The sequence below is a fragment of the Flavobacterium psychrophilum genome, from assembly GCA_001708385.1.
In the GTDB taxonomy this organism is placed as follows: domain Bacteria; phylum Bacteroidota; class Bacteroidia; order Flavobacteriales; family Flavobacteriaceae; genus Flavobacterium; species Flavobacterium psychrophilum_A.
On sequence record CP012388.1, the window covers coordinates 3,344,950 to 3,402,620 of the forward strand.

At 39.1% G+C, this 57,671-nt stretch carries 49 protein-coding genes and 2 tRNA genes (2 of these 51 only partly in view); 33 read left to right on the top strand and 18 right to left on the bottom strand.

Annotated elements, in window-relative coordinates:
• The 3 genes from ALW18_14775 to ALW18_14785 form a co-directional block, all read right to left on the bottom strand.
• Positions 1 to 563 carry the 5' portion of a hypothetical protein gene (locus ALW18_14775; GenBank protein ID AOE53667.1) on the bottom strand. 67 nt of this gene lie to the left of the window's left edge, so only the first 563 of its 630 coding nucleotides appear in the window; it begins with the start codon at positions 561 to 563; the stop codon falls past the left edge of the window.
• A 69-nt stretch (positions 564 to 632) separates the two neighbouring features.
• The gene (locus ALW18_14780) at positions 633 to 2,501 is read right to left on the bottom strand and encodes an ABC transporter (GenBank protein AOE53668.1); all 1,869 of its coding nucleotides are present in this window, start codon (positions 2,499 to 2,501) and stop codon (positions 633 to 635) included.
• A 102-nt stretch (positions 2,502 to 2,603) separates the two neighbouring features.
• Complete coding sequence (locus ALW18_14785) at positions 2,604 to 3,782, bottom strand: hypothetical protein (GenBank protein ID AOE53669.1); 1,179 nt, start codon at positions 3,780 to 3,782, stop codon at positions 2,604 to 2,606.
• 168 nt (positions 3,783 to 3,950) lie between these two features.
• Here ALW18_14785 and ALW18_14790 point away from each other — a divergent pair, with 168 nt between their 5' ends.
• The 3 genes from ALW18_14790 to ALW18_14800 all read left to right on the top strand — a co-directional run bounded on the left by ALW18_14790 (position 3,951) and on the right by ALW18_14800 (position 7,090).
• Complete coding sequence (locus tag ALW18_14790; GenBank protein AOE53670.1) at positions 3,951 to 4,379, top strand: hypothetical protein; 429 nt, start codon at positions 3,951 to 3,953, stop codon at positions 4,377 to 4,379.
• A 134-nt stretch (positions 4,380 to 4,513) separates the two neighbouring features.
• A complete protein-coding gene (locus ALW18_14795) occupies positions 4,514 to 5,662 on the top strand; it encodes a glycosyl transferase family 2 (GenBank protein ID AOE53671.1) in 1,149 nt (382 codons plus the stop codon).
• Positions 5,663 to 5,773: 111 nt separating this feature from the next.
• Entirely contained in the window at positions 5,774 to 7,090 is a 1,317-nt protein-coding gene (locus ALW18_14800) for a diapophytoene dehydrogenase (GenBank protein ID AOE53672.1), read from the top strand.
• A gap of 57 nt (positions 7,091 to 7,147) precedes the next feature.
• Here ALW18_14800 and ALW18_14805 read toward each other — a convergent pair whose 3' ends face one another.
• Positions 7,148 to 8,173, bottom strand: a complete 1,026-nt coding sequence (locus ALW18_14805; protein AOE53673.1) for a transcriptional regulator — start codon at positions 8,171 to 8,173, stop codon at positions 7,148 to 7,150.
• Positions 8,174 to 8,454: 281 nt separating this feature from the next.
• On the opposite strand from ALW18_14805, the gene ALW18_14810 reads away from it, so the two are divergent.
• The 14 genes from ALW18_14810 to ALW18_14875 all read left to right on the top strand — a co-directional run bounded on the left by ALW18_14810 (position 8,455) and on the right by ALW18_14875 (position 20,176).
• Positions 8,455 to 9,972, top strand: a complete 1,518-nt coding sequence (locus ALW18_14810; protein AOE53674.1) for a ribonucleoprotein — start codon at positions 8,455 to 8,457, stop codon at positions 9,970 to 9,972.
• 987 nt (positions 9,973 to 10,959) lie between these two features.
• Positions 10,960 to 12,384, top strand: coding sequence for an RNA 2',3'-cyclic phosphate--5'-hydroxyl ligase (locus ALW18_14815; GenBank protein ID AOE53675.1), 1,425 nt, complete (start codon positions 10,960 to 10,962; stop codon positions 12,382 to 12,384).
• Positions 12,385 to 12,466: 82 nt separating this feature from the next.
• Positions 12,467 to 13,117, top strand: coding sequence for a hypothetical protein (locus tag ALW18_14820; GenBank protein ID AOE53676.1), 651 nt, complete (start codon positions 12,467 to 12,469; stop codon positions 13,115 to 13,117).
• Positions 13,118 to 13,228: 111 nt separating this feature from the next.
• Positions 13,229 to 14,005: a DNA polymerase III subunit epsilon gene (locus ALW18_14825; GenBank protein ID AOE53677.1), complete on the top strand. Its 777-nt coding sequence runs from the start codon at positions 13,229 to 13,231 to the stop codon at positions 14,003 to 14,005.
• A gap of 19 nt (positions 14,006 to 14,024) precedes the next feature.
• On the top strand, positions 14,025 to 14,636 hold the full coding sequence (locus ALW18_14830) for a 2-hydroxyhepta-2,4-diene-1,7-dioate isomerase (protein ID AOE53678.1): 612 nt from the start codon (positions 14,025 to 14,027) through the stop codon (positions 14,634 to 14,636).
• A complete protein-coding gene (locus tag ALW18_14835) occupies positions 14,636 to 14,980 on the top strand; it encodes a histidine kinase (GenBank protein AOE53679.1) in 345 nt (114 codons plus the stop codon). The genes ALW18_14830 and ALW18_14835 overlap by 1 nt, the downstream gene beginning before the upstream one ends.
• Before the next feature lie 3 nt (positions 14,981 to 14,983).
• Positions 14,984 to 16,231 (top strand): damage-inducible protein CinA, encoded by a 1,248-nt coding sequence (locus ALW18_14840; GenBank protein AOE53680.1) that lies wholly within the window; start codon positions 14,984 to 14,986, stop codon positions 16,229 to 16,231.
• A 79-nt stretch (positions 16,232 to 16,310) separates the two neighbouring features.
• Positions 16,311 to 16,547, top strand: a complete 237-nt coding sequence (locus ALW18_14845; GenBank protein ID AOE53681.1) for a 50S ribosomal protein L28 — start codon at positions 16,311 to 16,313, stop codon at positions 16,545 to 16,547.
• A 28-nt stretch (positions 16,548 to 16,575) separates the two neighbouring features.
• Positions 16,576 to 16,758 (top strand): 50S ribosomal protein L33, encoded by a 183-nt coding sequence (locus ALW18_14850; GenBank protein ID AOE53682.1) that lies wholly within the window; start codon positions 16,576 to 16,578, stop codon positions 16,756 to 16,758.
• Positions 16,759 to 16,767: 9 nt separating this feature from the next.
• Positions 16,768 to 16,920: a hypothetical protein gene (locus ALW18_14855; GenBank protein AOE53683.1), complete on the top strand. Its 153-nt coding sequence runs from the start codon at positions 16,768 to 16,770 to the stop codon at positions 16,918 to 16,920.
• A 94-nt stretch (positions 16,921 to 17,014) separates the two neighbouring features.
• Positions 17,015 to 17,968 (top strand): cell division protein FtsY, encoded by a 954-nt coding sequence (locus ALW18_14860; protein AOE53684.1) that lies wholly within the window; start codon positions 17,015 to 17,017, stop codon positions 17,966 to 17,968.
• 155 nt (positions 17,969 to 18,123) lie between these two features.
• The gene (locus ALW18_14865; GenBank protein AOE53685.1) at positions 18,124 to 19,302 is read left to right on the top strand and encodes a hypothetical protein; all 1,179 of its coding nucleotides are present in this window, start codon (positions 18,124 to 18,126) and stop codon (positions 19,300 to 19,302) included.
• Between the two features lie 154 nt (positions 19,303 to 19,456).
• The gene (locus tag ALW18_14870) at positions 19,457 to 19,876 is read left to right on the top strand and encodes a hypothetical protein (GenBank protein AOE54436.1); all 420 of its coding nucleotides are present in this window, start codon (positions 19,457 to 19,459) and stop codon (positions 19,874 to 19,876) included.
• Positions 19,877 to 19,879: 3 nt separating this feature from the next.
• Positions 19,880 to 20,176 carry an RNA-binding protein gene (locus tag ALW18_14875; GenBank protein ID AOE53686.1) on the top strand — a complete coding sequence of 99 codons (297 nt, stop codon included), beginning with the start codon at positions 19,880 to 19,882 and terminating at the stop codon, positions 20,174 to 20,176.
• A 49-nt stretch (positions 20,177 to 20,225) separates the two neighbouring features.
• Here the strand turns inward: ALW18_14875 and ALW18_14880 are convergent, their stop codons facing one another.
• Both ALW18_14880 and ALW18_14885 read right to left on the bottom strand, forming a co-directional pair.
• Positions 20,226 to 20,645, bottom strand: a complete 420-nt coding sequence (locus ALW18_14880; protein ID AOE53687.1) for a nucleoside diphosphate kinase — start codon at positions 20,643 to 20,645, stop codon at positions 20,226 to 20,228.
• A gap of 140 nt (positions 20,646 to 20,785) precedes the next feature.
• On the bottom strand, positions 20,786 to 22,375 hold the full coding sequence (locus ALW18_14885) for a hypothetical protein (GenBank protein ID AOE53688.1): 1,590 nt from the start codon (positions 22,373 to 22,375) through the stop codon (positions 20,786 to 20,788).
• Between the two features lie 238 nt (positions 22,376 to 22,613).
• Here ALW18_14885 and ALW18_14890 point away from each other — a divergent pair, with 238 nt between their 5' ends.
• Positions 22,614 to 24,833, top strand: a complete 2,220-nt coding sequence (locus tag ALW18_14890; protein AOE53689.1) for a Fe-S oxidoreductase — start codon at positions 22,614 to 22,616, stop codon at positions 24,831 to 24,833.
• Between the two features lie 11 nt (positions 24,834 to 24,844).
• On the opposite strand, the gene ALW18_14895 is transcribed toward ALW18_14890, so the two are convergent.
• The 4 genes from ALW18_14895 to ALW18_14910 all read right to left on the bottom strand — a co-directional run bounded on the left by ALW18_14895 (position 24,845) and on the right by ALW18_14910 (position 29,526).
• Positions 24,845 to 25,231: a hypothetical protein gene (locus ALW18_14895; GenBank protein ID AOE53690.1), complete on the bottom strand. Its 387-nt coding sequence runs from the start codon at positions 25,229 to 25,231 to the stop codon at positions 24,845 to 24,847.
• Between the two features lie 79 nt (positions 25,232 to 25,310).
• Entirely contained in the window at positions 25,311 to 26,639 is a 1,329-nt protein-coding gene (locus ALW18_14900) for a ribosomal protein S12 methylthiotransferase (GenBank protein ID AOE53691.1), read from the bottom strand.
• A gap of 197 nt (positions 26,640 to 26,836) precedes the next feature.
• Positions 26,837 to 28,339 (bottom strand): hypothetical protein, encoded by a 1,503-nt coding sequence (locus tag ALW18_14905; GenBank protein AOE53692.1) that lies wholly within the window; start codon positions 28,337 to 28,339, stop codon positions 26,837 to 26,839.
• A 65-nt stretch (positions 28,340 to 28,404) separates the two neighbouring features.
• Complete coding sequence (locus ALW18_14910) at positions 28,405 to 29,526, bottom strand: hypothetical protein (protein AOE53693.1); 1,122 nt, start codon at positions 29,524 to 29,526, stop codon at positions 28,405 to 28,407.
• A 100-nt stretch (positions 29,527 to 29,626) separates the two neighbouring features.
• Between ALW18_14910 and ALW18_14915 the strand changes: the two genes are divergently transcribed.
• The 5 genes from ALW18_14915 to ALW18_14935 all read left to right on the top strand — a co-directional run bounded on the left by ALW18_14915 (position 29,627) and on the right by ALW18_14935 (position 33,063).
• The gene (locus ALW18_14915) at positions 29,627 to 31,099 is read left to right on the top strand and encodes a proline--tRNA ligase (protein ID AOE53694.1); all 1,473 of its coding nucleotides are present in this window, start codon (positions 29,627 to 29,629) and stop codon (positions 31,097 to 31,099) included.
• An 88-nt stretch (positions 31,100 to 31,187) separates the two neighbouring features.
• Positions 31,188 to 31,262 (top strand) — tRNA-Glu (locus tag ALW18_14920).
• An 11-nt stretch (positions 31,263 to 31,273) separates the two neighbouring features.
• Positions 31,274 to 31,348 (top strand) — tRNA-Glu (locus ALW18_14925).
• A gap of 35 nt (positions 31,349 to 31,383) precedes the next feature.
• Positions 31,384 to 31,638: a 30S ribosomal protein S20 gene (locus ALW18_14930; GenBank protein ID AOE53695.1), complete on the top strand. Its 255-nt coding sequence runs from the start codon at positions 31,384 to 31,386 to the stop codon at positions 31,636 to 31,638.
• 162 nt (positions 31,639 to 31,800) lie between these two features.
• Entirely contained in the window at positions 31,801 to 33,063 is a 1,263-nt protein-coding gene (locus ALW18_14935) for a hypothetical protein (GenBank protein AOE53696.1), read from the top strand.
• Between the two features lie 29 nt (positions 33,064 to 33,092).
• On the opposite strand, the gene ALW18_14940 is transcribed toward ALW18_14935, so the two are convergent.
• The 8 genes from ALW18_14940 to ALW18_14975 all read right to left on the bottom strand — a co-directional run bounded on the left by ALW18_14940 (position 33,093) and on the right by ALW18_14975 (position 41,486).
• Complete coding sequence (locus tag ALW18_14940; protein AOE53697.1) at positions 33,093 to 33,641, bottom strand: DNA-3-methyladenine glycosylase; 549 nt, start codon at positions 33,639 to 33,641, stop codon at positions 33,093 to 33,095.
• A gap of 26 nt (positions 33,642 to 33,667) precedes the next feature.
• Entirely contained in the window at positions 33,668 to 34,585 is a 918-nt protein-coding gene (locus tag ALW18_14945; GenBank protein AOE53698.1) for an AraC family transcriptional regulator, read from the bottom strand.
• 55 nt (positions 34,586 to 34,640) lie between these two features.
• Positions 34,641 to 35,381 carry an oxidoreductase gene (locus ALW18_14950; GenBank protein AOE53699.1) on the bottom strand — a complete coding sequence of 247 codons (741 nt, stop codon included), beginning with the start codon at positions 35,379 to 35,381 and terminating at the stop codon, positions 34,641 to 34,643.
• A 126-nt stretch (positions 35,382 to 35,507) separates the two neighbouring features.
• Positions 35,508 to 36,968, bottom strand: coding sequence for a glycosyl transferase family 2 (locus ALW18_14955; protein AOE53700.1), 1,461 nt, complete (start codon positions 36,966 to 36,968; stop codon positions 35,508 to 35,510).
• A complete protein-coding gene (locus ALW18_14960) occupies positions 36,955 to 37,803 on the bottom strand; it encodes a hypothetical protein (protein ID AOE53701.1) in 849 nt (282 codons plus the stop codon). The genes ALW18_14955 and ALW18_14960 overlap by 14 nt, the downstream gene beginning before the upstream one ends.
• On the bottom strand, positions 37,804 to 39,012 hold the full coding sequence (locus ALW18_14965; protein AOE53702.1) for a hypothetical protein: 1,209 nt from the start codon (positions 39,010 to 39,012) through the stop codon (positions 37,804 to 37,806).
• On the bottom strand, positions 39,009 to 39,377 hold the full coding sequence (locus ALW18_14970; GenBank protein ID AOE53703.1) for a transcriptional regulator: 369 nt from the start codon (positions 39,375 to 39,377) through the stop codon (positions 39,009 to 39,011). The genes ALW18_14965 and ALW18_14970 overlap by 4 nt, the downstream gene beginning before the upstream one ends.
• Positions 39,378 to 39,485: 108 nt before the next feature.
• On the bottom strand, positions 39,486 to 41,486 hold the full coding sequence (locus ALW18_14975; protein ID AOE53704.1) for a chemotaxis protein CheY: 2,001 nt from the start codon (positions 41,484 to 41,486) through the stop codon (positions 39,486 to 39,488).
• A 425-nt stretch (positions 41,487 to 41,911) separates the two neighbouring features.
• On the opposite strand from ALW18_14975, the gene ALW18_14980 reads away from it, so the two are divergent.
• The 10 genes from ALW18_14980 to ALW18_15025 form a co-directional block, all read left to right on the top strand.
• Complete coding sequence (locus ALW18_14980) at positions 41,912 to 42,958, top strand: LacI family transcriptional regulator (protein ID AOE53705.1); 1,047 nt, start codon at positions 41,912 to 41,914, stop codon at positions 42,956 to 42,958.
• Positions 42,959 to 43,403: 445 nt separating this feature from the next.
• The gene (locus tag ALW18_14985) at positions 43,404 to 46,454 is read left to right on the top strand and encodes a hypothetical protein (GenBank protein ID AOE53706.1); all 3,051 of its coding nucleotides are present in this window, start codon (positions 43,404 to 43,406) and stop codon (positions 46,452 to 46,454) included.
• A gap of 11 nt (positions 46,455 to 46,465) precedes the next feature.
• Positions 46,466 to 48,091, top strand: coding sequence for a hypothetical protein (locus ALW18_14990; protein AOE53707.1), 1,626 nt, complete (start codon positions 46,466 to 46,468; stop codon positions 48,089 to 48,091).
• Between the two features lie 36 nt (positions 48,092 to 48,127).
• Positions 48,128 to 49,222, top strand: coding sequence for a hypothetical protein (locus ALW18_14995; protein AOE53708.1), 1,095 nt, complete (start codon positions 48,128 to 48,130; stop codon positions 49,220 to 49,222).
• A gap of 151 nt (positions 49,223 to 49,373) precedes the next feature.
• Positions 49,374 to 50,462: a hypothetical protein gene (locus ALW18_15000; GenBank protein AOE54437.1), complete on the top strand. Its 1,089-nt coding sequence runs from the start codon at positions 49,374 to 49,376 to the stop codon at positions 50,460 to 50,462.
• Positions 50,463 to 50,558: 96 nt separating this feature from the next.
• A complete protein-coding gene (locus tag ALW18_15005) occupies positions 50,559 to 51,263 on the top strand; it encodes an acylhydrolase (GenBank protein AOE53709.1) in 705 nt (234 codons plus the stop codon).
• The gene (locus tag ALW18_15010) at positions 51,260 to 53,068 is read left to right on the top strand and encodes a beta-galactosidase (GenBank protein AOE53710.1); all 1,809 of its coding nucleotides are present in this window, start codon (positions 51,260 to 51,262) and stop codon (positions 53,066 to 53,068) included. The genes ALW18_15005 and ALW18_15010 overlap by 4 nt, the downstream gene beginning before the upstream one ends.
• Before the next feature lie 45 nt (positions 53,069 to 53,113).
• Positions 53,114 to 55,375, top strand: a complete 2,262-nt coding sequence (locus tag ALW18_15015) for an alpha-mannosidase (protein AOE53711.1) — start codon at positions 53,114 to 53,116, stop codon at positions 55,373 to 55,375.
• Between the two features lie 42 nt (positions 55,376 to 55,417).
• Positions 55,418 to 56,848, top strand: coding sequence for a Tat pathway signal protein (locus tag ALW18_15020; GenBank protein ID AOE53712.1), 1,431 nt, complete (start codon positions 55,418 to 55,420; stop codon positions 56,846 to 56,848).
• Between the two features lie 29 nt (positions 56,849 to 56,877).
• Positions 56,878 to 57,671, top strand: the start of a protein-coding gene (locus ALW18_15025) for an alpha-mannosidase (GenBank protein ID AOE53713.1). 1,372 nt of this gene lie beyond the right edge of the window; 794 of the gene's 2,166 nt are visible here — the first part of the coding sequence; it begins with the start codon at positions 56,878 to 56,880; its stop codon lies beyond the right edge, outside the window.

Sequence of the window (57,671 nt, forward strand, 5' to 3'; positions counted from 1 at the left end):
CGTACTGTGAAATGTTCTTTTGCCTGCCCTTTTCTTATAAATAAAATACCCAAATGGTAGGTGTCGATGGTAACAGATACATGAGGATCTTGTTTAACGGCTTCCCATAGTTTCTCACTATTTTCTGAAGTGTGTATGTTTGCTAAAATGCAAAAACTATTATTCCCCATGTTTGGTAATAGTTTTTCAATTGTAGTATTTACTTCATTTTTATCGGATGGCGAAATATAAGCCATGTTAATAACTCCGGGTATAGGTGCAAGAGGCGAAAAAAACCAGACTTTGTTTTTTATATGCTCGCCACAGCGTCTTATGGTTTCTGTAACTTCACCCGACTCATCTCCTAAAACATATACTTTTTCAGCTCTGAAATAAATCATTAGGCGACAAAGGATGTCTGTCGCTTTTTTATTTAAGACAGGCTTTTCATTGTTGTAATCTTTCGGTATCCTTACGCTACGGGTATTTAGTCCTCTTGCTACGATATCGTATACAAAAGGAGAATGCACTCCGTGAGCATCAACAGAGTTCCAGAGAAATTTGCTGTAAGATAGTTTTTTCATGAAAAATTACAGTACTAATTATCTGTATCGATCAACTGTAAACTGTTAACCGAAAACTGTAAACTAAATTTACCCTTCCATCTTTGCGCTAAGTTCAAACCAGCGCTCGGTATTGGTCTCTATTTTTTTGAGGATAACTTCAAGATCGGCAGCTTTTTTGGCAATGTCTGCGTCAGCAATACTGCCTTCAGAGAATTGCTTTTCTATAGTTTCTTTTTCGCGTTCCAGGTCTTTTATGTCTTTTTCAACTTTTTGGAATTCCTTTTGCTCGTTAAAAGTTAATCCTGCCTTTACATTGTTTTGTTTCCAGGCTTTTTTGTTATCTCCAACAGGTTTCAATTCTTCTTTGCTGGGTTCGGCACTGTCTTCATAGGCACGGAAATCACTATAATTCCCAGGGAAATCTTCTATGATGCCTTCGCCTCTAAAAACAAAAAGGTGGTCTACGATCTTATCCATAAAATACCTGTCGTGAGATACTACGATAAGACAGCCCGGGTAGTCTAGAAGAAAGCTTTCCAATACGTTTAGGGTAACGATGTCAAGGTCGTTGGTAGGCTCATCCAGAATCAGGAAATTCGGATTCTGAATAAGAACTGTACATAGGTATAGTCGCTTAAGCTCACCACCGCTTAATTTCTCAACAAAATCATATTGCTTCTTACGGTCAAACAGGAATTTCTCCAATAACTGTGAAGCAGAAATTGTCCTTCCTTTAGCAAGTGGAATATATTCCCCGTATTCTTTAATGATGTCTATAACTTTTTGCTCCGGCTTAGGGTTTATGCCACTTTGGGTGTAATAGCCTATTTTAATTGTTTCGCCGGTAATTACTTTTCCGCCATCCGGAGGCATGGTTTGGGTAAGTATATTAAGAAAAGTTGATTTTCCGGTTCCGTTTTTCCCAATAATGCCAATACGCTCGCCTTTTTTAAAGTTGAAGCTAAAGTTTTCGAGAATGGTTTTGCTTTCAAATTTTTTAGAAACGTTGTGTAGCTCAACAATTTTGCTACCCATGCGTTCCATATTTATTTCAAGTTCTACCTGGTAATCTTTACGGCGGCTGTGCGCTTTTTCCTGAATTACATAAAAGTCATCCTGGCGTGATTTCGACTTTGTTGTACGCGCTTTAGGCTGGCGGCGCATCCAGTCAAGTTCTTTAACGTAAAGGTTTTTAGCTTTATCAACACTTGCGTTTTCGGCAGCAATACGCTCTTCTTTCTTTTGAAGATAATAAGAGTAATTACCTTTATATTGGTATAGCTTACCGTTTTCAAGCTCTATAATTTCATTACATACACGCTCTAAAAAGAAACGGTCGTGCGTAACCATAAATAAAGTCATGTTTTCTTTGGCAAAGTAATTTTCCAGCCACTCTATCATTTCAAGGTCAAGGTGATTGGTAGGCTCATCCAGAATTAGCAGGTCGGGTTTGCTGATAAGAATAATAGCAAGGGCAACACGCTTTTTCTGGCCACCGCTCATGTTCTTAATCTTCACCTTCATGTCTTCCAGTTTCAGCTTGAAGAGGATTTGCTTGTATTGGGTTTCAAAATCCCAGGCATTGTGCATGTCCATACGTTCAAAAGCCTTTTGGTAGGCTTCCTCATCATCCGGATTTTCAAGTGCTTTCTCGTATTGCTCAATTACTTTCAGTATTTCATTATCCGATGCAAAAATACTTTCCTCAATAGTAAGTTCCGGGTTAAGGTTAGGTTCCTGACTTAAGAAAGCCATTTTCATTTCCTTACGTAAAACAACCTGTCCTGTATCGGGCATGTCTTCTCCGGTGATAATTTTAAGGATGCTGGTTTTTCCGGTACCGTTCTTTGCTACGAAAGCAATTTTCTGGTCTTTATTGATTCCGAAAGATAGGTTTTCAAAAAGCGTACGCTCCCCGAATGATTTGGATATGTTTTCTACTGAAAGGTAATTCACTGTGCCTTATTTTTTTGCAAAAGTAAACTTTTTGTTTCAGGTTTCAAGTTGTTTTGTGTGTTGAAAACGAAGCTGCAGCCTACTGTGACTGAAAACTGGTAACTATATGTAACTCAACCACCATTTTTTATGCCTGCTCTTGTAATTATTGTACCACCGGCTTGGGAAGTAGCAAAGCACTAAAACAAAAATCCATATCAGGTATACTATGCCTAATGTAAATCCGAAATTTTCTCTCGGGCGAAAGCCAAAAGCCATTTTTAATTTAAAATTATCCGCAAATTCATAGCCTTCTGCAAAGAATAATAGTGTGCAAAGTATATGTATTAGATATATGTGTATCAGGTAATAGAAAAACGGCACTCGCCCAAATACATTAAAGACGGCAGTAACTGAGTTTCTTATGTTTTCTATAAGTGCAAGTACAATCAAAGCCGGGCCAAGTGTCATACAGGCGTACATTAAAGAAGGCGGATATTTAGTAACATTCAGAAAAGATAGCACGGTGTAGGTGAAGCTAGGTTGTGTTTCCCATGGTGCGGGATCGCCATAGCTGTTGATTAATCGTAATCCAATAAAGAAAATTATGAGAAGACTGCCTGTGGTAATTAGGGCTTTTTTTCTTGTTTCGGGTCTGATGTTGCTATTATACCATCTTCCTGCGGCGTAACCTAAGAGCATGATGCCTGTCCACGGTAATATGGCGTAGGCTGTCATAAATCTAAGGCTGCCTAAAACGTAGGGTTCAAATTCTGTGATCAGGAAAAAATTAGCAGCGACATCCAGATTGTCATCGGTAATAGTAACGTAATCCATAAGGTTGTGGAGCAATGTTATAAGGATACCTATTGTTACCATTGCCAAATACCGGAGGAATATCAGTGCAGAAAGTAATACCATACTGCAGCCTATTGCCCAGATAACCTGAAGGAAAAAGAAATTAAAGTTGATGTTGAAACTCCATCCGAAGCCTACAAAGGTTAGTTCTGCAAACATAAGCCACAAACCGCGGGTGAGTAAAAACCATGCAAGTTCTTTTTTGCTTTTCCTGATGCTTTGCAGGTAAATTGACGTGCCTGATAGGAAAACAAATGTTGGAGCGCAAAAATGGGTTATCCATCGGGTAAAAAACAATATCGGCGTTGTGGTTTCCATATTTGTCGGGTCACCGGTCATAGCGTCAATATGAAAATAATCACGTGTATGGTCTAAAGCCATTAGCGCCATTATGATGCCTCTCAGTACATCTATAGATTGAATGCGTTGTTTTAGGATGTCCATTCGTGGTCGATTTTGGTTGCGATAAATATAGCGGTAAATTTAACTCAAAAGCCTATTTAAGACAAAAAGTCATGTAAAGCGTCATTTTGTCTGTAGTTTTTAGATTGGAATAAAAGTTGACTATTACTTATCAAATATTTGAAAAGTCAAACACTAAAAAATAAGATTATGAACGTAATAAAACGAAATGCAGCTCACGGATTACCAATTGTAATGGATCAGTTCTTCAAAGATATTTTAGGAGGTACGCAGTACAACCAAACTGCAGTTCCACCCGTAAACGTAAAAGAAACTGATACTGCTTTTACACTCGAACTAGTTGCTCCGGGATTGAAAAAAGAAAATTTCAACATAGAAATTGATAAAGATCTTTTAACAATTTCTTCAGAAATTAAAACGGAGAATACAGAAGAGAAGGAAGGTAAATTTACAAGGAGAGAGTTTCGCAGCGCATCATTTAAAAGGTCTTTCAAACTACCTGATAATGTAAAAGCGGAAGATATTAATGCTTCGTATCAGGATGGTATACTTACAGTTAGCCTTCCTAAGAAAGAAGAAGCGCAGCTGCCTGCAAAAAGGTCGGTTGCAATAGTGTAATAATGATTGGATTTGGTTAGTTAGTTATAAAAGCGCTCCGCAGGGAGCGCTTTTATTTTTTGCCGAAATCTTATTTTTTGCCAGGCTTTTGGCTTAAGATTTTTGAAATTCGCAAATTCTTCTATCTTTGCCAAATGCAGTTGTCCGTAATCATACTCAATTACAATGTCCGCTACTTTTTAGAGCAGTGCGTACTTAGTGTACAGCACGCTATTAAAAATATTGAGGCTGAGATAATTGTAGTAGATAACAATTCTAAAGACGACAGCTGTGCAATGATGAAGGATCGTTTTCCTGAAATTGCGCTTATAGAAAACACAGAGAATACAGGCTTTCCAAAGGGTAATAATATTGGTGTAGCTGCCGCAAAAGGTGAATATATCTGTATTTTAAATCCCGATACCGTTATTGCAGAAGACACTTTTTCAAGTATCCTGGAATTTGCCGGAGATCAAAAAGATTTTGGAATATCCGGTATAAAACTAGTTGATGGTCGTGGCCATTTTTTACCCGAAAGTAAAAGGGGAGTGCCTACACCGTGGGTCGCTTTTACCAAAATTGGCGGTTTATATAAGCTTCTGCCGAGGCGCGAGATATTTAACCGTTATTATGCACAGCATCTTAATGAAAATCAAAGTGGGAAAGTAGATATACTTGTAGGTGCCTTTATGGTAATGAAACGCGAAGTATATCTTTCAGTAGGTGGATTTGATGAAGATTGCTTTATGTATAGTGATGATATAGATCTTTCATATACAGTGCTTAAAAAAGGGTTACGCAATTATTATTTTGCCGGAAGTGCCGTAATACATTATAAGGGAGAAAGTACGGTTAAAGACGGTGCTTATATGAAACGCTTTAGAGAAGCTATGCAGTTTTTTTATAATAAGCATTTTAGGAAATCACCCCAATTTGATCTTCTTATGAAAATAGGAACGTTCTTCTTTGCAGTAGCTAAGAAAAACAAAGTTATACCTGTGTATGTGCCTCAGCACTATATTCTGGTTTCGGATAATGAAAAACTTCGTGAGGCTATTCAGCAGCGACTTGGTAAAAGTGTAATTAGGACTACGCAGATTGCTAATGTACTATCGCTAAAAAATAAGAAAGCAGAGGTTATATTTGATAATGAGCTACTAAGCTTTAAAGAATGTATTACCTTTATGGAGCAGCAAAAAAACAATGGTTATACTTTTAAGATACGGCCTGAGGGTAGTGATTATCTTATAGGTAGTAACAGTAGTAATGACAGGGGAGAGGTAATTCTTCTCGATGGAATGTGATTAAAAGAAAAACGATATAGTATGCTAAAAATTATACTAAAAACGGCAACGCCTCATTTTTTTTATTAATTTCGCAAACTGAAATAGTAATTTTACCTTTAGGTTATCGATATGGCAAAATTTGAACTAAAATTACCCAAAATGGGTGAGAGTGTTGCAGAGGCAACAATAACAAATTGGTTAAAAAATGTTGGCGACCACATTGCTGCTGATGAGGCTGTATTGGAAATTGCAACAGATAAAGTAGATTCTGAGGTGCCGTCTGAAGTATCGGGTACGCTTACAGAGGTACTTTTCCAGGTTAATGACGTGGTTCAGGTTGGGCAGACTATAGCCTATATTGAAACTGAAGGCGGTGTTGTGGTAGATGCTCCGAAGGAAGAAACTACTGCTGCGAATGTTGAGGCTATAGAAAAAACTGTTGAAGCTGCTGCGGCAACTGTAGCTGCTCCTGTAGATTATTCTGAGTCAGAAAAATTCTATTCGCCACTGGTAAAAAACATCGCTAAAGAAGAAGGTATCTCTCTTGCAGAACTTGAAGCCATGAATGGTACAGGTAAAGAAGGCAGGGTTACTAAAAATGATATACTGGATTATATTAAAACGCGTGGAAGCCAGCCTGTACAAGCTACTCAGCCAGCTGCAGCTCCACAGGCAGTTCAGCAACCGGCAACTAATAACCAGCCAGCAGCTAAAGCGGCTCCGGTATCGGTTAACGGTGGTGATGAGATTGTTGAAATGGATCGTATGCGTAAACTAATCTCGGGTTACATGGTACAGTCGGTACAAACGTCGGCACATGTGCAGTCGTTTATAGAGGTTGATGTAACTAACATTGTAAAGTGGAGGGATAAAGTTAAAACTGCATTCGAGAAAAGAGAAGGTGAGAAACTTACTTTTACCCCGATATTTATGGAAGCTGTAGCCAAAGCGCTTAAAGACTTCCCGGGTATGAATATTTCTGTAGATGGTGATTATATCATTAAAAAGAAAAACATAAACCTTGGTATGGCAGCGGCATTGCCTAACGGAAACTTAATTGTTCCTGTTATTAAAAATGCAGATCAGCTAAACCTTGTTGGTATGGCAAAAGCAGTTAACGATCTTGGTAACCGTGCTAAAGCAGGCAAGCTTAAGCCGGACGATACACAAGGTGGCACGTATACTGTAACTAACGTTGGTACTTTTGGCAGCGTATTCGGCACACCTATAATCAACCAGCCGCAGGTGGGCATCCTTGCTCTTGGAGCAATCAGGAAAGTGCCTGCAGTTATCGAAACACCTGATGGAGATTTTATCGGAATCCGCCAGAAAATGTTCCTTTCGCACAGCTATGACCACCGTGTGGTAGATGGTGCCCTTGGAGGATCATTCGTTAAGCGTGTTGCAGAATACCTTGAAGCCTTTGATGCCAATAGGGATTACTAAAAACAAAACAACAAACATATATTTTTGGAAAGAGCCTCACATTGTGAGGCTCTTTTTTTATTCTTTTACTTTTTCTGTATAATGCTTTGCGGCATTTTCTATTCTTCGTTTTATTCGTGCCTGTAGATTTCGAGGTGATAAGACCTTTACACACTCACCAAAACCGAGTATTTCTTTTTCCAGTTCAAAATTCAATACTACATCAATACGTATAATGATACCATCTTCATTGTCGTTCAAAACCTGCTGCGAATGATGCAGGGGTTTGGTAATAACATAGGGAGCATTAACCTTATCAAACTGTAGTAATACTTTAATAGCCCTGTCGCGTTGCGATTTGGTAACACCTATCAGGTCATCAAAATAACGGTCAAAGTCTACGGCTTCATATTCAACGTAAGGCTCTTTGGTTAACGGCTGAAATTCTACCATCCTGTCAAGCGCCAATGTCATAATATATGGATTCTTTTTACGCATGGTAACCAGAAACCAGCGGTTACGGTGCTCTTTAAGCAGGTATGGGTAGTATATTTCTTTGGCGGGTTTTAATGCTTTAAACGACTGGTATTCTATCAGTAAAGGTGTTTTGTTGAGTATCGCCTGGTAGAGTGGATTGATATGCTCGATGCCTTTAAGCTGCTTATTATCATCAAACTGAATGTAATTCTTGGTCTTTTTAGCCGACTTATTTACATTGTTTTCTAGCTTGGCGATAAGCTCGCTCATTTCGTCAAAATAATTAAAGCCATTTAATTGTTTTAGTACACTCACTATCTCCTTCATTTTATCCATGTCGGTATCATTAATGGGCGATTTGGTTATACTGTAAGTGGCATCTTCGTATGTGTAAAAACGTTTGTCGGTAACTACAATAGGTGCGTTATAACCCAGGCTATCACTACGCATCACCTGAATGTCTGCCTGAATGGTACGTTTACTTACACCGCTGGTTATACCTTCATATTCGTAGAGCGCATCCGATACCTTTTCTATAATATCATCAAGCGTCCACTTTCTAAAGCGGTTCCTAAGGCATTCGTCTATGGTTTTGTAGCGCAGCAGCGCAAGCTTATTTGTAGCCATGATACGTATTTAGCATTATTTGATAATAAGTACCTGCCAAAAATAAGTAAAAATTGTCTCAGCTGCGCAGCGTATCTGCGTAGTGAGATTTAATTGTATTCATTTTTAAAATTTATTAATATTTAAGTTGTTGATATATAGATTGTTTTAAATTTTTCATAAACTTTTTTTTACTACGCATTTTCACTGCGTACATGTGCATGCATCTTTGCAATGTCAGGATGAGACAATAATTACTCTCCTGAACAACAAACAGATAATAACATATTAAGATTTGTATTATGAAATTCAATTTTTTAAACAGGCAAAACAATGTTACAGTAAATCATCAAGGTGCTAAGGCATACAAAATGACTCCGGAACTTGAATTATATTCTGCCGTGGTTACCACAGGATTGAATGATTCATTTTACGAATCGGGTAACGAAAGACTAGAAAAAATAAAAATGCTTATTGCTAAATGCGATGCAGAATTTGTGGCAAAGCTTGCCATATATGCAAGAACAGAAATGTATTTGCGATCTATACCAACGGTGCTTTCGGTTGAGTTAGCGAAACAGTCTAAAGGTACCGATACGGTAAGCAAAACCGTGAGCAATGTAATTCAGCGTGCCGATGAGATAACCGAGTTACTTTCTTATTATCAAATAGCTAATGGCAGGACGGAAGCTAAAAAATTAAACAGATTGTCTAAACAAGTACAAAAAGGTTTGGCTGTATCCTTTAACAGGTTTGATGAATACCAGTTTGCTAAATACAACCGTGCTACGGATGTGAAATTGAAGGATGCTTTGTTTTTGGTGCATCCAAAAGCAAAAGACGAAACGCAGCAGGAGATCTTTAATAAAATAGCCGCCGATACATTGGCGACACCTTACACGTGGGAAACTGAATTATCTGAATTGGGTAAAACAAAATTTATCAATGCGATAGATAAAAAAAGAGCTGTAGCCGCCAAATGGGGTGAGTTGATTGAGAGCAGGAAGGTTGGCTACATGGCGTTAATGAGAAACTTAAGAAACATTGTTGAAGCTGAGGTTTCGGCTAAACATATACAAATGGTGTGCGATTACATAGCGAACGAAAAAGCAGTTATGGGGTCTAAGCAATTGCCTTTCCGTTTTCTTTCGGCGTACAGGGAGATAAAAGCATTAAAATCGGGTTATACATCGGCAATATTAAATGCGCTTGAAGATGCTGTAATGCATAGCGCCAAAAATATAAAAGGTTTCGGTTATGATACATCGGTAGTAATTGCAGCAGACGTTTCGGGTTCTATGCAGCAGCCGGTATCGGTAAAAAGCAAAGTACAGTTGTATGATATAGGCTTAATGCTTGCTATGCTTATGCAGTCGCAGTGTAAAAATGTAGTTACAGGCATGTTTGGCGATAAATGGAAAATAGTAAACATGCCCCAACGAAACGTGCTTGCTAATGTATTGGAATTTTACCGTAGGGAGGGTGAAGTAGGTTATGCTACAAACGGTTACCTGGTGTTGGAAGACCTTATACAAAGAAAGCATAAAGCTGATAAAGTAATGTTGTTTACAGATGTGCAGATGTACGACACTAGTGGTGTATTTAACTCGTTTGAAAAATCGTGGATGCGATACAAAGCAATTGCGCCAAACGCCAAATTATATGTGTTTGACCTTGCGGGGCACGGAATGCAGCCTTTGGATATACGTAGAAATGATGTATATCTTATAGCGGGCTGGAGTGATAAGATATTTGATGTTTTATACGCTGTGGAAGATGCAGGCAATGCATTAACTAAGATAAACAGTATTGAATTATAAGATGAAGATTTTCTTTTGCGCCCTTCTTCATAGGGAGGAGGGCTTGAGGTAAGGATTTATAAAAACATAACAGGTGCCGTAGAGAAGGGTTACTTCGCACTTTATTGCCCGGGTCGCGGGTTCGATTCCCGCCATCTCCACAAATCAGTTAAATTGGGGATGTAGCTCAGTTGGTTAGAGCAGGAACCAGTCCCTTTTTGAATTTTGCCCTGTTACAATATAAAGTGGTGCTCCCGCAGCTACAGGACGTTGCGGGAGTTTATATAAAAATTAGTAAGTGCCGTTTAAGAAAGTTACTTCGTTGTGTCGTGGGTTCGATTCCCATCATTGACTGGGTTTAGGCAATGTAGCTCAGTTGGTAGAGCAAAACATTTTCTTTAGATGTTGCCTTACAATGTGGTGATTCTCCCGTGGCCGGAGGATGCTGCGGGAGATTATAAAAATAATATGTTCTTGTTTTCCCTCTTCCTAGGAGAGGGGTTGGAGATAAGGATAAAAAATATACCGGTAAGTGTCGTGTATAAGGGTTACTCCATTGGTCATTGCGGGTTCGAATCCCGTCACTTTATCCCGAAGATAGGAGTGTTCGGATCCCTTTTCGCTTGTTGCCTTACCAAATACAGGATGCCGTAGGAGTGGGATACTTCGTCACCATTAGGGGAGGAATAACGTAGTCGTTTTATATGGCAAGGTTATCCGGTTCGACTCCGGCCAGACACGCCCCGTTCCCAACCCGTTTTTTGCTCCTGTAAAAATATTGAGATGCCGTATTACAAAGCGTTACTTCGTTTGGTTGTTCGTCGGGTTCAATTCCCGAAAGTATAAAAGCGCTTGTTGCCATTGCTCTTAATGCTAAAAGAGTGCCGTTGTCTAGTGTTACTTCGTCCAAAGAAAAAACTCCACTTAACAGTTATTGCCTCTTTTTTAATATGTAATTAACCCTATTCAAAATAAAAACCAACTAACTTTAATTTTCAAACCATAGATATGGAAGCATTAATAAACGGAACCGATTTGCTATACGCCGGTTATAAAGAAACTGGAATATTAGGCCTTGCCTTAAAACTGGCTAACTCTAAATACCACGATCAGCCGAGGGAAGAAGTGCTGGCACTTTTTAAAAAAGTAAAAGACTACCCTGAGAATTTTTTGGACGATGAAGTATTAGAACCATTGGCATCGGCAATGATAGTAGAGGCCAATGCGCCAAAAGATGAAACGATACCATTAAAAGAAACTTCAGATTCTTATACTGTTTACGGTAAAGAACACATAGAAGAAGGTGCCAGGGCCCAGATGGATGTGGCAATGAAACTTCCTGTAACGGTAGCAGGTGCTTTAATGCCTGATGCCCACCAGGGATACGGCTTGCCGATAGGTGGGGTACTGGCTACCAGAAATGCTATTATACCTTATGGTGTAGGTGTAGATATTGGGTGCAGGATGGCATTGTCTATATACGATATACCGGAACATCATTTTTTACAGAATGAAGCCAAATACAAACGAGAGCTTATTGCGCATACCAAATTTGGCGCAGGCCACGGTTATCATGGACAGTACAAGACAAAACATGATGTGCTCGACAGGGATGAATTTAATATTGCACCCTTTATTAAAAAACTGCACGATAAAGCCTGGTCGCAATTAGGTACGTCGGGAGGAGGTAATCACTTTGTAGAATTTGGTATAATTGAATTTGAACAAAGAGATGAGGTGCTGAATATAGATAAAGGCCGTTATGTGGCATTGCTTACGCATTCGGGTTCGAGGGGGTTCGGGGCGACCATAGCGGGTCATTATACAAAACTGGCTAAAAGTATTACCAAACTTCCTAAAGAGGCTGCGAACCTGGCTTATTTAGATATGAATTCGCAGGAAGGGCAGGAGTACTGGATAGCTATGAACCTTGCAGGTGATTATGCTTCGGCCTGTCATCAGGTAATTCATGATAAAATGAAATCGGCTCTTGGTGCACAGATATTAGCTAAAGTAGAGAATCACCATAACTTTGCCTGGAAAGAAATACTTAACGGCGAGGAAGTGATAGTGCATAGAAAAGGTGCTACTCCAGCAGGTAAAGGTGTTATGGGAATTATTCCGGGAAGTATGACAGCACCGGGTTTTTTAGTGAGGGGTAAAGGAGAAGCAGATGCTATTAACTCTGCCTCGCATGGTGCCGGAAGGCAGATGAGCCGTACCCAGGCTATAAAAAGCATAACCAAAGCGGATATGCGCGAGATACTGAAAGATCATGGTGTAACTCTTATCGGTGCCGGTAGGGACGAAGCCCCGATGGCCTATAAAAATATTGATGCTGTAATGGCATCGCAAATCGAACTGGTAGATGTTGTGGCTAAATTTACACCTAAGTTGGTGCGTATGGCAGACGACGGAAGCAGGGAAGATTAATTTGAATTGAAAAGTAAGCCGGAAATTCTACGGCTTTTTTATATGTTGCTGTATGTTTATATTTGTAATTCAATCTTCACTCATGAAAATCATTCCTTTCCTATCTATTATAAGTCTCATTGCTTTATCGGTGTTTTCACCGAAAGGTATGTATTTCCGCGAAGGCGTAACAATCACAGTTCAGGATACTTTAAGAGAATGGGCTGAAGTGAATTTTGAAATACAGGGCATTCAGAATAAGATGGCTTATGCCGATACGGCTAATTTTATGCACCAAAAGATCTATCCTTGTGCACGTTGTTTACTTCGTCCCGAAGTTGCTGATGCCCTGGAAGAAGCGAATCAGATAGCGAAAGATAAAGGCTATGCGTTGGTTATATATGATTGTTATCGCCCGTACGGGTACCAAAAGGTTATGTATGATATTGTTAAAGATCCACGTTATGTGGCGCCACCTGGAAAAGGATCGAATCATAACCGCGGCCAGGCTATAGATTTATCGTTGGCAGATGAAAACGGTAATTTGCTGGATATGGGTACGCCCTTTGACGATTTTACAGCGAAGTCGCATTATGACGCTGAAGGACTTTCGCGCGAAGCAAGACGCAACAGAAAAGTGTTGCGAAACATTATGAAAAGAGCTGGTTTTACACCATACAATAACGAATGGTGGCATTTTGATTACAAAAAACAACATTATGACACAGCCGATTTTAGGTGGGATTGTAAATAATATACCTGTTCTGTTAAAAAATAAAGCATTCGGGATTTGCCTGATATTTTAAGATGAAATCTTATTTTATAAAATAAACTCAAACTATATTTGTAATTATACAATTTCATTATGGAACTTAAGCTGCATAAACCTATTTGCTTTTTTGACCTTGAAACTACAGGTACAGATATATCGAGAGACCGAATTGTAGAGATCTCTATACTAAAGGTTTATCCTAATGGCAATAAAGAAAGCTGTACATGGCTGGTTAACCCCGAAAGACCTATACCACCTGCAACTACTGCTTTTCACGGTATTACCGATGATAAAGTGGTAAACGAGCCTACATTCAAAGAGCTTTCGCATACAATTTATAACATGATCAAAGATTCAGATCTTGGAGGGTATAACTCTGACAGGTTTGATATTCCGCTATTGGCTGAAGAGCTGCTTCGTGCAGGTGTTGACTTTGATATGAAAAACAGGGTGTCGGTAGATGTGCAGACTATCTTCCATAAAAAAGAAGAACGTACATTAAGTGCTGCGTATAAGTTTTACTGTGGTAAAACCCTGGATAATGCCCACACAGCAGAAGCGGATACTAACGCTACTTACGAAATTTTAAAATCGCAGCTGGAGCGTTACGACGATCTTGAGAACGACATGAAGCTGCTTTCTGAATATACTACCCGTAAAAAAACGGTAGATTTTGCAGGATTTATTGTCCTGGATCCTGACGGAGAGGAAATTTTTACATTTGGTAAACACAAAGGTGCCAAGGTAGAAAAAGTACTGGAGCAGGAACCCGGATATTTTGGATGGATTCAGAATGCTGATTTTCCGTTGTACACTAAGAAAGTGCTAACGGCAATCAAACTAAGAAAATTAAATAATAAATTGGCTTAAATACTAATTGCCCCTTACTATGAAGATAATCTGCATTGGCAGGAATTATGTTAAGCACATTGAAGAACTGCAAAACGAAAGGCCTGATGAGCCTGTTATTTTCTTAAAGCCGGATACGGCTGTTGTGCAAAAGCAATTTCCATTTGTAATTCCTGAGTTTACTAACGATGTACATCATGAAGTTGAGGTGCTGGTTAAAATAAACAAGGTAGGTAAATATATAGATGCCAAATTTGCCCATAAATATTACGACGAGATTGGTTTGGGTATAGATTTTACGGCTCGCGACCTTCAGGCAAAACTGAAGGAAAAAGGTCTGCCGTGGGAAAAAGCTAAAGCATTTGACGGTTCGGCTGTTGTTGGCGACTTTGTGTCTAAGACAGAATTTCCCGACCTTAACAATATTAATTTTGAGCTTACCAGTAATAGTACGGTGGTTCAGTCAGGAAATACACAGCACATGTTGTGGAAGATTGACGAAATTATAGCTTATGTGTCGCAATATTTTACATTGCGTACTGGCGACATCATTTTTACAGGTACTCCGGAAGGGGTTGCGAAAGTTAGCCCTGAAGATGTGCTGGAAGGATTTATTGAAGGAAAGAAACTATTCAGGATACAGGTAAAATAATGGCGTTATACTACAACCTATCTAAAGTATATGCAATCTCTGACAATGATGTTGAGTTTGCTAAGCAGATTGTTTCTCTCTTTTTGGAAGAAGTGCCTGCCGAGATGAAAAATATTAAACATGGCCTTAAAGATAAAGACCACAATAAAGTATACCATGCAGCCCATAAAATTAAGCCTACGCTTGATTTACTGGGTATGACGTTGGCGTATGACGATGTTGTGGCTGTGGAAACCTGGAGCCGCGCCGAAGGTAAAAAGAAGGAAATTAAGGATATTGTAAAAAGCCTTAAAGAATATATAAGCAAGACGGTTAAGGAACTTAAAAAAGATTACGACCTTTAGATAATGAAAGCAGCGGTTGTTACCATAGGCGATGAGATACTAATTGGCCAGATAACGGATACAAATACCGGTTATATAGCTAAGGCACTGGACAAGATAGGTATTGGCGTGCATGAAACACGATCTATTAGTGATGAAAGGCAGCATATCCTGGAGACGCTGGCTTATTTTCAGAATAGGGTAGATGTTGTAATTGTAACAGGCGGCCTTGGGCCAACTAAGGATGATGTTACAAAAGTGGCGTTCTGCGAATATTTTGATGATCATCTTGTGCGTGACGAAGCAATAGAAGCTCATGTGATTGAGCTTATAGAGAAGGCAATGAAAAGGCCGGCATCGCAAATGAATAAAGATCAGGCGCTGGTGCCTTCTAAAGCAAAAGTACTGCACAATGCGGTAGGTACTGCGCCCGGCATGTGGATGGAGCGCGGTGATACGGCGTTTATTTCGTTACCGGGAGTGCCGTATGAAATGAAATACCTTGTAGATAACGAGATCATTCCGCAATTTGTAGAAAAATACGAAAGGCCGTATATACTTCATAAAACGATAATTACGCACGGACAAGGGGAGAGCCTTGTTGCCGAACGTATAGAAGACTGGGAGAACAATCTCCCTGCATTCATAAAACTGGCTTACCTACCCAATCCGGGCCGTGTAAGGCTTCGCCTGAGTGCCAGGGGAGAAGATGAGCAGTTTCTTAAAGATACCATTGATGTCGAAGCACTTAAACTTAAGGATATTATTGGCGACATTATTGTTGGCTTTGATGAAGATGAAACGATTGAGGTTGTTTTAGGTAGGTTATTAAAGCAAAAGGGTAAAACCCTTGCTGCGGCAGAAAGCTGTACAGGGGGTAAAATTGCACAGATGATAACATCTGTAGCGGGATCTTCGGCCTATTTTAAAGGTAGTGCAGTTACGTATGCTACAGATGCAAAAGTAAATATACTTAAGGTAGAACAGCAGTTAATAGATGTTTTTAGTGTAGTTAGTGCACAGGTTGCCGAAAATATGGCACTAAGGGCAAAGACCATTTTTGGGTCGGATTATGCGGTTTCTACTACAGGAAATGCAGGGCCGCTTAAAGGTGATTCTGCGGTTGAGGTTGGTACCGTTTATATAGGTGTTGCAACCCCAAAAGGGGTGTTTAGCGAAAAGTTAGATCTGGGTCAGCCCCGTGAAAAGGTTATCGAGAGGGCTGCTAATAAGGCTCTTGAGAAAATTTATCAGGAAATTTTAAAAAACTAATTAATTAAGTTTGTGTAATAGTTTTATTTTTCTTTTCTTTGCACCCTGATTTTGAATAACGATATAAAAGCGAGAAATAATGTCAAGAGTTTGTGCCCTTACCGGTAAAAGAGCGATGGTTGGAAATAATGTTTCCCACGCAATGAACAAAACTAAAAGGAAGTTTAGTGTAAACTTAGTGAAGAAGCGTTTTTATCTTCCTGAAGAAGATAGGTGGATCACACTTAGAGTAGCCGCTTCTACTATCAAGACAATTAACAAAAACGGTATTGCAGCAGTTTTGAAAGAAGCTAAAGCTAACGGATTTATTAAATAATAAGTCTTACCAATAAATATATAGCAAGATGGCAAAGAAAGGTAATAGAATCCAGGTGATTTTAGAGTGTACTGAGCATAAAGCTTCTGGTGTTGCAGGAACTTCAAGGTACATTACTACTAAAAACAAAAAGAACACTCCGGACAGACTTGAGATTAAAAAATTTAATCCGGTTCTTAAAAGAGTGACTGTACATAAAGAAATTAAATAATCATTAGTCATGGCAAAGAAAACCGTAGCATCGTTACAGACATCTTCAAAAAGGTTAACTAAAGCTATCAAGATGGTAAAATCTCCAAAATCTGGAGCTTATACTTTCGTTGAAAGCGTTATGGCTCCTGAAGAAGTAGATGGATTTCTTAAGAAGAAATAATATCTACCATAATATATAGAAAAGCTACTTTCGGTTTACGGAAGTAGCTTTTTTATTTTCTATATTTACATGGGAAAAAATTACAACTGTTACTATGAATTTTTTTAAAAAAATATTTTCTTCAGAAAAGAAAGAAACCCTGGATAAGGGACTTGAAAAAACAAAGACATCATTCTTTTCTAAACTTTCAAAGGCGGTAGCCGGAAAATCTAAAGTAGATGATGAGGTTCTTGATAACCTTGAAGAAATACTTGTATCATCAGATGTTGGTGTAAATACTACACTTAAAATTATTCAGCGTATTGAAGCCCGTGTGGCGAACGATAAATACCTGGGTACCGATGAGCTTAACCAGATTTTAAGGGACGAAATTGCCGGGTTACTATCTGAAACCAACAGCGGCGATGCTTCTGACTTTGAAGTTCCGGCGAACAAAAAACCTTACGTACTTATGGTAGTAGGTGTTAATGGTGTTGGTAAAACTACAACTATTGGCAAGCTTGCATATCAGTTTAAAAAAGCCGGACACAATGTGGTACTTGGTGCTGCCGATACCTTTAGGGCTGCGGCGATTGACCAGCTTCAGGTTTGGGCAGACAGGGTAGGTGTGCCTATTGTAAGACAGCAAATGGGTAGCGACCCTGCATCTGTCGCATTTGATACCTTACAGAGTGCTGTAAGTCAGAATGCCGATGTAGTTATTATAGATACTGCCGGACGTCTTCATAATAAGGTTAATCTTATGAATGAACTTACCAAAGTAAAAAGGGTAATGCAGAAAGTGATAGACGACGCTCCTCACGATGTGTTACTTGTTCTTGATGGATCTACCGGGCAAAATGCTTTTGAGCAGGCTAAGCAGTTTACAGCAGCTACAGAGGTATCATGCCTGGCGGTTACTAAACTTGATGGTACTGCTAAAGGTGGTGTGGTAATAGGTATTTCAGACCAGTTCCAGATACCTGTAAAATACATTGGCGTAGGTGAAGGTATTGAAGATCTTCAGGTATTTAACAAATATGAATTTGTAGACTCTTTCTTTAAGTAAAGCTCTTTATTTTATAATTGAAAGCCATGCATTGCGTGGCTTTTTTTGTAAGTAAAATTTAGATTTGATTAGTAAGGATATTTCTATATTTGTTTCAAATTAATCAAACCAAATTTATGAGATTTTTTAGTGTATTATCGCTGCTCCTTTTGACGATGCAGTCTTTCGCGCAGGATGTAAAAGGGTATTATATTACTTATGACGGAAATAAAGTAGATGGGTATTTTAAACAAGGAGACTTCAATGATATATCTTCTCTGGAGTTTAAGCGATCTTCTAAATCGGGTTATATTAAAATGTCTGCTGATGCTATAAAGGAATACGGTGTTGGTAATGAATTTAAATTCGAAAAGCATCTTGTTCAGGTTGATGTTTCTCTATCAAATACAAAAGACAAAAATCCTCAAATGAAAGCTGAAACACTTTTTTTGAGTGTTGTAATTACAGGTAAAACAAGTCTTTATTCTTATACGAAAGATTATAACACCAAGTTTTTTATCAAGACCAAAGACAATCCAGAACCTGAACAGCTGATCTATAAAAAGTACTTACTAGATAACGGTGCCGTAGGCGATAATACTATGTTCAGACAACAATTATATACGCTTGTAAACTGTAAGGCGAATTCTGCAGACTACTTCGCTAATGTTGTATATTACAGAAAACAGCTTTCTGATATTGTAAAAGAAAATAATATCTGTCAGGGTGGTGTTGCCGAAGAGTTTTTTAATGGTACACATAAAGAGTCAGAGTTTCATTATAGTGCATTTGCAGGACTTTATAATCAGAAATTTGGACTTAATAATGAAACTCCTGAAGTTGGTGAAAATACTAAACTAACGTATAGCGTAGGAGCGGAAGCTATGTATACCTTTCCTTCCGAAAAGGCTTCGTTATTTTTCAGGGTCGAGTATGAAAGCATTTCAAACACCATTAATGCTGTCAATGCCCAAAGTTTTAATGTTGTAAATAGTAAATATGAAATTGATGGTGCAGCACTTAATTTCTTTTTTGGGCCACGGTATAATTTTGTGACACTTGACAGGCATAAAGTTTTTGCAGATGTAGGATTTGGTATAAGTATACCAATGGCAGACATTAATAAAAAAGTTGTTATTTCTAACGGTACCGGTACTAATTATGATGGAGAAAGCGAAACAGTAAAATTAGGGGCTGCATTTTGTGTAGGTGCAGGTGTGGGTTATGTTTACAATAAAACATACGGCATAGCACTGCGTTATGAAACGAACAGGGATTATCTTGATGATGCATTAACACCTTATAAGACCCAGATTAGTAGGCTTGGAATTAATTTAAGCTACTACTTTAACTAATAAAATGCAGTGACTAATAATCACTGCATTTGTTTTTTAATGAGTTATGAATGCATTATAATGGCTATTGAAATTAGGAGTTAGTTTGTCGCTTTATTATAAAATTGGCACAGTTTTAATGCCTAAATTTGCAATTGGAATTAACCTTTATAGTATGAAGCATATTGAAGTTTTGTTTTTTGTATTGTTTTTCGCCCTGTCTTGCGGACATAGTGTTTCTGACGAAGATCTTCCTAAGTTGAATGGTTACTGGGAGATTGAAGAAGCCGTTATGGCTGACGGGACTAAAAAAGAATACAAAGTAAACCCAACTATTGACTATTTCGAACTAAAAAGAAATGAAGGGTTTCGAAAAAAAGTAATGCCCCAGTTTGACGGTACCTACAGGGTAAACGACCTTTCTGAAAAAATTGCAGTCGTTAAGAAAGAAGGCAAAATATATCTTAGTTATACGACAGAGTACGCCAAATGGCAAGAAGAGGTTTTAGAGCTTGATGATAAAGAACTGGTTGTAAAAAACCAGCATGATATAGAGTATCATTATAAAAAACCACAACCTTTCAGTATCAAATAAAAAATGGCGAAACGATTTAATGAAGAGCAGCCAATAGGCGATGTGCTTAAACAGTTTATGCAGGCAAACCGCCTTCAGGAAGGTATGGATAAACTAGACGTGCGCGAGGCATGGAAAAACCTAATGGGTAATGGTGTAAACAACTACACTCGCGAAATTATGCTAAGAAACAATACGCTGTATGTAGAGTTAACATCTTCGGTATTGCGCGAAGAGCTTACTCTTGGGAAAGCTAAGATAATAGCCATGATAAATGATGAACTAAAACGCGAAGTTGTAAAAAACATAGTGTTACGATAATAAAAAAGCCGCTGTTTCAGCGGCTTTTCTTATAATATTGGGTTCCTGATTAGAACTGCTCTCTTCCTGCAAAATGGAAAGCACCTTCAATAGCTGCATTCTCATCACTGTCAGAACCGTGAACTGCGTTCTCACCAATTGATTTAGCATATTTTTTACGGATTGTACCTTCAGCTGCATCAGCAGGGTTAGTAGCTCCGATTAGAGTTCTGAATTCTTCAACTGCATTTTCTTTTTCAAGGATTGCAGCTACGATAGGGCCTCTTGACATAAATTCTACAAGTTCTCCGTAGAAAGGTCTTGCGCTGTGCACAGCGTAAAATGCCTGAGCGTCAGCTACAGTAAGTTGAGTAAGTTTTAGTGATACGATTTTGAAACCTGCATCAGCTATCATTGCTAAAATACCACCGATATGCCCGTTTTCAACTGCATCCGGTTTAATCATTGTGAAAGTCCTGTTTGTTGCCATTGTCTTTTTTAAATTTGGTGCAAAAGTAGTAGATTTTAGCTAATAACGATAACTTTTAAGGTTTCTTTATCGGATTTTTAGGGGTACAATATAAATACTGTAGTCGTTGGTCTAGTGTATGCTATCCCTTGTCTTAATATTTATAGTATAATTACATTGAATTTATGCTCCAACGGTTCTAGCTGCCTGAATAATTCGGCCAATAATTTACCGTCAAACTCTAGGTAGAATTCAGAAAAATTGGCTTTACGTTCCTGTAAGCTTAATCCGGGGAAAAGCTCATTCTGAATTTGTGTTATACGTTCCAACTGTTCGGTATGGCTGCGTTTCTCCGCTTTTAGGAGTCTTTTCTCTAAATTTTCAAGGCCTTTAAGCTGTTTTAATTCCTGTGCTTTTACGGCACCTGTAAATGAAGCGTCTGTTTTTACGGCTATAGCATTTAGGTTTTCAAACTGTTTCTTTAGAAACTCTTTTTGCTCAGAAAAATCAAGCTTAAATTCAGAGAAGGATTGTATTTTTTTATTTAGCAGGTACTGTTGTTTCGAAAACATATCAGTCCATGTAAGTCCGAGTTTGTCAAGTTTATCGGCCTGCTTTTGTGTGGCGATCAATACCGAGTTACGCAGCAATAATATAGGGAAAGTTACATTCGCAGCATTAAAATGCGATTTTAGTTCCAGCCAGTAGGCCAATTCGCCCCCTCCGCCAATATAGCAAAGGTTAGGAAGTATAACTTCCTGGTATAGCGGACGCATAATTACATTGGGACTGAATTTTTCCGGATTTGATTCCAGCAGTGCTAAAATTTCAGACTGTGAAAATTTCAGTTCGGTGTTATTAACGTAGTAAATCCCTTCCTGAAGAATGATACGTTCCCTTATAGTATCTTCTATATAGAACAGGTTTATATCCCTCGGATTAACCTGAACGTTATATTCTTTTAACAGGGTTGCGGTTTCGGCTACTTTCTGGTGCGATGTCTGATGTAATAATTCCTCTTTTACATGAGGTGCAAAAATTGATTTAAGCTGAGCATCATCTGCATCAATAATCACAAGACCTTCTGTTCCGAAAATCTCGTTTGCAAGGTAGCGGGTAGCATCTGCAAGATTGTTATGATTAAGGTAGGCTTTTTCGAAAAGATCTTTAAGCCATGCAGCATTAGCACCTGGGCCAAGTTCTTTAGCAAAAACACCAAGTACCGCCTCGAGCCCTTCGGTAGATAGTCGTCCTACAGGGCCGGTGCTTTCGCGTGGCCATTTTATTTTTTTATTGCGAAAAGTAAAATAATTTATCTCTTCAAAATCGTGGTCTTCCGTGGCCATCCAATAAACAGGTATAAAATCCTGACCTGGATAAGCATCTTTTAATTCCCTGCTTAGGTTAATAGCAGAAACGATCTTGTACAAAAAGTAAAGCGGACCCGTAAATAAATTTAGCTGATGGCCGGTAGTTACAGTAAAGGTTTCAGGCTCTGCAAGCAGTTTAATATTCTGCTGGGTATATGCCGATGTATTAATGTTTTTATATTGCTTTGTAAGCACACTTACTAAGGTGTCCCGATACTGCGGATTGTAATTTTCGCGCTTTTCATCCATCTGTAGTTTAAAGTTGTCTACAGTTGGAAATCGATGGTACAGTGGCTTCAGCGTATCTTTCTGGTTAAGGTAGTCGTTTATAAGCGGGGTAAAATATCCTGAACTCTGGAAGCTGATACAGTCTGATGGCATTGCAATATGAATTTTGCTGTAAAATTACGGAAAAAAGCGGTTGAATGTCATTTTTAATGACATATGAAATACATCAGATGGTTTAGTGTGTTATGTTTTGTGTATCAGTGTTACCTGTTTCTCTAGTGATTTTCTCTGGCGGCTTACCTGAATATATTTTAATGAATATACTCAGACTATCTTCTCAGTGTAAATCCCGAAAATATGCCTTATTTTTGTACACTTAATTCCTCACGTTTTGAATACCAAAGCTTTTTTAATAACACCTCCTTTTACACAGCTTAATACCCCATATCCGGGTACTGCATATCTTAAGGGGTTTCTCAACACCAAAAACATAGCCTCATTTCAGGCCGATCTTGGTATTGAAGTAATATTAAAATTGTTCTCAAAACAGGGGCTTGTAGATTTGTTCAACAGGATTGAATTAAACCGACAATTGTTGACGGACAACCAACAGCCGTTAAGTGACAATTCGCAGCGTATTATAGCACTAAAAGATGAATATCTTAAAACGATAGATCCTGTTATCCTTTTCCTTCAGGGGAAAAACCCAACGCTTTCGCATTTAATATGCAGTGAAGATTTTCTTCCCGAGGCATCGCGCTTTGCTCAACTGGAAGAGCTTGACTGGGCATTTGGATCTATGGGTACGCAGGATAAGGCAAAGCATTTTGCTACGCTGTACCTTGAAGATATATCAGATCTTATTGTAGAATGCATCGATCCGCATTTTGGCTTTAGCCGCTACGCAGAACGACTAGGACGTTCGGCAAACTCGTTCGATGAATTATATGAAAGTCTTCAGCAGCCATACACTTACATTGATGAATTGCTGCTTGACCTTTTACATCAGCGAATGCTGGAAGTGCAGCCAACCGTAGTTGGATTTTCTGTCCCTTTTCCGGGGAATTTATATGCAGCTTTTAGAAGTGCACAATACATAAAACAACATTTTCCGGGTGTTAAGATCACAATGGGTGGCGGGTTTCCCAATACCGAATTGCGGTCATTGAGCGATGCACGTGTAATGGAGTTTTTCGACTTTATTACGTTAGATGATGGCGAAGCACCTGTTGAATGCCTTATTGAATATATTGAAGGAAAAAGGAGTATCGATCAGCTGAAGCGTACGTTTGCCCTGGTTGATGGAAAAGTTCAATATGTTGATAATTCAGGATGCAGAGATTACAAACAGTCTGATGTTGGTACTCCTGACTATTCTGATTTACTGCTGGATAATTACATTTCGGTAATAGAGATAGTAAATCCCATGCACCGTATGTGGAGCGATGGAAGATGGAATAAACTTACCATGGCGCACGGCTGTTACTGGGGAAAATGTACCTTTTGCGATATCTCACTTGATTATATAAAAATATACGAACCTCTGGCTGCACGCCTTTTGTGCGACCGTATGGAAGAACTTATAGCTCAGACGGGGCAGAATGGTTTTCATTTTGTAGATGAAGCCGCGCCTCCCGCATTGATGCGTGAAATGGCATTGGAAATTCTTCGCCGAAATCTTGCGGTAACATGGTGGACCAACATTCGCTTTGAGAAAAGTTTTACGGCAGATCTTTGTAAACTGCTAAAAGCTTCGGGATGTATTGCTGTTTCGGGCGGACTTGAAGTTGCGTCAGACAGGTTGTTGGATCTTATACAGAAGGGTGTAACGGTAGCTCAGGTGGCACGTGTAACGCGTAACTTTACCGAAGCAGGCGTTATGGTACATGCTTATCTTATGTATGGATTCCCCACGCAAACGGCGCAGGAAACTATCGATTCGTTAGAGATGGTGCGTCAGATGTTTGAAACAGGTATTTTACAATCCGGTTTCTGGCATCAGTTTGCTATGACGGCTCACAGCCCTGTGGGTATGTATCCTGAAAAATTTGGTGTGCTTAAAGAAACAGATGCTATTGGCAGCTTTGCCAATAACGATATTGTGCACATAGATAATACCGGAACCAATCATGATAAGTTTAGCTTTGGGTTAAAGAAATCACTATTTAACTATATGCACGGCATTTGTTTCGATTATCCGTTGCAGGACTGGTTCGAATTTAAAGTGCCGCGTACCAAAGTGCCCGACGACTATATTTTTAACGTGCTTCAGGAAGATGATAGCTTTGCTACAAAACCTACCGCTAAAATAGTGTGGACAGGGCATAAGCCTGCTGTTTCCTATTTCACAAAAAATAAAAAGGGCAGGAGTTTTGAGATGGCTTCGCTTACATTTCATGACAAGAAAGAAAGTTTTACTATCCAGGTTTCGCAGGAGCAGGGCGAGTGGCTTACTTCATTTTTAGAAAAGGCGGCAGTAGCTGAAAAATTAGTTACTACTTTTGCGCAGGCAAAACTGCATTATGAAGATGCCGGCCTGGAAGATTTTGAACTGCTATGGTATAGTAAACCCGTAAACACTTTACGTGAATACGGGCTTTTGGTATTGTAGGTTAAAAGAAGTTAGAACTTTTTCTCTTCCTCCATTTTTGTATATTTTTCTGCCTGTGTTTTAGAAAGCAGCGGTGTAATTTTTGTATACAGTCTGTTAGAAATAGCAAGGGCACGGTCTCGTCTTTCGTCTGCTGTTATGCCTTGTGCCTGGTTGAGGTTAGTAATGTTTTCCCTTTCCTCCTCAATAATATTTTTTACTGCGGCTTTCTGAAAGTCATCAAGTGTAAGTTCTTTTACCAGATACTCTGTAGAGGTTTCTACAAAATCCTTTTTTTCTACTTTTTTTCTGCTGGGTTTATATTGTTCACGACCCACCCGGCGATCTACCTGTGCGCTTGAGGCTGTGGTAAATACAAGGGTAAGTAATAATATCAGGTACGATGCTTTAAGTTTCATAGTCTATCAGATAATAAAATCAAACATAATTAAATTATAGCAAAAAAGCTAAAGATTTTAAGGCTTTAGCTTTTCGATATTAGTTAAGTGCTACGTCTGCAGGAACACCATAAAGGTCAAACTCTGTAGCGTCTGTAATTTTGATGTTTACAAACTCCCCTGTTTTAAGGTAAGCAAGAGATGCATCAATCAGAACTTCGTTATCAACATCCGGGCTGTCAAATTCTGTACGGGCTACAAAGTGGCTGCCTTCTTTTCTGTCGATAATACAATGGAAAGTCTGGCCTATTTTTTCCTGGTTTAGTTCCCATGAAATCTGAGACTGTATTTCCATGATCTCATTTGCACGCTGCTGCTTTACATCGGCAGGTACATCGTCTTCAAGCAGGTAAGCATGTGTGTTTTCTTCGTGAGAATATGTAAAGCATCCTAAACGCTCAAAACGCATTTCTTCAACCCAGTTTTTAAGTATAAGGAAATCTTCTTCGGTTTCACCCGGGTAGCCAACAATTAGTGTTGTTCTTATTGTCATTCCGGGAACAATTGCCCTGAATTCTTTAAGAAGCCTGGTTGTTTTTTCCTGAGTTGTACCACGGCGCATTGACTTTAATACGCTGTCGCTGATATGCTGTAACGGAATATCAAGATAGTTACAGATTTTCGGCTCACGCTTCATAAGTTCCAGTACATCCATCGGGAATCCTGAAGGGAAAGCATAATGAAGGCGTATCCACTCAATGCCTTCTACCTTAACAAGGTTTTCAAGCAATTCAGCGAGGTTACGTTTTTTATAAAGGTCAAGGCCATAATAAGTAAGATCCTGAGCGATAAGTATAAGTTCTTTTACGCCATCACGTGCAAGGCCTTCTGCTTCTTTAACCAGTTTTTCAATTGGCTGAGAAACGTGTTTACCACGCATAAGCGGTATAGCGCAAAAACTGCACGGACGGTCGCAACCTTCTGCAATTTTAAGGTAAGCGTAATTTTTAGGAGTAGTGGTAAGGCGTTCACCAAGAAGCTCGTGCCTATAGTCTGCTCCAAGGGCTTTAAGAAGTCCCGGAAGTTCTGTAGTACCAAAATACTGGTCTACATTCGGAATCTCTCTTTGAAGATCCGGTTTGTAACGCTCACTAAGACATCCGGTAACAAAAACCTTGTCTACAAGGCCTTGTTCTTTCTTGTCAACATAATTCAATATCATGTTTACCGACTCTTCCTTTGCATTGTCAATAAAACCGCAGGTGTTGATTACTATGATGTTACCCTCTTCATGCGCTGGCGCTTCATGGGTTACATCTTTACCGCTTGCTTTAAGTTGTCCCATCAGCACTTCGCTGTCGTACACGTTCTTAGAACAACCTAAGGTTATTACATTGATCTTATTCTTCTTTAACGATTTGGTTCTCATGTAGTTGAAAATTGGAGTGCAAAATTACGCAATTATTTTAATTTGTATGGGGTTTTAAGGTGTCAAGTTTAGGTTATTGGCTGTAAAACACTGTAGTTTATAAACAATCTTACTTAAATGTGCCTGTTTAAATATCGAAAAAGCCTTCTTTAATAAATAAAGAAGGCTTTTCTTTTATAAAAGCAAGATGAAAAAGTTTAAAGGTCTATCGTGTATGAAAGCGTAACATTATTGTTAGTGCTTTTTATACTTGCCGGATCTGTATAGCCTGCCGGTAGCAATTGCGTATCATATTTACGTTGGTACCATGAATACGCAAGGTCCAGCCTTGATCCCGGAAATGCAAATCCGATACCGCCTGTGGCACCATTGAGGTCGCCAACGGTTGTTCCGTTTTTGTATGGACTTTGTTCAAAACGGTAACCGCCTCTAAGGCTTACCTGTTTAATTCGGTACTCAAAACCAACTCTAAGTTCGCTGGCAACATCAAGTGTACTGCTAAGTTCGGCATTTGCAGCGCTGTATCGTGATCCTGTATATTTTGTATTGCTGTAATCTTTAATACTGTAGTCTACACTTAAAAGTGCATTAGTGCCAAATATATAAGCAAGGCTGCCTGTCCATTTAGATGGTGTTTTCACTGTGTAATCGTCAAAAGTGTAAGCAATTCCCGGGTCAAAACCAAAATAGTCCTGTCCGCTTACACAGTCAGGGCAATAAGAATTGATACGTTGGGTAATCTCATTCTGAAGCCTCATCCATGTAGGCGATTCATAAGCGGCACCAATACGAAATGCATCGGTAATTTTATAAATAGCACCTAAGTTAAATGAGAATCCACCCCCATAGGTATATAGTTCATTATCAAATTGCACCGAACCAAGCTGACCATCCATTACATTAGCGTCAGGATCTTCGTAAAGCGAACTCGTTTGTATATAATCGGTAAAATGAATATTTAAGTTTGCACCCAGAAACAGGCGGTCTTTAAGTTGAGTACCAAAGTTAAGGGCTACTTTGCCATTGTATCCTGTAGAAGTGCTATAGCTCTCTTTGTAGTAACGTCCGGTATCGGGTACATTGCTATCGTATCCTCCTGTTGAATTTGGATTGATGATAAATGCCTCGTAGCCCAGGGATGCCTGTTGCTGATTAAAATTAAAATTATCGTAATTGCCGGTTTGCAATGTGCTAAGAGGTACGGCGCCTTCGCCAGCACCGTTAGCAAAACGCAGAAAATAACGGTCTATACTGTTAGATGTAATTCCGGTACTATATACCGTATTGTGAAAGCTATTGGTATTTTCGTAGTTAAAGCCCAGTGTGAACTTTCTCATAACAGCATCCGGGTTGCTGTTGCTAAAAACAAAAACGGCACCAAGCTGGTTAAGGTCAAGGCTGTTATCGTTCTTTTTTGTTATCGTGCCGCCAAGTATAGCGCTATTACTAATGTTATAGCTGGATAAGGATGCAGTTCCAGAATTGTAATTAAATATTGCAGAGCCTGCCGGGTTTACGCTAATGGCAGAAAGATCTCCGCCTACAGCGCCAAAAGCACCACTCATAGCCCTAAAACGGGCAGTGCCTGTTAAATTGTTTGTGCTGTATCGCATTGCATTGTCGGCAGTATTAAGTGCTTCCTGTGCATATATTGTAGTTGCTGCAAAAAGTAGGGCAGCGCTTAGTATGTATTTTTTCATAGCATTTAAATTTTATATAAAAATCCCCATGTTCTTTTTGTATAAAAACATGGGGACTGTATGTGTTATCCTCTACGGCCGCCTCCACCACCGCCGCGTGAACCTCCACCGCCTCCACCGCCGGATCTTCCGCCGCCAAAGCTGCCTCCGCTACTGCGTGATGGCGCGCTCATAGTAGGAGTGCTTCTTGATGGAGCACTTGTTCTTGGTGTGTAGCTGTTATTGCTTCTTACCGGTGCGCTATTCATATTGTTGCTTCTTGAAGAATTATTGAATGTTCCTCTTGACTGATTTACGTTGCCACGTGTGTAGTTTGCATCTCTGTTAGAACGAACAGTATTAACGTTTCTGCTGTTACTGTAAGTTGTTCTTCCCTGGTTATTGCTGTTAAATCTGCTGTTAACTGCACGGGAACTCGCATTTCTGCTATTAGAGTAAGCTGCGTTTCTACCGTTTGCATAAACATTTCTGCCGTTCGCATAATTTGCGCTTCTGCTGCTATTTCTTCCGTTGTAGTAGTTGTTTCTACCGCCGCTGTAAGCTGTTGTAGATCTTGGGTAACGGTTGTTATTGTAATAAGGGTGAGAATTACCCCAGCCACCGCCGTAGTACGGATTATACCATCCGCCGCCCCAGCCGTAACCACCGCCCCAGCCCCAGCCGCCATAGCCCCAACCTAAGCCAAGTCCCCATCCGGAACCCCAGCCCCAGCCGCCATAGCCGCCCCAACCGTAGCCTAAGCCCCAGCCGCCGAAACTACCTCCCCAATACGGAGAGTACCAGTTGTTCCAGCCACCGTAACCACCGCCACCGTAAACGTTTACGGTAACATTGTCGGTGGCCTCACCCCATCCGGGATAAGAAGCGTAGCCTTCGGTACGAACAATAGTGTCGTTTTCTGCCTGTCCTTCAGTAGCTACGTAAGGAAACTCATTAACGTCGCCAAAGTAAGACTGTGCGTTTGGATTCTGGCCCGAATTATCACCATCGCGGTAATGTTTTACGTTGCCATCATTATATTTATATACAGGGTTGCCATTAGCGTCCCTTGGTGTTGAACCGTAAATACCATCGCTCTCGTACGACGATGTGTTTTGGTAAGAACTGCACGAAGATACAGCCAGACCTAAAATCCCAAGTATGCTAAACAGTGAGATTTGACGGATATTGAAGTAATTAGTTTTCATGGCTCTGCTTTTTTTATTGTTGAAGTACACAAAAATAGTTAGTTTTGCTAACTATAGATGTCTATAAAAGTAAAACAATATTTGTGCCAATTTATTAAAAATGAGTAAGAATTTAACGAAACGGGCAGAAGATTATTCCAAGTGGTATAATGAACTGGTTGTAAAAGCAGACCTTGCTGAAAATTCAGGGGTTAGGGGATGTATGGTTATAAAACCATACGGCTATGCAATATGGGAAAAAATGCAGGCAGAACTTGATAGAAAGTTCAAAGAAACAGGACATGAAAATGCATATTTCCCGCTGTTTATACCCAAGTCGTACTTCAGCAAAGAGGCTAGCCACGTAGATGGTTTTGCCAAAGAATGTGCGGTTGTTACTCACTACAGGCTGAGAACAGCCGAAGATGGCTCTATCGAAGTAGATCCTGATGCTAAGCTGGAAGAAGAGCTTATCGTAAGGCCAACATCTGAAACTATTATATGGGATACATACAGGAAATGGATACAGTCGTACCGCGACCTGCCTCTTCTTATTAACCAGTGGGCTAACGTTGTGCGTTGGGAAATGAGAACCAGATTGTTCTTAAGGACTGCCGAATTCCTTTGGCAGGAAGGGCATACCGCTCATGCTACACAGCAGGAGGCTGTTGCAGAAGCAGAACAAATGATGAACGTATACGCCGACTTCGCAGAGAACTTTATGGCTATACCGGTTATAAAAGGGGTTAAAACGGCTAACGAACGTTTTGCAGGTGCTCTTGAAACATATTGTATCGAAGCATTAATGCAGGATGGTAAAGCGCTACAGGCAGGTACATCGCACTTTTTAGGGCAAAACTTTGCTAAGGCGTTCGATGTTAAGTTTGCTAATCAGGAAGGAAAGCAAGAGTATGTATGGGCAACGTCATGGGGTGTTTCAACACGTTTGATGGGTGCGCTTGTAATGACCCACTCTGATGATAACGGACTGGTGCTTCCTCCAAACCTTGCGCCAATACAAGTGGTTATTGTTCCTATCTATAAAGGCGATGAGCAGTTGGCTGCTATATCCGAAGAGGCGAAACAGCTTATGGCAAGGTTAAGAAAGCTTGGTATATCTGTTAAATATGACGACAGGACTACGCATAAGCCGGGATGGAAGTTTAATGAGTATGAGCTTAAAGGGGTGCCTTTACGTGTTGCTATAGGTCCTAACGACCTTGCAAACGGAACTTTTGAAGTTGCCCGAAGAGATACTTTAACGAAGGAAACTGTAATAAACAGTGATATCGTAACGTATTTACAGGATAAACTGGAAGAAATTCAGGCGAATCTATATACCAAGGCACTGGATTTCAGGAATTCTCATATTACAGAGGTAAACTCTTTCGAAGAGTTTAAGGATGTATTGGATAATAAAACAGGTTTTGTGGCTGCCCATTGGGATGGTACACCGGAGACCGAAGAAAAGATCAAAGAGCTTACAAAAGCAACAATTCGCTGTATTGCGCTTGATAGGGTGGAAGAAGCCGGAAAGTGCGTATACACTGGTAATCCGTCAGTTGGCAGAGTGTTGTTTGCAAGAGCATATTAAAATTTGAAATTTTTTTAATTTTTTTTGTTTCAACTATTGCGCAAATAAAAAATAGTTGTATTTTTGCACCGCATTAGAGAAACAAAATGGCCCGTTCGTCTATCGGTTAGGACGCCAGGTTTTCATCCTGGTAAGGGGGGTTCGATTCCCCCACGGGCTACAAAATTACTCAATGGTCCGTTCGTCTAGGGGTTAGGACGCCAGGTTTTCATCCTGGTAACAGGGGTTCGATTCCCCTACGGACTACAACAAAAACATTAACAAGTTATTTAAGTTAAGAAAAAATGGCAAATCATAAGTCAGCATTAAAAAGAATCAGAACTAGCGAGAAGAAAAGAGTGTTGAACAGATACCAGCACAAAACTACACGTAATGCTATCAAAGCAATACGTATAGCTACTGTGAAGAGTGAAGCTTCAGAAAAACTTTCTTCTGTTATCTCTATGATTGACAAACTAGCGAAGAAAAACATCATTCACGCTAATAAGGCTTCAAACCTTAAATCAAAATTAACTAAGCACGTAGCTAAACTTGCATAAGTAAAAGCCGCTTCTTTATACAATATAAAGCGTTCCTTACCGGGAACGCTTTTTTGTTTTGGGATGTACTCAGGCAGTTCTTAATTTTTTGTTGTTTTTTGAAAGAATTTTCTTTTGCCTTTCGGCGAATGCCTAACTTTATCTACCCGATAATTTGTAGCCATGAAAAAAACACTTACAGTGTTAATAGTACTTGTTGTAATCAACGTTCTTATAGTACCGTTGTTCTTTTTATTAAGTTTTGACGATTTAGGTGTACTTATCATCTCTGTATTTAGCATTGCAATATCGTTATTGATTCTTATCATTGTATTCGTGGTAGAATTAAGAACCCGTTATGTTGCAAAAAATGCTCAGCAACGGGTAACCTCCCGCAAACGGGGTTTAATTATAGTCGCCGGTATAATTGTAGTTTTTGCAATTATATTTATTGTAGTATCTTTTAATAATGGCTATAAGATTCCACAACGCGACAGGCATAAAGACTGGAGCGAATTTCCGAAAGGCAGTAATCCTGATATAGCGATAGATTCAATTAACGGATTATATATAACCAATATTGACTTGGCTCCGGGGTCTGATTATTATTTCATTCACTTTATTAGTGATACTATCTCCTATGACCAGGGAGTAGATGGCGTAATTAGTTTCGGAATCATGGATAAAAATTGTAACATGATCGTTAAATATGAGGATCGGGTATCGGTGTATACGGATACTAATAGGATCATCGTCGTTAAAAATATATTTGGCCAGGAAGCCCAACCCGATTTTTGCGATGTCTATGATACCAGGACGCTAAAGCATACCAAAGAAAAATTGAATCTCTTAGAAGTTCCGGCCAGATTTAAATATTATCCTGAACCGGGAGAACCTGTATTTACAAGAGAAGAATTTTATAAAAGATACAGGAGTGACTTTTTCGATACTATGACTGGTCTTAAAGAATTTCTGGACATTCCTTCTAATAGCGAAGATTATAGGGGATACGGATTGTATGTAGATACTAAAAGAAATATATATACGCTGAAAAACTATGAAGATAACACTACCTTGGATGTGCTTTGTGGAAACTGCAACGGATACAATGTGAAAAATTCGATTGACTATAAAAACAATACTAAAAACATTGTAATGCATGATGCGTCTATAATTAGTGATAATCACTTAAGCAGCGGTATTTCTCTGGGGTTTGGTAATCCAAACGGCGGCGGTGGCGATATGGTTTATTTTAATTACTACCAGACATGGCTTATGTATTACACCATACATTTGGGAGATAAAACGACATCATTTAAGGCGGAAGGCGGTGATAAGGATATTCCTTATTTAAATTTCATTCAGCTCAACGAACCTAAAAACAATTCAGACACACTATATCTTGCTGCTAATACACGTTTATGGAAAGTATATGCCAGGAAATAATAAAAAATGCAGCTCGTAAGCTGCATTTTTTATTGGGCTGCCCACAATGGGTTAGCTTTTAGAACTTCATTATATGTGGGGCAAGTATTTACATGTGCTCCCGGAAGCATTCCGATACTCATTAAAAATTCATTTACAATTTCGCCTCCCGTAAATTTAAATGTCTTTTTAAAGAGCTTTACCCATTCTTCTTTTGTTTTGGGATGATGGCTCTCCAGCCACTTTGCAAAAGAACCATATTCTTTCTGAAGCTGCTGTATGGTCCTCGCATTTTCTATAGCAGCATTTACTTTTAGCTTGTTACGTATAATGCCGGGATCAGCTAATAACCGTTCCCTGTCGTCTTCGGTGTAAGCCGCCACTTTATCGATATTAAAATTGTCATAGGCAAGCCTGAAGGTCGGCTCTTTTTTAAGTATAAGTTCCCAGCTTAAGCCTGCCTGGTTTATTTCCATGACAAGGCGGCAAAACAACTCGTTATCATTATGAATGGGAAAGCCGTAATGATAATCGTGGTATTTTTTGTGTAATGCCTTTCGTTCTTCTGGCATATAATTTATTACGTTGCAATAGGACATGATGATGAGTATTAAGTTTACGGCGATCAATTAAATGATTGCCTGAATTCTACGGGGGAAACATTTGTTTTTTGCTTGAATATCTTGTTGAAGGACTGGGGATGTTCAAACCCTAACTGATAAGCGATCTCAGCAATGGTCAGGTTACTGCTGCTTAAAATTTCTTTTGCTTTTTCAATCAGTTTGTTGTGGATGTGCTGCTGTGTACTTTGCCCTGTATGCATACGCAGCATATCGGTAAGATATCGGGGGGAAACATTTAGCCGTCCAGAAATATAATTCACAGTAGGCACTCCTGAGAGCAACGCCTTTTCAGTATCAAAGTATTCGGCGAGTACATCTTCCAGTTTAGCAAGCAAATCGTTATTCGCTGCTTTACGGGTGATGAACTGCCTGTTGTAAAAACGGTTACTATAATTAAGGAGCTGTTCTATCTGAGAAACCATAATATCCTGGCTAAAGGTGTCTATGGACTGGGATAGTTCGTGTTGAATATTTTTAAAAATGCCGCTAATAATTTCTTTCTCTTTTTCTGATAGGCACAATGCTTCGCTGGCTGCATAAGAGAAGAAGCCAAAATTCTTAATATTTTTATCTAAATGATATCCCCTTAAGAAGTCAGGGTGGATGTGCATGGAAAAACCGGAATAGTCAGCATCGCCTTCAATAGGGGTTATTACCTGAAGCGGAGCGAAGAAGCTCATTCCTCCGTTGTCAAAGTCATAATATTGCTGTCCGTATTTTATCTGTCCGCTAAAATTGAATTTAAACGAGATCTTATACATATTCATAACCAATGCTTTTGCCAGTTCTGAGGTGTCTGCAGTAACATCGGCATAATTTACAAGGCTTATAAGCGGATGCATAGAAGCCGGAAGACCAAGTGCGCGGTGCAATCCGGCAACCGAATTAAAAACATGAGGTGTAGTGGCTTCTTTTTTCATACTGAGCTAAGTTTGTTGCGCCTTATTAACAAAGATACGCAATCCTTTATTGGGCTTACGACTGTGCTGTAGGACGGATTATTATTTCATTTACATCTACATCGTCAGGTTGTTCTATAGCATAGGCTACAGACCGCGCAATGCTTTCGGCAGATATTGCTATTTTCATGATATCGCCAATGGCATTTTTAATAGCATTGTCGTTTATAGTAGCTGTAAGTTCGCTTTGTGTAAGTCCCGGAGATATAATGGTACATCGAACATTATACGGGGTAAGTTCCTGGCGTAACCCTTCGCTGATAGCCCTCACCGCAAATTTTGTTGCCGAATACACCGCAGCTGTTGGCGGTACAAAATGCCCGACTACCGACGCTGTGTTAATAAAGTGTCCGCTTTTCTGTTCTTTAAAATAAGGTAGTGCAGCTCCAATACCAAACAGTAATCCTTTAATATTAATGTCTATCATGTTTATCCATTCATCATAGTTAAGGTTTTCCATCAAAGCTAAAGGCATAATACCTGCGTTGTTAAACATAACGTCTACTTTACCAAAGGCAGCTGCCGTACTTTTAAGGAGATTGTCTACCTGGTCTTTATCGGTTACATCGCAGGCAAAGGCAATCGCTGTTCCGCCCAGTTGATTAATTTCTTCCGCCAGCTTATCCAGTTTTTCTTTCCTTCTGGCACCCAGGCTAACTTTTGCTCCTTTTAATGCAAGATGCCTTGCTACTGCTTCGCCAATACCACTGCTTGCACCGGTTATAACGACTACTTTTCCTTCTGTGTTGTTTTTCATTTTGTATGTTATTTTGATGAAGCAAAGTTCGCTGTATACAAAAGTTGTGGCGTAGCCTAAAAAACATATGTTGTAGCCAAAAAGGTAAGGCGAAATAAAAAAGCAGCTAATAGCTGCTTTATAATATTATTTTGTATTGCCTGGGGCTTGTGGAGGTTCGGGTTTTGCGAAGCCTTTTCGGGTCATTTCGCCCCAGCTCTTTTTACCTCTTATTTTTTCTACGTAACCCAACAATGCAGAGTACACCGTTAGCGGATGAAAATAAATAGGTTCTATGAGGGCGGCTACAAGCATTTTTGCAAAGTCCTGTCTCTTTCTGTATTTATGATAAGAACGCTCTTCTGTATATAGCGCAAGTACAGAAAACATGACTGAGAATGTATAAACAAATAGTAATAACAAAAAGAAAAAATGCCAGTTTAATAAACCTAGAACAATGAAAGCAATAGTAATAACTATCCCTGCAAACTCTATAAAGGGAGCAAGGAATTCAAAAAATGTCCAATAGGGTACACTAAGCATTCCTAAGAGTTTGTACTTAGGGTTAAAGAACATTTTTTTGTGTATCTGTAATGTTTCAATAGTACCGCGCATCCATCGGCTGCGCTGTTTTTTAAATATGGCTGCCGACTCCGGCGCTTCTGTCCAGCACAACGGATCGGGAATATAACTCACTGTATACGGTGTGTTGTTTTCCAGCATATAGCGTCTCATACGTACCACAAGTTCCATGTCTTCCCCAACGGTTTTGGTATCGTACCCGCCGCAAAGCACTGCGATTTCTTTATCAAACGCGCCAAAGGCACCACTAATAAGTAAAAGGCCATCAAGCCTTCCCCATGCCATTCGGCCTAAAAGGAATGCTCTTAGGTATTCCAATACCTGAATTCTTGGCAGCATCTTATCGGGAATATTTACTTCGACCAGTCGTCCGTCGCGAATAACACACTGATTGGCAATTCTAACAACACCTCCTGTCGCTATAACTCTTTTCCCCTGCGATTCTAAGAACGGTTTGGCAAGTTTAAGTAAAGAGTCTTTATCAAGAATACAGTCTACGTCGATACAAACCACATATGGATTATGGGCAATGTTAAGCCCAACGTTAAGGGCATCTGCCTTACCACCATTTTCTTTATCTACAACCACCAGTTTTTTAAAGGCAGCATTTTTAGAAACATAAACGCCGCGTATCGGTTTGGTAGCTATAGTTTGCTGGTAAGCAAAATCGGCAGGAATAAGGTCGTAACTGCTTATAAGAATCTCCATTGAGTTGTCCTTGCTTCCGTCGTTTACAACAATTACCTGGTAGTTGTTGTAATTTAACGATAGCAGCGATCGTACATTTTCTTTAATGGTAAACCCTTCATTATATGCCGGGGCAATAAGCGAAAGGGCAGGAGAGAACTCGCTGGAAAGCAAGACCTCATAATCAACAAAGCTGTTCTTTTTAAGGTATTCTTTTAGTTCCTTAGCCGAAAGATAGGCAAGGAAAAGATAAGAAGACATTATTAATATGGCATACGCCAATATTAATATCAGGTATATATTTACAAGATTTGAAACTTCCCCCTCAAAAAATCCCATTGTTTGATTTTGTCTTAGTTATTAAAAAGCGCAGTACATCCTGAGCTTCAAGTTTAATAGCGTCATTGGGGGCATGTTCTATTAAATGTGTTATATACGGAACTTTACTTGCGAGTTCCAGTGTCTGTATTATTTTTAACCCTAAGCTCACTACTGTAGTGTTTTGCGAGGTAAGGAGTTTTTCGGTATCTTCATTGTCTTCAACATAATTGCGTTTAAACGCGCCAATAATATTTACCTGTGTCCATAAATCTATAGGATCCTTATGATCTGTAAGGTGAACAATTCCTTTGTTGCCGTTAAGCTTGGCACAGGCTTTAATAGCGATAATCTTAACCTCTTTATTTTTAGATTTAGATATTTTTACCAATGCAGGGAATGCTTTTGTAACATTCATTTCTGCCAGTTCCTGAATGCCACTGCACACCACTTGCCATTTATTACTTTTCATTTTTGAAAGCGACGTTTTTATGAGTCCCGATTCAAAATAAAAAGTCTCCAGTTTTTTTGCATAAATCCCATCGTAATTCTGGTGCAGGTTAATGATGGATTTAAGCATTTGCCTCCTGAAATTTTTAATAGAAAGGTATGGGGTGTATTCAGGATTTGAAGTGAAAAAATTGTAATTACGATTTTCAAAAACAACCAGCATAAAAATCTTTTCGACAACTACTTCATATAGTATATGGCGTTTTCTGCGTTCTATTTTTTCTGAACGTATGGCAATTATAAGAATGAAAAGTATGGCCGCTATAAGTAAGAAACTAGCGATAGAAATATGCAGGAAAGGCTCTACCCAAATTCCTGATCTATAAAACTCCCAAATGTTTTCCATTTAAAACCTTTTTGTGAAAATTACCTGGCAGTTATATTTGTTTCTCATTATGCCCGGTAGGTATTCTTCGTACTCATATAAAAATATAGGTCGTACAAAAAACGATTCTGCCAGCCTGTGTTGGTACTGTATACCAATCCTATACGCTTTAAGCGGCTCGGTAAAATTATTGTAAAGATACAAATAAGGTACGTTACCATATTGCAATTCTACCCTCAGAAGGCTTTCTTTATCTTCATTTGTTCGTTGGAAACTTACCACATGCGACATAAGGCTATTGTCTATGTCGTAGTACGGCCTGTAGCCAAAGGCATAATTCTTATAATTGTAGGTTGCCTGACCGGTAATTAGCGTAACATTATCGTTTTCAAAACTCATATACCTACCACCCAATGAAAGATCAAACTTACCTGCCGGCGCAAAATAATATTCGGCGCCGAGCCTTAGTTTCGGAAAAATAATATTAGTGTTAGACACGCCAACATTTGTATACAGGTAATTTTTTTTGAAGGTATGGTAATAATCAACCTCAAGCTGGCCTTCTGTTTGTCCTTCGCGGTAGCCAACATTTGCCCTGGCAATAACGGTGTTGTTTGTAAACTTTCTTAAATATTCTACGTACCCGTAATGAACAGGTGCAATACCAGGATCGTAGGTAGAGATATTAAGGTAAGATGCTGAGATAGCATTTTTTTTCTTTCTGCTTATGGCTGTTTTTAAACCATTAATTTGTTCTTGGTATTCCTGCCCTTTAACGCTGTCTAAAATCACCAAAGCTTCTTCATCGCGGTTTGTCCTTTCAAGGGAAATGGCCTTTATCATCAGAACATTTTCCGCGTTTGGCTGCTTTTCAAGATATTTGTTACTGTAGGTAATACTGTTCTTATAATCAGAGGACCAGTAGTAAGTGTTTACCAGAGCGTCTACTGCCTCCATGTTAGGCTCGGATCTGTCTGCAAGCGGTTTAAGTGCTTTTTTTGCTTTGGTAAAATCTCTTTTCCAGCCATATACACGCCCCTGAAAAACAAGAATATCCTCATTAGCAGGATATTTTTTTTGCAGGTTATTTAATATGTTTATAGCGCTATTATAATCTTTTGCTTCTGCTTTCGCACGTGCCTGATTAAAACCTGTATCTATATCGGTATCCTGCCCAAACGATAGAAAAGGTATCATAAGGCACATAATAATGGTGCGAAGCAGTTTCATCGTGATTTTTCTTTTAGTAGTTTGTTTATTCGCACCAGCAGTACCGATGGGCTTATGGGTTTTGCCATAAAGTCACTGGCACCAAGGTCAAACGAGTCAAGCTCTGTTTGCTCAATTCCCGAAGAGGTAAAAATAATTATGGGTGTATCCAGTTTCAGCGTAACCCTTACATACTGAGTAATTTCCAATCCACTAATACCGGGCATATTTATATCTGATAATATAATATCATAGTTGTTGTTCCTGATAGATTCAAGTGCTTCTTTACCATCAGAAAACTGAGTAACTTCAAATCCTTTTGATTCTAAAAAGAATGACAATGATTTTCGCAAAAGCTCATTGTCTTCAGACAAAATTATTCTCATAATAAATAAATTGTTGCGATATTATTTGTGTTTTAAATAATACGTAAGTAAAATCCAAAGTTAATGTCTAAATTATGATTTTTTTCGGGAAAGTGCTAAATTTTATCGTCAATAGGTAATTAACTTTTCTATTGTTTCTGAGATTCCTTCTTTTAAAATATCAAAATTCGTAATCGTATCACCATTAAACTGGCGTTTTATAGCCTGCGTTTCTATCGTGATAAGATTAGATGTTAAACCATCCAGCTTAAATATGTGAAGGCTTGATTTTAGGTTATGTGCAATTTTTTTTACGGAATCAAAATCATTTTGGCTAATGGCTTTTTCGAGCAGTTCTGTTTCAATAGGTACTTTATCAATAAATATTGCAACCATTTCATTGATAAAATCCTTGTCCTCGCACGACATTTCCAGCAGGTAAGAAAGATCTATACCTTTAAAATTATGAATCTCTTCCTCACTAATTTCGTATAAAACTCTATTTATTTCAGCTAATAGTTCCGCCTGTTTAAAAGGTTTTGGTACGTAGCCGTTCATGCCAATATTATAGCATTTTTGTTGTTCACCCACTAATGAATGTGCTGTCATAGCAATGATAGGCACGTCAGATTTTAATTCGTTTCGAAGGTATTCAGTAGTCTGGTAGCCATCTTTAACAGGCATTTGCAAATCCATCAAAACAAGGTCATACTGTTTTTGGGTAAACATTTCTATCCCTTCCTGGCCATTATTTGCAATATCAAGATCAAAGCCAAATTCGTCGATAACGCTTTTAGCTAGTTTTTGATTTAGTATGTTATCCTCACACAAAAGCACCACCAGTTTTTTAGGCTGCAGCAGTGTTGTCTGTGATTCCTGGTAGACTTCGGGTTTAGTATCAGTTTTTTTGAAATCCATTATAAAATAGAATTCAGAACCTGCCCCAAACCTGCTTTTTACACGAATTTCGCCATTTTGCAATTCAATTAGCTGTTTAACAATATTCAGTCCGAGACCGGTACCACCAAAGCGTCGCGTTGTGCTTTCTTCTGCCTGCGTAAACCTATCAAAAATGGTATCCAGTTTTTCCTTTGGAATACCTATACCTGTATCTTTAACAGAGAAGCGAAGTTTATAAGTACCCTTAGTTTCCTCAATTTTTTTAACCGAGATAGTAATTTCTCCCTCAGTGGTAAATTTAATGGCATTACCGGCAAGATTGGTTAAAATCTGATTGATCCTGCCTTTGTCTCCGGTAACCATTTCGGGCATATCGGCATCTAAAAACAGGTTGAATTCAATTTCGGGAGTTACTTTAACTTTAAGCAGGTCGTACGTATGCTTAAGTGCCTTTTTTAAATTGAAGGGATGCGATTCTATAATAAGGTTGCCCGATTCTATCTTAGATAGATCCAGGATATCGTTAATGATAATCATAAGATTTTCACCTGCTGTTTGCACATTATTGATGTACTCTTTCTGAGTGCCGTCAAGTTTACTTTTAGCAAGAAGATCGGTAAAACCTATGATAGCATTTAGCGGAGTCCTTATTTCATGGCTCATATTAGCAAGAAAACTGTCCTTGGCATAAATAGCCAGTTCGGCAATTTCCTTTTGCTTATCCAGCTCTATATTTTTTACTCTTAATTCCAACTGGCTTATAACATGGTTTGCCAGTATTTTAAGCGCGTTTCTTTGATCGTCGTTAATCGTTTTCGGTGTGTGGTCTATGGCACAGATAGTACCAATATTAAACCCATCGGGAGACGTTAACGGTATGCCTGCATAAAATCCCACATTAAATCCGCCACCTACGTTAGGGTTGCCAACAAGTTTAGGTTCTTTATTAGCGTCAGGTATAACCCACATTTCCTTTTCCATCAAGGTGTACTGACAAAAAGTAGTTTCGCGTGGCACATCTTGTGCTTCAAACCCTACTGTTGCTTTAAACCATTGCCTGTCTTCGGCCATGAAGGATACGTGTGCAACAGGAACATTACATATATAAGCGACAAGCTTAGCGATGTCGTTAAATTCCTGTTCTGGTAGCGTGTCAAGAATATTATAGCGTCTTAAAGCAGCCAGCCTTTCCTTTTCGTTGACAGGTATAGGATACGTTTGTGTAGACATTTATAAATTTTTGGGGTTGGATTTATAACTTGAAACCGGGCAAAAACCTGTAAGGAAGTTAGCAGTTGCCTTTATTCACTTCAAATATAGTATTTTTTTATAAATAAGTCCTCTCTCAGCCCGCAACAGGGTTATTCTTAATTATAGTGTAGTTAAAAATCGTACTTAATCAGTCGATAATTCTATAGATATAGATACAATATAAGCGTTGACATCATCAACGTTTTGGCAGTAAAGTAAGGATTTTAAAGTCTTAAAAAACAATAATTTTTTGAATTATATGTATCTAAATCATACATATTTTGCATATTTAATATAATTACAATAACTTTTATTATATTTGCCACCTCATAAACATTATTTTTCTTAAGATTTTGAAAAATATATAACTTCACTTTGCATAATCACTATTCATCTATATTGTAATGAAAAAGAAACAAGTCTCTATTAAAAATATAGCGTCGGCACTTAACATCTCTGTTACGACTGTTTCTTTTGTATTGAATGGTAAGGCAAAGGAAAAGCATATATCAAAAGAGCTTACTAAGAAAATATTAGACTACGTAAAAGAGATCAATTACAGGCCTAACCAAATAGCGCAAAGCCTTCGTACCGGAAAATCCAAGATATTGGTTTTTATGGTAGAAGATATATCAAACAGTTTCTTTGCCAAGCTTGCCCGTATTATAGAAGACATTGCATACGAGAAAGGCTATAAAGTTATTTTTTGCAGTAACGAAAATGACGATGAAAAGTCGGAGGAGCTTATAGAGCTTTTTAATTTCAGGCAGGTAGACGGTTTTATCATAGTGCCGTCTCCGGGTATTAAAAATACAGTTGAAAGCCTTATCGAAGAAAATATACCGGTAGTACTTTTAGACAGGTATTTCCCCGGACTTGAAAGCAACACGGTAATTATCGACAATGAAGAAGCTGCCTTTACAGCAACGTTACACTTAATAAACAACAACTACTCAAAGATTGCTTTCATAACAACCGATACTACTCAAACACAGATGCTGGACAGGCTTATGGGGTACGAACGAGCTATAAAAGAAAATAATTTAGTGCCTTCTGTGCTTTCTATACCATTTAGCCAAACCGGAAAAGAAGAGGGGAAAGAGCTTATAAAGGATTTTGTGAAAAATGCTACAGATCTTGATGCTGTATTTTTTTCTACCAATTATCTTACACTAAGCGGCCTTGAAGTATTTAAAGAGAATAATCCAAATGCTATGAGCAGCCTGGGTATTGTTACTTTTGATGACAACGAGCTCTTTAAAATATTCAATCCTACTATCACTGCTGTTTCTCAACCCCTATGGGAGATAGGTACAGAGTTAATGCAGTTAATGCTTAATTTGTTGAAAAAGAAAGATGTAAAAGATTCTCCGGAGAAAATAGTACTTAAAACAGAGCTTAAAGTGCGTGAGTCTTCTGCACTTAGAAAATCGCCTGTTATAGAAATGTAATCTATTAGTTTTTTGTGTCTGGTAATCTTTGCCCTACTACTATAACCTTTTCGTTGAAATTTGCCAAATATGCCTTTTTGCGCAGAATTTTTAAAAATCCGTAATATTATATTGTCAAATTTTAATATTATTTCTGGTTTTATAGATACGAAATGTTCAATATTTATTTTAATTTCGAAATAAATAATAATTGAATTCGCATAAATACACCTTATTTTTAATTAAAAATCTATTTATTAACACTAATTTTAAATAGATGAAAAATTATTTTTTTTACTAAATCGTTTTAGTACATTTGATTTCACCATTTCTAATTATTATACCACAAATAATTCTAACCCTAATGAAAACTAAAACTACTTTGAAAATTTTGTTGTCATCAGGCTTAAATTTAATTACGCTCAGTAATTCGAAATTAAGTAAGCCTGGATTGATTTGTCTCTTAATGCTATTTCTCAGTATCGGAAATAGTTTTGCAAAAACTAACTATTTCCAGGAGCCAATAGTTATAACAGGAACCATAACCGATATAAAGGGAGGTTCATTACCTGGGGTGTCTATTCTTGAAAAAGGTACATCCAATTCGGCACAAACAGATTTAGATGGAAACTTTACTATTAAAGTAGCGTCATCACAATCAGTTCTTGTTTTTTCTTATATCGGAATGAGAACGGTTGAAAAATTTGCAAATAGTACAAACATGACTATTGTTCTGGAAGATGATGCTACAAATCTTGAAGAGGTTGTGGTTGTGGGTTACGGAACCCAAAAAAGAACAAAGGTTGTAGGTGCTATAGACCAGGTTACCAGTAAGGCTTTTAACGGACGCGCAAATGTAAATGCAACTCAGGCATTACAGGGAAAGGCACCGAGTTTAACTATTCAGCAAACCAGTGCTGAGCCGGGTCAGGGGTTAAATATTAACATTAGAGGTATTGGTACCTTGGGTAATAATAGCCCGCTAGTTGTTATAGACGGTATTGTAGGAGGTGATATTAATGCTCTGAACCCATCAGATATTGAGAGTGTTTCGGTATTAAAAGATGCCGGTAGTGCTGCTATATACGGTTCGAGGGCAAGTAATGGGGTTGTGCTCATCACCACAAAAAAGGGTAGCAGAAACAGCCCAATGACCGTACAGTATAATAGTCTTGTTGGTTTTAATAATCCGCATTTCTTTACTGCGCCGGTACATGGTTATGAAAATGCGATGTTGCGCAATGAAGCTGCATTCAATTCAGGAGAGAGTAGCGCGGTATTTACCGCTGCACAAATTGCACAATTTAAGGCGCAAGGCGATACAGAATGGTTTGCTAAAGAAATTGTTAAACCGGCAGCTCAGCAAAATCATAACTTAACAATATCTGGAGGTAGTGAAAATTCTACTTATTTGGTTTCATTGGGATACCTTGACCAAAGGAGTAATTTTGTTGGGCCAGATAAAGGTTTAGAGCGTTACAACTACAGAATTAACCTAACGAACGAGTACGGAAGATTCAAGCTTACATCTACATTGGCTTATGCTAAACAAAAAATTACAGATCATTCATCCAACACGAGTACATTAATGGTAGATGCTTTCAGGGTACCATTATATTACAGGCAGAAAGACGAGCAGGGTAATTATTTAACCAATGATATTCTTCAACAATTTAACTCACTAGGTATATTAGAGCAGGGTGGTTTCAGGAAATATGACGATGATGATATTTTCGGGTCATTAAATGCTGAACTAAAACTAACGGATTTCTTAAAAGCAAAAGCTGTATTTGGTGGACGCGTAAGGGCTAACAGTATGTATAGCAGAGTTAAAGAAGTTAATTTCTTACCAGGAGGTATATATGGCGCAGATAGAAACACTAACGATGAAAGCAGCAAAACCATGGATTTGAATACTCAGTTTATGCTGGAATTCAATAAAATATTTGCTGAGAAACATACTATAGGAGCATTGATTGGTTATTCTAATGAAAACTATAAAGGAAGAGGAATTGGTCTGTACAGAAAAAATACAGATGTTGCCTTAGGTACGCCTGTGAGTGAAACAATTATTGACCCGGAATCATATGGCTCTAATGAAAGTTCACGCGACGCAAATGGCAGCCCGGCTTTAAATAGTCTTAATTCAGTATTTGGGCGTGCTACTTACGATTTTAAGGATAAGTATTTTGCCGAATTCAGTTTTAGGTATGATGGTTCTTCTAAATTCAGGAAAGATATCCGATGGGGCTTTTTTCCATCTGCAACTGTCGGTTATGGTTTAACGAATGAAGACTTTATGGGTGATTATAGAGATAAGGTAGGGAACATCAAATTCAAGGCATCATACGGTATCTTGGGTAACCAAAATGTTGGTGATTTCCAGTATCAAACAACTTATTATTCATTTACTAATGCTTACGGTTTTAATAATAATGCCGTTAGCGGTACAGGTTATAACTTCTCAAATCCAGATCTTCAGTGGGAGAAAGCAGCAACGCTTAACTTGGGCGTTGAAGCCGATTTCTTTAAGGGAGCATTAGGCGTTACTTTTGATTATTTTGACAAAGTAACCAGGGATATCTTACTACCTCCACAGGTGCCGGGTGCTTTTGGTACAGGATTGCCTAATTTCAATGCAGGTAAACTAGGCAATAGGGGCTGGGAAATCAGTGCGACCTACAGACATGCGGGTAAGCTTTTTAACCATAGCCTTACTATAACATTAGGAGATTCTAAAAACGAAGTACTTGACTATAACAATGGTCAGGAGCAGCTTACGGGAGTTGAAGAGCTACAGGTGTTACTTCGTGAAGGATTGCCGTTTAACTCTTATGTGGGGTTAAAACGTGATGGGTACTTCCAAAGCTGGGAAGAGATACAAGGTGCAGCAGTACCGGAAGGAATTGCTGTGCAGCCTGGAGACAACCGATATGTTGACCTTAATAAAGATGGAAAAATTGATGATAATGATAGATTCATATTTGGCAACCCTTTTCCAAGATATACATTTGGAGCAACATACAATGTTGATTACAAAGGTTTTGATATGAGTATCTTTATCCAGGGTGTAGGTAAAAGAACCATGATGATACGTGGTGAACTTGTCGAGCCTTTTCATTACAACTATGGTATGACAATGTATACCCATCAGTTAGATTACTGGACTCCTCAAAATCCGGATGCAAGATATCCGCGTTTAGCAAACAACGGAACTGCATCTAACACCAACAACTTCAGGAGAGGATCTGATATGTATTTATATGATGGTGCTTACGCAAGGCTTAAAAATATTCAAATTGGTTATTCGCTTCCTGATAATGTACTTAAAGATATCGGGCTAAAAGGTTTCCGTATGTATGTATCGGGTCAGAATCTTTTAACATTATCTAAAGTTAAGTTTGTTGATCCTGAACTTTCTGAGTTCAATAACAGTATGAGAACATCGGGCGCAAATAGCGGAAGAGCTTACCCAACACAAGTATATTACGGATTAGGACTGGACGTTACCTTTTAATAAGAAGAAAAATGAAAAATATATTTAAACAATTAAAATTTATTCCGGTTTTGCTCCTGCTGGTTGTAGGATGTGAAGATCTTGATACGGCTCCGGAAAACAAGTTTACCGATGCTAATTACTGGACAAGTGTAGAAAATGCGCAATCGGTTCTAAATACGGCATATTCGCAAATGCAGTCCAGCGCCTGGTTTTTTTATAATGAAGGACTGTCAGATAATGCATATAATGGAAGAGGAGATAATGAAGGTGCAGCATCTTTAGCTGCAGGTATTTATGATCCGTCGTTAGCAAGGATTAAAAGAGAATGGGTTGATAGGTATGCAGGTATAAAAACATGCAACATTTTGCTTGAAAATATCGATCGTGTTCCAAGTGCAGATCCGGCTATAATTAGCCGAATTAAAGCAGAAGCACGTTTCCTAAGGGCTTTTCAGCATTTTCAGTTAACCACGTGGTTTGGTGATATTCCATTATTACAAAAAGATCCGTCGTTAGCGGAGGCTACGACAATTAGCCGTACTCCTCACACAGAAGTAGTTAATTTTATTTTGAGCGAACTTGATGATGTTGTTGCTGTTTTACCTAAAAATACAGAGTACGCAACAGCAGATAGGGGTAGAATAACATCTGGTGCAGCGCTTGCGTTAAAGGCAAGAGTATTATTGTATGAAGGAAGATGGGCAGATGTAGTTACAGCTACAGAGCAGCTTATGGCAGGTACTTATGGAACATATAACCTTTTTGCTTCTTATGAAGGTGTGTTTCTTCCCCAAAATGAGTACAATAGTGAGGATATTTTAAGCATTCAGTATGTACCACAATTCAGAATGTGGCCTGAAATGTTTGATATGGCACCAATATCTGCGGGAGCAAGGCTTAATGCACTTGCGCCAACGCAGGAACTTGTAGATAGCTATATCATGCTTAACGGAAAAAAGATAAGCGAAGACGGTTCAGGATACAATGAAGAAGATCCGTATGTAAACCGTGACCCGAGATTAACAGGAACTGTTGTATACCATTTATACAATTGGCAGGATCCGAATGGAACGGTTCGTCCTATCTACATCAAACCGGGTTCTGGGCCTGAAGGAAGTAAAGCAGACGAATATGTGTCAGGATCTTCATCAACAACTACCGGATATTACACACGAAAATATTTCGATCCTCAGCATTTAACATCATTACAATCGGGCTTAAACCTAATGTTAATTCGTTATGCAGATGTATTGTTAATGCACGCAGAGGCTAAAAACGAATTAAATCAGATGGACGGTACCGTTTGGGGCCAGACTATTGGAGCACTTAGAACACGCGCCGGGTTTACCGACGCTGCTGCTGTAAACTTTGACGGTTCACTAACGCAAACAGCGCTTCGTGAAGTGATACGTAACGAACGCCGTACAGAATTAGGTATGGAAGGGTTAAGGATATTTGACATCAGGAGATGGAAAATTGCAGAAGACGTACTTGACGGATGGGCACATGGCGCGCAATTTGGCGTACAATCTATTGATAATGGATATCTAAGGGTGAATTTAAGAACTTTTGACCCTGGTAAACATTACTTATGGCCAATACCTAGGGATGAGCGCTTGATTAACTCAAATCTTTCTCAAAACCCAGGCTGGTAATCTTTAAAAATCAAACAAAATATAAAACTTAATAAGATGAAAAATATATATTCAAAACTGTTACTGATTGTATTTTCAGTATTCGCAATTGGCTGTTCAGACGATGATACTTTAAGCCATACAAACGTAAGTGCAGTAAACGCACTTTATGCTCCTGCAAATAACAAATCCTTTGACCTTAACGCAGATAGTTCTGTTGTATTTGAGTGGGAAGGCGCTAAAGCAGAAGACAATGGTGTCGTGCTTTATGACGTAGTATTTGATCTTGAAAGCGGAGACTTCTCTAACCCAGTTTATGTAACTCCATCTGACGGCAACGGGTTTCAAAAAACGCTTAACTTATCTTTCGGGAACCTTAATAGGATTGCAATTATGGCAGGCATTAAGTCTGGAGAAGTTGGCAAGTTAAAATGGACTGTACAATCTTCAAAAGGTTTAAATGTTCAGAAATCAGCAGTTTCAAGTCTGATAGAAGTAATAGGTGCAACCGGATTTGAAACACCGGATCAGCTTTTTATTACAGGTTCAGGTTCTGAAGATGGTGATGCCTTCAAAAAAACAGGAGCTACAACATTTGAAATATACACACAGCTGTCTGCCGGTGAATACCAATTTATTACGAGAAAAACCGGAACACCGGAAGCATTTTCTATAAGCGAGGGTAAATTAGTACAGGATGGTACGACAACGGTTACCGGTAACGCTAAGGTTTATAAAATAGCTATCGACTTCAGTAAAAGTTCTGTGGCAATGACAGAAATACAAAAAGTTCAGCTTTGGTTTGCTCCGAATGACGAATTCATGTTCGACTATGAGTATGCAGGCCATGGTATATGGAAAGCAGACAACAAGCAGATAGTTTTCAAACAGGAAGGATGGGGCAGAGATGAGCGTTACAAGTTTAAATTTACTTTGGCAGGTGGCGAACAGTGGTATGGTAGTGTTAACAATGATAATAACAGGCCTGATGCAAATACAGCCGCATCGTACTGGTTTATGGTTCCTGTAACCAGCGACCGTTGGAATAACAGCTTTAAGTTTGCTACAGAGGTAGATAACAGTACTGTAAATGCAGTAATCAACTTTAGTGCTTCTGTTCCTGCTTACACTCACAGTTTTACAGTTCTATAGATAAATTATACAGTATCTCTTTGGGCTTAACGTTCAAAGAGATGCTTTAAAATAAACAATCATGAAAAGAAATTTTTCAATACGCCAGAGTTTATTAATTGCTTCGATTATTGGAGCAGGATTGCTTACTGTTTCGTGTGATGATGATCCTATTCCGTTAAGAGATCCTAATGGTACGGTTCCAACTGAACTTGTTTATACATGGGAAGCAACAGCAGATTCATTACAAAATGCTACGTATCAAACCTATTTAGGAAGCAATGGAACTTTTGTACAGGACAATCAGGGTAACACCAATTTTAATTACTGGCCAAATGCGCATGCACTTGATGTTTTGGTAGATGGCTACGTAAGAACGGGTGACGAAAATTATGTATCAAAGATGAAAGCTTTGGTACAGGGTATTAAAGTTAAAAACGGAAATACCTATAACAATGTTTTCAACGACGATATGATTTGGCTTGCCAATTCAGCACTTCGTGCATTTGTAGCCACCAACGACCAGGAGTATAAAGACGTTGCCGATTACCTATGGGACAGAATTAAACTTAGTTGGAGCGACGACGTATTTGGTGGAGGTATCACCTGGAAACAGGATACACCAAAACAAAAAAATGCAGTGTCCAATGCACCTGCTGCTATCATTGGTTTAAGGCTTTATGAGCTTGATAATGATGCGGAAGATTTAGAATGGGCGAAGAAAATTTATGCATGGCAAAAAAGCAACCTTGTTGATCCTGCTACAGGATTGGTATGGGATAATATTGCAGAAGTGAACGGCGTGGTAGTTACAAACAAAGACTGGGTATTTACTTATAACATGGGTACATGGATAGGTGCAGGACTTAGATTGTACAAGGCTACGAACGACTCAGGATACCTTAACGATGCTGTTAAATCGGCGAGATCGTTATTAACAAGCCCTAAACTTGTTTCTGAAGGAATACTTAGAGACGAAGGCCAGGGTGACGGTGGTTTATTTAAAGGAATTTTGGTACGCTACTTTACAGAGCTTATCCAGGAGCCAAATATAAACGCAAGCGACCGTGAGAGCTTTGTTGATTTCCTTAAATTCAATGCACAGACATTGTATAGAAAAGGTATTACAAGGCCGGCAATGTTCTGTGGTTCGAATTGGAGAGTAGCACCTACAGGTGGTACCGACCTTACAACGCAGCTTAGTGGCGTTATGCTTATAGAAGCAGCAGCTAAACTGGATAAAGCAGGACAATTTGATTAAGAATTAATAGAAGTTGGGTTAGTAATTTTAGTACCTGCAGGCATTGGGCTGCCTGCAGGTTTTATTTAACCTGCTTTGCATCAATCATCAAACCGAATGAAGAATACAATTTTAGCATACAGCTTGTTTCTAATTGTTTTTGCTATGCAGCAATCGCATGGGCAGGACTGGGCTAATTTAAAGCGTTATGAAAAGGAGAATGCCCAACTGGCACTTCCGGCTGCTAACGAAAACAGGGTTGTTTTTATAGGCAACTCTATTACAGAAGGCTGGCTACGTGTTCATCCTTCATTTTTTGATGGCAAGCCTTATATAGACAGGGGCATTAGCGGGCAAACCACATCGCAGATGCTGTTGCGTTTCAGGCAGGATGTCATTAGCCTGAAACCTTCAATTGTGGTTATACTTGCCGGAATAAACGATATAGCAGAGAACACTGGGCCAATAACCCTTGAAGAAACTGCCGGAAATATCTTTTCAATGGCAGAACTGGCAAAAGCGCACGGCATTAAAGTAATAATGTGTACCGTATTGCCTGCATCAGACTTTCCGTGGAAACCGGATATGAATCCCAGACCGAAAGTCGTAAAGCTTAATGCCTTATTAAGCAGTTATGCAAAACAACATAACATTCCGTTTGTAGATTTTTACACGTCAATGGTAAATAATTCGCTTGGTTTACAGAAAGAACTTGGCGAAGACGGCGTGCATCCTAACGAAAAAGGGTATGCCATTATGGAACCTCTTGTAGAAAGGGCAATTACCAATCTTTCCAATAAAAAATCCAAAAAACTAAAATGAAAAATAATGTAACAGTAGCCTTACTGCTTTTTGCTGCACTTTCCGGTTTCGCACAATGGAAACCGCAAGGCGACAAAATTAAAACCAAATGGGCAGAACAGGTTGACCCAAATAAAACTTTACCCGAATACCCACGCCCAATTATGGAGCGCGGTAAATGGAAAAACCTTAACGGTTTATGGAACTATGCTATACAGTCTGAAGGAGCGACGGCTCCGTCTAAATATGATGGAAAAATACTGGTTCCGTTTGCTGTAGAATCAAGCTTGTCCGGTGTAATGAAAACTGTTGGTTCTGAAAAAGAACTATGGTACGAAACATCATTTACTGTGGACGACGACTGGAAAAATAAAGATATACTGCTACACTTTGGCGCCGTAGATTGGAAAACCGAAGTTTGGCTAAACAATATAAAAATTGGTACGCACACTGGTGGCTATACCGAATTTTCATTCAACATTACTCCGTTCTTAAACGGTAAAAATCAAAAGCTGGTTGTTAAGGTTTGGGATCCCTCAAGTGATGGTACTCAGCCCCGAGGTAAGCAGGTTAAAAATCCTGAGTCGATTTGGTATACTCCGGTAACAGGTATCTGGCAAACCGTATGGCTGGAGCCGGTAAATAAAAAATATATTCAGGACATAAGGACTACTTCTGACATTGATCATAACACAATCAATATCGATACCAAAGCCGAAGGTGCATCTTCTTCGGATATTGTAGAAGTTACGGTATTAGATGGTGGTAAAGTAATAGCATCGGCAAAATCGGTTGCGGGTCAGTCATTAGATATCGCTGTACCAAATGCCAAATTATGGTCGCCGGAGTCACCTTTTTTATATGATACCAAAATCAGGCTTGTCAGTAATGGTAAAGTGGTAGATGAAGTTAAAAGCTACTTTGCGATGCGTAAGATATCGTCTAAAAGAGATGCAAACGGTGTCATGAGGATGCAGCTTAATAATAAAGATGTTTTTCAGTTTGGCCCTCTTGACCAGGGATGGTGGCCCGACGGTTTATACACCGCCCCAACTGATGAAGCATTAAAATATGACCTTGTTAAAACCAAAGAACTTGGCTTTAATATGATTCGTAAGCACGTAAAGGTAGAGCCCGCACGCTGGTACACGCATTGCGACAAAATGGGCTTTCTAGTATGGCAGGATATGCCTAGTGGCGATGCCGGACCAATATGGCAGATGCACCAATACTTTGATGGCACCGAGCTGAAAAGAACAGCACAATCTGAAGCTACCTATAAAAAAGAGTGGAAGGAAATTATGGATCAGCTGTATTCATATCCAAGTATTGTAGTATGGGTTCCCTTCAACGAGGCATGGGGACAGTTTAAAACGGTAGAGATTACCGAGTGGACAAAGCAGCATGACCCAAGCAGGCTGGTAAACTCTTCAAGTGGGGGTAACCATTTCCAAACGGGTGATATTCTTGATATTCACCATTACCCCGGCCCTGAATTAAAACTTTACGATGCCCGCAGGATTACTGTTTTAGGTGAGTATGGCGGAATAGGGCTGCCGATGGAAGGCCACTTATGGCAAACCGATAAAAACTGGGGTTACACGCAGTTTAAAAATACGAACGAAACCACAGCCAAGTATAAAGAATATGCCAATCAGCTTATAAAACAGGCAAAGGCAGGATTCTCTGCTGCCGTATACACGCAGACAACAGATGTTGAAGGTGAAGTAAATGGTTTTATGACTTACGACCGTAAGGTGGATAAAATGAATTTTGCCGAGGTAAATAAAATCAATAAGGAAGTAATCAATTCTATCAATAACTAAGTTTTGACAAAATTTCATAGCATATATAAATTTGTTTTTGGGTTATTGGCATTTGCGGTATGTGAACCGTTTAATGCCCAGAACGTTCCCGTTAGCGATGTTAAGCCGCCTGTAGACTGGGTTAATCCGCTAATGGGTACCGATTCTGATTACGATGTTTCTAACGGAAACGTATATCCTGCCATTGCTATGCCGTGGGGTATGAACTTCTGGACACCGCAAACAGGAAACATGGGAGACGGATGGGCATATACCTACAGGGCAACTAAAATTAAAGGTTTTAAGCAAACGCATCAGCCATCGCCGTGGATGAATGATTACGGACAGTTTTCTATCATGCCGGTAACAGGTAAGCTTAAATTTAAACAAGATGAAAGGCAAAGCTGGTTTTCGCATAAAACCGAAACCGTTACGCCATACTATTATAGTGTATACCTCGCAGATCATGATGTAACTACCGAAATTACACCAACTGAAAGGGCGGCACGTTTTAGGTTTACATTTCCGCAGGGTGATGCTTTTATTGTAGTTGATGCCTTTGATAAAGGATCGTACATAAAGGTCATTCCACAGGAAAATAAGATAGTGGGTTACACTACTAAAAACAGCGGTGGGGTTCCATCTAACTTTAAAAATTACTTTGTAGTAGTTTTTGATAAGGCATTTTCGGTTACTAATACCTTTAACGGAGATGTACTAGGCAATGCACTTGAACTAACTGCCGATCATTCAGGGGCGGTTATAGGCTTTAAAACTAAAGACGGCGAAAAAGTAAATGCTCAAGTAGCATCGTCATTTATCAGTCTGGCGCAGGCAGAGATCAACCTTAAAGAAATTGGAGGTAATGATTTTGACCAGCTAAAACAAAAAGGCAAATCTATCTGGAATGAAAGGCTAAGCAAAATAAAAATTGAAGGCGGCACAGCTGCCCAGACAACTACGTTTTACTCATGCATATACCGTTCATTACTTTTTCCAAGAAAGTTTTATGAGATCGATGCTACTGGTAAAGCACTACATTACAGTCCGTACAATGGTCAGGTATTACCTGGCTATATGTATACCGATACCGGCTTTTGGGACACCTTCAGATCGTTGTTTCCTTTCCTAAACTTAGTATATCCAAAGATAAATGCTGAGATACAGGAAGGTTTATCTAATGCATATAAAGAAAGCGGATGGTTGCCGGAATGGGCAAGCCCGGGCTTAAGAGATATTATGGTGGGCAATAACTCGGCTTCGGTCGTGGCAGATGCTTACCTCAAAATTGGAGGGGAGAATACATACGACATTAATAACCTGTACGATGCGCTATTACATGGCTCCAACAATGCAGGGCCTATGAAAGCAGTGGGACGTGCAGGCGCGACAGAATACAATAAACTGGGCTATGTTCCGTATGATGTGGTTAACGAAAGTGCTGCCCGTACATTAGAATATGCTTATGACGATTTTGCTATCTATCAATTGGCAAAAGCCTTAAAGCGTCCGAAAAAAGAAATTGAGTTGTATAAAAAACGCAGTCAGAATTATAAGAACCTTTTTGATCCCACCCACAACTTAATGCGCGGAAAAATGACAAACGGCAAGTTTATGGAACCGTTTGATCCTATACGTTGGGGCGAAGGCTTTACCGAAGGCAATAGCTGGCATTACAGCTGGTCAGTATTTCATGATGTGCAGGGGCTTATTGACCTGATGGGGGGTAAAGAAACTTTCACCAGACAACTGGATAGCGTTTTTGCTATGCCGCCTGTTTTCAACAATAGTTTTAACGGAGGTTTCATTCACGAAATGAGGGAAATGCAGGTTGCCAACATGGGGCAGTACGCTCACGGTAATCAGCCTATCCAACATATGATCTATCTGTACAATCATGGCAGCCAGCCCTGGAAAGCGCAATACTGGGTTAGGGAAACCATGAACCGTTTGTATAACCCGAATCCGGACGGCTATTGCGGTGATGAGGATAATGGGCAAACATCGGCTTGGTATGTGTTCTCGGCGATGGGCTTTTATCCGGTAACCCCGGCATCAGACCAATATGTTATAGGCGCACCTTTGTTTAAAAAGGTTACACTTGAACTGGAAAACGGAAAGCAGGTAATTATAAATGCACCGCAAAACAGTGAGGAAAACAGGTATATAAGATCGATGCAGTATAATGGCAAAAACTACACTAAGAACTGGTTGAGCTATAGCGATCTTACCAAAGGGGCAACAATAGATGTCGAAATGACAGCTACGCCCAATAAGGACAGGGGCACTAAAAAAGAAGACCTTCCTTACTCTTTAACAAACGAATAATAGTAAAGGCCAGAAAGCCTGACAATTTTAAAATTTACAATAATGCAAAGAAGAAAATTTATCCAGAACACAGCTTTATTCAGTGGTTTGACTCTGATAGACCCTATGGAAATTTTAGCCGCTACCAACACAACTAAAGATTTCCCTGTAGTAAGGGTTGCCAAAGGCAAAAGGAATTTTGAAAGTGATTTGGTAGAGAAAACTATTGCTGAATTTCAGAAGAATGTAAAAGATAAAGAATTGGGATGGTTGTTTAATAACTGTTTCCCGAACACGCTGGATACTACAGTTACCTATAGCGAGAAGAACGGCAAACCCGATACCTATGTAATTACAGGAGATATTGATGCTATGTGGTTAAGGGACAGTTCTGCGCAGGTATGGCCGTATATGGCTTTTGCCGGTAAAGACAAAAAACTGAAAAACCTTATTGCAGGCGTTATAAACAGGCAAACAAAGTACATACTTAAAGATCCGTATGCTAACGCATTTTATAACGACCCTGAGAAAAAAGGGGAGTGGACAACTGACCATACCGATATGAAACCGGGCGTACACGAAAGAAAATACGAAATAGATTCGCTTTGCTACCCGATACGCCTTGCTTATAACTACTGGAAAAACACAGGAGACACAGCTCCGTTTGATGCCGAGTGGGTAAAAGCAATTAAGGCTACGCTAAAGGTATTTAAAGACCAGCAGCAAAAAGATGGTACAAATCCATACCGATTTGAAAGAACTACACAGTTTGCTACAGATACAAGGCCGCTTAAAGGGTACGGATATCCGGTTAAGCCTGTAGGCTTGGTTTGCTCGGCATTCAGGCCAAGTGACGATGCTACTGTTTTCTCTTTCCTTATTCCGTCTAACTTCTTTGTAGTTGTTAGTATGAATCAGGCTGCAGAGATGATGGAGACTATTAAAAAAGACAATGCTACTGCAAAAGAGCTAAGAACTCTGGCATCAGAAGTTGATAAAGCTATTAAACAATATGGTATAGTAAAGCATCCTAAATACGGAGATATCTATGCTTTTGAAGTTGATGGTTTTGGAGGTCATTTGTTGATGGACGATTCTAACGTGCCAAGTTTATTGGGACTACCATACTTGGATGCTGTTGACGTTAATGACCCTACATACCAAAACACAAGGAAATTTGTGCTTTCGGAAGATAATCCATTCTTTTTTAAAGGTAAGGTTGCAGAAGGTATCGGAGGTCCGCATGTAGGTATGGATATGATATGGCCAATGTCTCTTGTTATGAGGGCGCGTACAACATCAGACCCTAAAGAAATTAAAGAATGCATTAAAATGCTTAAGGCATCGCATGGTGATACAGGTTTTATGCATGAGTCTTTCCATAAAGATGATGCAAAGAACTTTACAAGGTCATGGTTTGCATGGACAAATACTCTGTTTGGGGAATTGCTATGGGATACGTACCTGAAGCAGCCAAAATTGCTTGAAGTATAACTATAAACTCCAACTAAAATTTTTACAGGATGATAAAATTCAAAAGTAGTATTGCGCTGGCAGTGCTTTCGGTCGCTATGATCGGGGCTAAAGCCAACGCGCAGAAAACATCTAAATATACATCTCAGGTAAATACCTTTATTGGTACAGCACCTTTGTTAGATGAAAAAATTATTGGATACAAACCACCCTCCGATATGCGTGTTTGGGCAGGACTTGTATTCCCGGGATCGTCTGTGCCTAATGCAATGGTACAGTTAAGCCCTATGACAAAATACAGGTCGGGTGCAGGATATGAGTATGAAGATACTAATATTCTTGGTTTTACCCATACTAACAAAGGTCACTGGAACTTATGCCATATTCCGTTACTACCTGTATCGGGCAACGCTTCGGCACCATTCCAGTCATCATTTAGCCATACACAGGAAAAAGCAAGCCCTGCCTATTACGAGGTATTCTTAAAAGACTATAACGTACAGGTAAAGCTAACATCTACACTGCGTTGTGGTATTCATGAATATACCTTTAAAAACAACAAAGGACGTAAAGTACTTTTTGATCTGGGGCGTGCCAACAACCATGTAGACGACTGGCAGATTAAACAGGAAGGTAAAAATGTTGTAACCGGTTTCCAGAGAACAGGTGGCGAGAAAATTTACTTCTACGCAACAGTTAGCAGCGATATCGACAAAGTTGATGTTAAAGACATGGCTAAAAGCAACGGTTATGCTATGCTTAACATTAAAGATGGCGACAACAAACCGGTTACGGTTAAAATTGCCCTATCGTTTGTGAGTGTAGAAAATGCACAAGCTAACCT

Bases quoted from the DNA above. Each gene is read 5' to 3' on its own strand.
- ALW18_14915 (AOE53694.1), top strand. From the start codon at position 29,627: ATGAGTAAGAATTTAACGAAACGGGCAGAAGATTATTCCAAGTGGTAT.
- ALW18_14845 (AOE53681.1), top strand. From the start codon at position 16,311: ATGTCAAGAGTTTGTGCCCTTACCGGTAAAAGAGCGATGGTTGGAAAT.
- ALW18_14885 (AOE53688.1), bottom strand. From the start codon at position 22,375: ATGCCATCAGACTGTATCAGCTTCCAGAGTTCAGGATATTTTACCCCG.
- ALW18_14965 (AOE53702.1), bottom strand. From the start codon at position 39,012: ATGAAACTGCTTCGCACCATTATTATGTGCCTTATGATACCTTTTCTA.
- ALW18_15020 (AOE53712.1), top strand. From the start codon at position 55,418: ATGCAAAGAAGAAAATTTATCCAGAACACAGCTTTATTCAGTGGTTTG.
- ALW18_14955 (AOE53700.1), bottom strand. From the start codon at position 36,968: ATGGGATTTTTTGAGGGGGAAGTTTCAAATCTTGTAAATATATACCTG.
- ALW18_14795 (AOE53671.1), top strand. From the start codon at position 4,514: ATGCAGTTGTCCGTAATCATACTCAATTACAATGTCCGCTACTTTTTA.
- ALW18_14905 (AOE53692.1), bottom strand. From the start codon at position 28,339: ATGAAAAAATACATACTAAGCGCTGCCCTACTTTTTGCAGCAACTACA.
- ALW18_14825 (AOE53677.1), top strand. From the start codon at position 13,229: ATGGAACTTAAGCTGCATAAACCTATTTGCTTTTTTGACCTTGAAACT.
- ALW18_14950 (AOE53699.1), bottom strand. From the start codon at position 35,381: ATGAAAAACAACACAGAAGGAAAAGTAGTCGTTATAACCGGTGCAAGC.
- ALW18_14860 (AOE53684.1), top strand. From the start codon at position 17,015: ATGAATTTTTTTAAAAAAATATTTTCTTCAGAAAAGAAAGAAACCCTG.
- ALW18_14785 (AOE53669.1), bottom strand. From the start codon at position 3,782: ATGGACATCCTAAAACAACGCATTCAATCTATAGATGTACTGAGAGGC.
- ALW18_14975 (AOE53704.1), bottom strand. From the start codon at position 41,486: ATGTCTACACAAACGTATCCTATACCTGTCAACGAAAAGGAAAGGCTG.
- ALW18_14800 (AOE53672.1), top strand. From the start codon at position 5,774: ATGGCAAAATTTGAACTAAAATTACCCAAAATGGGTGAGAGTGTTGCA.
- ALW18_14840 (AOE53680.1), top strand. From the start codon at position 14,984: ATGAAAGCAGCGGTTGTTACCATAGGCGATGAGATACTAATTGGCCAG.
- ALW18_14985 (AOE53706.1), top strand. From the start codon at position 43,404: ATGCTATTTCTCAGTATCGGAAATAGTTTTGCAAAAACTAACTATTTC.
- ALW18_14900 (AOE53691.1), bottom strand. From the start codon at position 26,639: ATGAGAACCAAATCGTTAAAGAAGAATAAGATCAATGTAATAACCTTA.
- ALW18_14790 (AOE53670.1), top strand. From the start codon at position 3,951: ATGAACGTAATAAAACGAAATGCAGCTCACGGATTACCAATTGTAATG.
- ALW18_14850 (AOE53682.1), top strand. From the start codon at position 16,576: ATGGCAAAGAAAGGTAATAGAATCCAGGTGATTTTAGAGTGTACTGAG.
- ALW18_15010 (AOE53710.1), top strand. From the start codon at position 51,260: ATGAAAAATAATGTAACAGTAGCCTTACTGCTTTTTGCTGCACTTTCC.
- ALW18_14805 (AOE53673.1), bottom strand. From the start codon at position 8,173: ATGGCTACAAATAAGCTTGCGCTGCTGCGCTACAAAACCATAGACGAA.
- ALW18_14855 (AOE53683.1), top strand. From the start codon at position 16,768: ATGGCAAAGAAAACCGTAGCATCGTTACAGACATCTTCAAAAAGGTTA.
- ALW18_14895 (AOE53690.1), bottom strand. From the start codon at position 25,231: ATGAAACTTAAAGCATCGTACCTGATATTATTACTTACCCTTGTATTT.
- ALW18_14995 (AOE53708.1), top strand. From the start codon at position 48,128: ATGAAAAATATATATTCAAAACTGTTACTGATTGTATTTTCAGTATTC.
- ALW18_14835 (AOE53679.1), top strand. From the start codon at position 14,636: ATGGCGTTATACTACAACCTATCTAAAGTATATGCAATCTCTGACAAT.
- ALW18_14875 (AOE53686.1), top strand. From the start codon at position 19,880: ATGGCGAAACGATTTAATGAAGAGCAGCCAATAGGCGATGTGCTTAAA.
- ALW18_14980 (AOE53705.1), top strand. From the start codon at position 41,912: ATGAAAAAGAAACAAGTCTCTATTAAAAATATAGCGTCGGCACTTAAC.
- ALW18_14820 (AOE53676.1), top strand. From the start codon at position 12,467: ATGAAAATCATTCCTTTCCTATCTATTATAAGTCTCATTGCTTTATCG.
- ALW18_14945 (AOE53698.1), bottom strand. From the start codon at position 34,585: ATGAAAAAAGAAGCCACTACACCTCATGTTTTTAATTCGGTTGCCGGA.
- ALW18_14910 (AOE53693.1), bottom strand. From the start codon at position 29,526: ATGAAAACTAATTACTTCAATATCCGTCAAATCTCACTGTTTAGCATA.
- ALW18_14990 (AOE53707.1), top strand. From the start codon at position 46,466: ATGAAAAATATATTTAAACAATTAAAATTTATTCCGGTTTTGCTCCTG.
- ALW18_14870 (AOE54436.1), top strand. From the start codon at position 19,457: ATGAAGCATATTGAAGTTTTGTTTTTTGTATTGTTTTTCGCCCTGTCT.
- ALW18_14970 (AOE53703.1), bottom strand. From the start codon at position 39,377: ATGAGAATAATTTTGTCTGAAGACAATGAGCTTTTGCGAAAATCATTG.
- ALW18_15005 (AOE53709.1), top strand. From the start codon at position 50,559: ATGAAGAATACAATTTTAGCATACAGCTTGTTTCTAATTGTTTTTGCT.
- ALW18_14940 (AOE53697.1), bottom strand. From the start codon at position 33,641: ATGTCCTATTGCAACGTAATAAATTATATGCCAGAAGAACGAAAGGCA.
- ALW18_14810 (AOE53674.1), top strand. From the start codon at position 8,455: ATGAAATTCAATTTTTTAAACAGGCAAAACAATGTTACAGTAAATCAT.
- ALW18_14935 (AOE53696.1), top strand. From the start codon at position 31,801: ATGAAAAAAACACTTACAGTGTTAATAGTACTTGTTGTAATCAACGTT.
- ALW18_14865 (AOE53685.1), top strand. From the start codon at position 18,124: ATGCAGTCTTTCGCGCAGGATGTAAAAGGGTATTATATTACTTATGAC.
- ALW18_14815 (AOE53675.1), top strand. From the start codon at position 10,960: ATGGAAGCATTAATAAACGGAACCGATTTGCTATACGCCGGTTATAAA.
- ALW18_14830 (AOE53678.1), top strand. From the start codon at position 14,025: ATGAAGATAATCTGCATTGGCAGGAATTATGTTAAGCACATTGAAGAA.
- ALW18_14930 (AOE53695.1), top strand. From the start codon at position 31,384: ATGGCAAATCATAAGTCAGCATTAAAAAGAATCAGAACTAGCGAGAAG.
- ALW18_14960 (AOE53701.1), bottom strand. From the start codon at position 37,803: ATGGAAAACATTTGGGAGTTTTATAGATCAGGAATTTGGGTAGAGCCT.
- ALW18_14880 (AOE53687.1), bottom strand. From the start codon at position 20,645: ATGGCAACAAACAGGACTTTCACAATGATTAAACCGGATGCAGTTGAA.